This is a genomic window from Bartonella vaga, from assembly GCF_037070895.1.
GTDB lineage: Bacteria > Pseudomonadota > Alphaproteobacteria > Rhizobiales > Rhizobiaceae > Bartonella.
The window spans coordinates 1-57671 of sequence record NZ_JAYMZK010000001.1; the positions used below are offsets into that span (position 1 = coordinate 1).

39 protein-coding genes, 3 tRNA genes and 4 pseudogenes (1 of these 46 running past the window's edge) are annotated in these 57671 nt (G+C 37.6%); 22 read left to right on the plus strand and 24 right to left on the minus strand.

What is annotated here, in order from left to right:
- Together WCP76_RS00005 and WCP76_RS00010 are read right to left on the minus strand one after the other, a co-directional pair.
- Positions 1 to 2548 (minus strand): annotated as a pseudogene (locus WCP76_RS00005) (hypothetical protein); the annotation flags it as partial.
- Between the two features lie 1317 nt (positions 2549 to 3865).
- Positions 3866 to 6997 (minus strand): Vomp family autotransporter, encoded by a 3132-nt coding sequence (locus WCP76_RS00010; protein WP_336293645.1) that lies wholly within the window; start codon positions 6995 to 6997, stop codon positions 3866 to 3868.
- Between the two features lie 3810 nt (positions 6998 to 10807).
- Between WCP76_RS00010 and WCP76_RS00015 the strand changes: the two genes are divergently transcribed.
- The 6 genes from WCP76_RS00015 to WCP76_RS00040 all read left to right on the plus strand — a co-directional run bounded on the left by WCP76_RS00015 (position 10808) and on the right by WCP76_RS00040 (position 14957).
- Positions 10808 to 11197: a hypothetical protein gene (locus WCP76_RS00015; RefSeq protein ID WP_336293646.1), complete on the plus strand. Its 390-nt coding sequence runs from the start codon at positions 10808 to 10810 to the stop codon at positions 11195 to 11197.
- 605 nt (positions 11198 to 11802) lie between these two features.
- Complete coding sequence (locus tag WCP76_RS06505; protein ID WP_442894699.1) at positions 11803 to 12054, plus strand: DNA methyltransferase; 252 nt, start codon at positions 11803 to 11805, stop codon at positions 12052 to 12054.
- Between the two features lie 8 nt (positions 12055 to 12062).
- Positions 12063 to 12404: a hypothetical protein gene (locus tag WCP76_RS00025; RefSeq protein WP_336293647.1), complete on the plus strand. Its 342-nt coding sequence runs from the start codon at positions 12063 to 12065 to the stop codon at positions 12402 to 12404.
- Positions 12405 to 12442: 38 nt separating this feature from the next.
- A complete protein-coding gene (locus WCP76_RS00030; protein ID WP_336294000.1) occupies positions 12443 to 13180 on the plus strand; it encodes a DNA methyltransferase in 738 nt (245 codons plus the stop codon).
- 589 nt (positions 13181 to 13769) lie between these two features.
- A complete protein-coding gene (locus tag WCP76_RS00035) occupies positions 13770 to 14147 on the plus strand; it encodes a DEAD/DEAH box helicase family protein (protein ID WP_336293648.1) in 378 nt (125 codons plus the stop codon).
- A 558-nt stretch (positions 14148 to 14705) separates the two neighbouring features.
- Positions 14706 to 14957 carry a hypothetical protein gene (locus WCP76_RS00040; protein WP_336293649.1) on the plus strand — a complete coding sequence of 84 codons (252 nt, stop codon included), beginning with the start codon at positions 14706 to 14708 and terminating at the stop codon, positions 14955 to 14957.
- A 221-nt stretch (positions 14958 to 15178) separates the two neighbouring features.
- Here the strand turns inward: WCP76_RS00040 and WCP76_RS00045 are convergent.
- From WCP76_RS00045 to rplU, 4 genes and pseudogenes are all read right to left on the minus strand, one after another.
- Positions 15179 to 15268 (minus strand) — tRNA-Ser (locus WCP76_RS00045).
- Between the two features lie 468 nt (positions 15269 to 15736).
- A pseudogene (ptsP, locus tag WCP76_RS00050) lies at positions 15737 to 18237 on the minus strand (phosphoenolpyruvate--protein phosphotransferase).
- Between the two features lie 987 nt (positions 18238 to 19224).
- Positions 19225 to 19494, minus strand: coding sequence for a 50S ribosomal protein L27 (gene rpmA, locus WCP76_RS00055; protein WP_336293650.1), 270 nt, complete (start codon positions 19492 to 19494; stop codon positions 19225 to 19227).
- Positions 19495 to 19506: 12 nt separating this feature from the next.
- On the minus strand, positions 19507 to 19995 hold the full coding sequence (gene rplU, locus WCP76_RS00060; protein ID WP_336293651.1) for a 50S ribosomal protein L21: 489 nt from the start codon (positions 19993 to 19995) through the stop codon (positions 19507 to 19509).
- Between the two features lie 290 nt (positions 19996 to 20285).
- Here rplU and WCP76_RS00065 point away from each other — a divergent pair.
- A tRNA-Ser gene (locus WCP76_RS00065) sits at positions 20286 to 20375 on the plus strand.
- A 283-nt stretch (positions 20376 to 20658) separates the two neighbouring features.
- On the opposite strand, the gene pgi is transcribed toward WCP76_RS00065, so the two are convergent.
- The 3 genes and pseudogenes from pgi to WCP76_RS00080 all read right to left on the minus strand — a co-directional run bounded on the left by pgi (position 20659) and on the right by WCP76_RS00080 (position 26768).
- A complete protein-coding gene (gene pgi / locus WCP76_RS00070) occupies positions 20659 to 22323 on the minus strand; it encodes a glucose-6-phosphate isomerase (protein WP_336293652.1) in 1665 nt (554 codons plus the stop codon).
- A 191-nt stretch (positions 22324 to 22514) separates the two neighbouring features.
- A pseudogene (locus WCP76_RS00075) lies at positions 22515 to 25650 on the minus strand (efflux RND transporter permease subunit).
- An 8-nt stretch (positions 25651 to 25658) separates the two neighbouring features.
- On the minus strand, positions 25659 to 26768 hold the full coding sequence (locus tag WCP76_RS00080) for an efflux RND transporter periplasmic adaptor subunit (protein WP_336293653.1): 1110 nt from the start codon (positions 26766 to 26768) through the stop codon (positions 25659 to 25661).
- 357 nt (positions 26769 to 27125) lie between these two features.
- Here WCP76_RS00080 and WCP76_RS00085 point away from each other — a divergent pair.
- From WCP76_RS00085 to WCP76_RS00095, 4 genes and pseudogenes are all read left to right on the plus strand, one after another.
- Positions 27126 to 27202 (plus strand) — tRNA-Arg (locus WCP76_RS00085).
- 612 nt (positions 27203 to 27814) lie between these two features.
- A pseudogene (locus WCP76_RS06510) lies at positions 27815 to 27991 on the plus strand (formate--tetrahydrofolate ligase); the annotation flags it as partial.
- Positions 27992 to 28123: 132 nt separating this feature from the next.
- Positions 28124 to 28357: a 30S ribosomal protein S21 gene (gene rpsU, locus WCP76_RS00090; RefSeq protein ID WP_336293654.1), complete on the plus strand. Its 234-nt coding sequence runs from the start codon at positions 28124 to 28126 to the stop codon at positions 28355 to 28357.
- Positions 28358 to 29546: 1189 nt separating this feature from the next.
- Positions 29547 to 30107 (plus strand): SH3 domain-containing protein, encoded by a 561-nt coding sequence (locus WCP76_RS00095; protein WP_336293655.1) that lies wholly within the window; start codon positions 29547 to 29549, stop codon positions 30105 to 30107.
- 55 nt (positions 30108 to 30162) lie between these two features.
- Here the strand turns inward: WCP76_RS00095 and irrA are convergent, their stop codons facing one another.
- Positions 30163 to 30657 (minus strand): iron response transcriptional regulator IrrA, encoded by a 495-nt coding sequence (gene irrA, locus WCP76_RS00100; RefSeq protein WP_336293656.1) that lies wholly within the window; start codon positions 30655 to 30657, stop codon positions 30163 to 30165.
- 228 nt (positions 30658 to 30885) lie between these two features.
- Here irrA and fabA point away from each other — a divergent pair, with 228 nt between their 5' ends.
- From fabA to fabI, 3 genes are all read left to right on the plus strand, one after another.
- Entirely contained in the window at positions 30886 to 31389 is a 504-nt protein-coding gene (gene fabA, locus WCP76_RS00105; protein WP_336293657.1) for a 3-hydroxyacyl-[acyl-carrier-protein] dehydratase FabA, read from the plus strand.
- Positions 31390 to 31451: 62 nt separating this feature from the next.
- A complete protein-coding gene (gene fabB, locus WCP76_RS00110) occupies positions 31452 to 32672 on the plus strand; it encodes a beta-ketoacyl-ACP synthase I (protein ID WP_336293658.1) in 1221 nt (406 codons plus the stop codon).
- Positions 32673 to 32720: 48 nt separating this feature from the next.
- On the plus strand, positions 32721 to 33575 hold the full coding sequence (gene fabI / locus WCP76_RS00115) for an enoyl-ACP reductase FabI (RefSeq protein WP_336293659.1): 855 nt from the start codon (positions 32721 to 32723) through the stop codon (positions 33573 to 33575).
- Between the two features lie 167 nt (positions 33576 to 33742).
- Here fabI and gpsA read toward each other — a convergent pair whose 3' ends face one another.
- The 11 genes from gpsA to acnA form a co-directional block, all read right to left on the minus strand.
- A complete protein-coding gene (gene gpsA / locus WCP76_RS00120) occupies positions 33743 to 34765 on the minus strand; it encodes an NAD(P)H-dependent glycerol-3-phosphate dehydrogenase (RefSeq protein ID WP_336293660.1) in 1023 nt (340 codons plus the stop codon).
- Positions 34766 to 35325: 560 nt separating this feature from the next.
- Complete coding sequence (gene cyoD, locus WCP76_RS00125; RefSeq protein WP_336293661.1) at positions 35326 to 35745, minus strand: cytochrome o ubiquinol oxidase subunit IV; 420 nt, start codon at positions 35743 to 35745, stop codon at positions 35326 to 35328.
- Positions 35745 to 36410 carry a cytochrome (ubi)quinol oxidase subunit III gene (locus WCP76_RS00130; RefSeq protein WP_336293662.1) on the minus strand — a complete coding sequence of 222 codons (666 nt, stop codon included), beginning with the start codon at positions 36408 to 36410 and terminating at the stop codon, positions 35745 to 35747. Before WCP76_RS00130 ends, cyoD begins: the two co-directional genes overlap by 1 nt.
- The gene (cyoB, locus tag WCP76_RS00135) at positions 36407 to 38425 is read right to left on the minus strand and encodes a cytochrome o ubiquinol oxidase subunit I (RefSeq protein WP_336293663.1); all 2019 of its coding nucleotides are present in this window, start codon (positions 38423 to 38425) and stop codon (positions 36407 to 36409) included. The genes WCP76_RS00130 and cyoB overlap by 4 nt, the downstream gene beginning before the upstream one ends.
- Before the next feature lie 76 nt (positions 38426 to 38501).
- Entirely contained in the window at positions 38502 to 39473 is a 972-nt protein-coding gene (gene cyoA, locus WCP76_RS00140) for a ubiquinol oxidase subunit II (protein WP_336293664.1), read from the minus strand.
- Positions 39474 to 39587: 114 nt separating this feature from the next.
- A complete protein-coding gene (gene aroQ, locus WCP76_RS00145) occupies positions 39588 to 40052 on the minus strand; it encodes a type II 3-dehydroquinate dehydratase (protein ID WP_336293665.1) in 465 nt (154 codons plus the stop codon).
- A 56-nt stretch (positions 40053 to 40108) separates the two neighbouring features.
- The gene (gene recF / locus WCP76_RS00150) at positions 40109 to 41239 is read right to left on the minus strand and encodes a DNA replication/repair protein RecF (protein ID WP_336293666.1); all 1131 of its coding nucleotides are present in this window, start codon (positions 41237 to 41239) and stop codon (positions 40109 to 40111) included.
- 20 nt (positions 41240 to 41259) lie between these two features.
- Entirely contained in the window at positions 41260 to 42381 is a 1122-nt protein-coding gene (gene dnaN / locus WCP76_RS00155) for a DNA polymerase III subunit beta (RefSeq protein WP_336293667.1), read from the minus strand.
- Between the two features lie 190 nt (positions 42382 to 42571).
- Positions 42572 to 44143 (minus strand): chromosomal replication initiator protein DnaA, encoded by a 1572-nt coding sequence (gene dnaA / locus WCP76_RS00160; protein WP_336293668.1) that lies wholly within the window; start codon positions 44141 to 44143, stop codon positions 42572 to 42574.
- Positions 44144 to 44859: 716 nt separating this feature from the next.
- Positions 44860 to 45126 (minus strand): 30S ribosomal protein S20, encoded by a 267-nt coding sequence (rpsT, locus tag WCP76_RS00165; protein WP_336293669.1) that lies wholly within the window; start codon positions 45124 to 45126, stop codon positions 44860 to 44862.
- 231 nt (positions 45127 to 45357) lie between these two features.
- Entirely contained in the window at positions 45358 to 48045 is a 2688-nt protein-coding gene (acnA, locus tag WCP76_RS00170; protein WP_336293670.1) for an aconitate hydratase AcnA, read from the minus strand.
- A gap of 294 nt (positions 48046 to 48339) precedes the next feature.
- Between acnA and ccmA the strand changes: the two genes are divergently transcribed.
- The 4 genes from ccmA (at position 48340) to WCP76_RS00190 (ending at position 51317) form a co-directional block, all read left to right on the plus strand.
- Positions 48340 to 48966 (plus strand): heme ABC exporter ATP-binding protein CcmA, encoded by a 627-nt coding sequence (gene ccmA / locus WCP76_RS00175; protein ID WP_336293671.1) that lies wholly within the window; start codon positions 48340 to 48342, stop codon positions 48964 to 48966.
- Positions 48963 to 49631: a heme exporter protein CcmB gene (gene ccmB / locus WCP76_RS00180; protein WP_336293672.1), complete on the plus strand. Its 669-nt coding sequence runs from the start codon at positions 48963 to 48965 to the stop codon at positions 49629 to 49631. The genes ccmA and ccmB overlap by 4 nt, the downstream gene beginning before the upstream one ends.
- A gap of 43 nt (positions 49632 to 49674) precedes the next feature.
- Positions 49675 to 50454: a heme ABC transporter permease gene (locus WCP76_RS00185; RefSeq protein ID WP_336293673.1), complete on the plus strand. Its 780-nt coding sequence runs from the start codon at positions 49675 to 49677 to the stop codon at positions 50452 to 50454.
- Positions 50455 to 50666: 212 nt separating this feature from the next.
- Positions 50667 to 51317 carry a DsbE family thiol:disulfide interchange protein gene (locus tag WCP76_RS00190; RefSeq protein ID WP_336293674.1) on the plus strand — a complete coding sequence of 217 codons (651 nt, stop codon included), beginning with the start codon at positions 50667 to 50669 and terminating at the stop codon, positions 51315 to 51317.
- Between the two features lie 544 nt (positions 51318 to 51861).
- On the opposite strand, the gene WCP76_RS00195 is transcribed toward WCP76_RS00190, so the two are convergent.
- Complete coding sequence (locus tag WCP76_RS00195; RefSeq protein ID WP_336293675.1) at positions 51862 to 52386, minus strand: GcrA family cell cycle regulator; 525 nt, start codon at positions 52384 to 52386, stop codon at positions 51862 to 51864.
- A gap of 479 nt (positions 52387 to 52865) precedes the next feature.
- On the opposite strand from WCP76_RS00195, the gene WCP76_RS00200 reads away from it, so the two are divergent.
- From WCP76_RS00200 to WCP76_RS00210, 3 genes are all read left to right on the plus strand, one after another.
- Positions 52866 to 54074 carry an aspartate aminotransferase family protein gene (locus WCP76_RS00200; protein WP_336294001.1) on the plus strand — a complete coding sequence of 403 codons (1209 nt, stop codon included), beginning with the start codon at positions 52866 to 52868 and terminating at the stop codon, positions 54072 to 54074.
- A 2-nt stretch (positions 54075 to 54076) separates the two neighbouring features.
- Positions 54077 to 54265: a hypothetical protein gene (locus tag WCP76_RS00205; protein ID WP_336293676.1), complete on the plus strand. Its 189-nt coding sequence runs from the start codon at positions 54077 to 54079 to the stop codon at positions 54263 to 54265.
- A 307-nt stretch (positions 54266 to 54572) separates the two neighbouring features.
- Positions 54573 to 55562: an Hsp33 family molecular chaperone gene (locus tag WCP76_RS00210; protein WP_336293677.1), complete on the plus strand. Its 990-nt coding sequence runs from the start codon at positions 54573 to 54575 to the stop codon at positions 55560 to 55562.
- Between the two features lie 407 nt (positions 55563 to 55969).
- On the opposite strand, the gene WCP76_RS00215 is transcribed toward WCP76_RS00210, so the two are convergent.
- Together WCP76_RS00215 and WCP76_RS00220 are read right to left on the minus strand one after the other, a co-directional pair.
- On the minus strand, positions 55970 to 56548 hold the full coding sequence (locus WCP76_RS00215) for a Smr/MutS family protein (RefSeq protein ID WP_336293678.1): 579 nt from the start codon (positions 56546 to 56548) through the stop codon (positions 55970 to 55972).
- A 57-nt stretch (positions 56549 to 56605) separates the two neighbouring features.
- Positions 56606 to 57298: a Tim44/TimA family putative adaptor protein gene (locus tag WCP76_RS00220; protein WP_336293679.1), complete on the minus strand. Its 693-nt coding sequence runs from the start codon at positions 57296 to 57298 to the stop codon at positions 56606 to 56608.
- Between the two features lie 184 nt (positions 57299 to 57482).
- On the opposite strand from WCP76_RS00220, the gene WCP76_RS00225 reads away from it, so the two are divergent.
- Positions 57483 to 57671 carry the beginning of an FxsA family protein gene (locus WCP76_RS00225; protein ID WP_336293680.1) on the plus strand. The gene runs 321 nt beyond the window's last position, so only the first 189 of its 510 coding nucleotides appear in the window; it begins with the start codon at positions 57483 to 57485; its stop codon lies beyond the right edge, outside the window.

Below are 57671 nucleotides of genomic sequence, written 5' to 3' on the forward strand. Positions count from 1 at the left end.
CAATCTCATCACTAATCTGCTTGGAAACCTCCTTAGTAATGCTTTCCTGCATATTCGTGAAAGAACTACCAACTCCCGTTAAAGCAGCTGCAACATTAGCATAGCTCTGTTCCTCAGTGCTACCATCTTCTTTAATGGTATTAACTGTTAAACTAGGAGCTTTCCAGATCCCATTCTCAGATGTACCACCCAAATAGGTTACAAGTTGATCATTCAATGAATAGAGCTGCCCACCTGTAACAGCATCAGAAGAACCAGAAGCAATTTCTCCATCCAAAAGATGTGTCAGCTTGCTCTTACTCTTGGAACCACTCACTCCATGATCAGCAACAAACGCATTATCAGTTGTGCTCCAAAATAAGCTATCACCTTGAACTGTTTTAGTAATGCTTTCTACGCTCTCACTAAGCTTATCGGATTCTTTCTTTAAATCATTTTGTACAGTCTCGATACTCGCATCAAGCTGACCTTTATTAACAGCATCATTCTCTGAAGTACCTGCCTGCAAACCGGAAAGGATGCGTAGCTCCTTTTTACTATTCGCAATATTAATGGTATTGCCTTCTACTTCTTTACCAATATTGATAACATGCGTTCCAGCATCTTGCTTAACAAGACGACCATTGCTTATGTTGTCAAACTCATCCTTAATCTTTTGATTAACCGTGCTGGAAATGCTTTCCTGCATATTCGTGAAAGAACTACCAACTCCCGTTAAAGCAGCTGCAACATTGTCATAGCTCTGTTCCTCAGTGCTACCATCTTCTTTAACCGCTTTAAGCGTAAATGTTGGAACAGTCCATGTGCCATCTTCATATGTAGCACCACCTCCAAAGAACTTTAATATATTCGCAGCTGTTGTTTCTACGCCACCGGATACAGTTCCTAAATCCTGTTTTAAAGAGAAAAGCTGCGAGCCAGTTACCGCTTCACTTGAATTTACAGAAACTACACCATCCTTTAGTCCAGAAAGGGTACGCTTATTTTTATCCTTATTGAGGATATTAATTTCATCGCCATCTGTTTGTGCACCAATCGTGAGATGTTTGCTCACAATATCTTGCTCAATGAAGCTAGGCCTCATGGACAATTGTTGCGTTACTTCCTTTAGCTGTGCAAAATTCACTGCATCAGTATCTTGCGTACCCCTTTCAACATTCGTAATCTGTTTATTTCCAGCATTAATACCAGCGGCTGTTATTTGGGGACCATCAGCAATTACCAGACCTGTCGAATCTATAGAAACAATTCCTCTTACATCCATATGATCTAGCGTAATGCTCTTCGCTAAATCAAATGCAATTCCGCTGCCATCTGCAGCTTTTTCAACTTTTAAATTTTCACTCCCAGACGAAAAATCTACTGTAGCAGATAATGGAACTGTCGTAACATTCTCTTTGTTAGTAGAAAACTTCCACCCTTGCATTACAAATTCTCTCATAGATTTTAACTGTGCAACATTTACTGCATCAGTATCTCGAGTACCAGCAGCCACTCCCGCAATTTGTCGTGTTACCCCAGCTGAATCACCAACAGAAAAGACCCCTGTAGTACTTTTCCATGTTACAGTAGCATCTTTTGACGCAGCATCCTCTTTAGGATCATAACCAGAAATACCACCTGCTGTCTGGGATACAGATCCAGAACCTACAGCAGCACCCCCTTCGACAAACGCTTTCGCACCTACACCTAAAGCAACTGAAAAATCTCCTGAACTAGAGGACTTATAACCGATTGCAACTGATCTTAACCCTGCAGCTGCTGTTATCTCGGTATCCACACCACTACCACCTATCGCAATAGAGTTCTGCCCTTGAGCCATAGCACGTGTGCCCAAAGCTACACTATGACCACCCCTTGCAACCGTAAGCCCACCAAAAGCGAGCCCAGATTCTCCCGAAGCCTCCGCCCCCACACCCACAGCAATGGACACCCTCCCACTTGCAAGCGAAGCGACACCAAAAGCTTGAGAGCCCCCAGTAAGTGCAGTTGCATTTGCACCAAATGCTGTTGAATAGTTCCCGGATGCATAAGACCCACAGCCCGTAGCAAAAGAATAAATACCATAAGCCTCAGGCAAAACATTTGTACGACCACCTGTCTTAAGCCCCATATAACCAGTGCCTTTTCCTCCAGGCTTAGTCGGCACTGTGTGCCCATTCCCAGACCAACGTTGTTGTACAGTGCTCTGACTATAAGGAGAATGTGCACCAAACTCTGGCTGTTCAAAAAACCTCCTATATTCTTCTTGTGCACCTATCGTACTCTTAGAAGGAGCGGTAATACCCCCACGACCAAAAACTTCATCCGCACCACAGAAATTATCATCACCAGAAAGAACAACACTGCCATGACTGGCCCTAGAATAGCGCACTTGTGGGGTATTTGAGCTCATAACAGTAGCCGCTGTTATTGCAAGATTTGAAGCGGAAGTAGGCGAAACACTTGATAACAACACAACCATTTCGGTCAACAAAAATACATTAACAAAAGAAGAACAAGAAGACCTCAAATCACTGACTATTCGTGTGTTGTACAACTTTTTCATAATAAATTCTCCAATAAAAAAACTTTAAAACGTATTCAAAAAACACAAAAAAAACACATTTCAGTGCTAGTCAGTGGCTCGTAAGCTCTGAGGTGGTGGCAGTTAGTGACGTTGTTTGGTTTTTTGTATATGTTTTGTGTGTACCTTCTGTAATGAAACTTAAATATGCAATAGAACCTAAATGAGAAATTCAAATATATGAATAAACGCAAAAAGGAGGTGGATTTAAATTTTAACGAAAACTGCGTGTGTGGTTGTTGTTATGCAAATTTAAAAAGTAGGGTTTATGTATTTCGAAAGTTAAAAATATTTTACGTGACATAGTTTGGTTTACTTTATGATTTTGGTTACCTAGCGAAGATTGTGTTGTATGTGAGAATGGAATTCTTCTTGACGAGAGTTTTTATTAATAAAATAAGCAAAAGCCGTAGCACTTTAAGAAACATCTAAGTTTCCTGGGAGGTGTTTTTTGCCTAATGTACTCTTTTAGCAAGTGTAGTGTAGTAATTTGGAAATTGTTCTGTAGTATTTTCTTTATTTATACACATCACTTCTTTCCCTTCTAAAACTTTTTCCTGCGATTAAAATGGACTCCTCTAGCATTTTTATACCTCTATAGTCTATTAAATGAAATATCAAGACCAAAATAAAAATTTTTTTAGTGATTTAATAAAAGGAGATCATTTTTAGTTCTAGTGTGCCTATTTTAACAAAATAAGCCAAGCTATTCCTATAGAACATTAAGCATTATAGTGTAGGATTCATGGCTGTTCTAATACCTAATTGAATCTTGTCTGCATTTAAAAAGTATTCACAGTCCCTAAAAAATAGGATCAACATAATTTCTTATGAAAAATTAATTGCCTGCACCAAGTAGCTACTCAAATAAAACTTAAAAATCTAAGTATATTAATGCAAGGTATCTACATTATTTCTCTTTGAGATTATTAAATTAATTTTTTTATAATAAGCTTCCAATTGATGATATAAAAAAGATGTATTTAACGCAGAAGGTGACTAGGTTTTAATCAGTAGAATTAAATAATGTATTTGTTTCACGTTATTTAAGCTGTTGTTTAGTAAAAGGAGAAACAGACGGGTATGTGGTAATTCTACCCTGTTAAAAATTGAAATAGGATAGCAGAATTTTTTATGAAGCGTATATTTTATTATTTGCCTATTTTATATTGTTTTTAAATTAATCTTTTATTAGCTAATAGGTTTGTTTTATTTATTTTTGCCGAAATAAATTCTCGCTCTTATCTTAATTTAAGATAAGAGCAAGAAAGTTTTTTTGCTAATATATTATGTTTATTATCAATTCAACGTCATACTAAATCCTGCACCCACACCCCAATGGCCACCAGAATTGGTGATAGATACATTGGACCGAATAGCTCCGTTCTCAGATGTATAACCAGTACCAAAGGCAAATGCAGACTGACTACGCCACAAGCCGCTGCCAAATGCAACGCTCAATTTTCCAGGGATATCATTGTAGCGTAAGTTAGATACCGCTAAACCAATAGCTGCTGCTTGTCTTGCTTCTTTTTGTGCATTCTGAATACCATAATTTAAAGCTTTAAACTTTATATTTGTGTAATTGTTAGCGCGCTCAACAGCATCATCGATTGCATCAACAACGATATTGTTTACCCGTTGATCTGTGTAGTGCTTTGCATCATCGAGAATAATTTTCATCTGTTCTTGGGTGTAGTCATGAAGCTGTCCACCATTTACAGCCTCTTTTGAACCCTTCTGAACAGCACCATCTGCAACATTATCAATCATAACAGGCTCACTGGCATCGCTACCTTGCAAAACAACTTTATTGGTTTTTTTGCCATATTCATCCCGTTCATAGTGAACAACATTTTCAGAAATGTCATTAACCGTATCACCAATATCACCAATCGTGTTCATAATATTGTCAACTCTATTATCTATATGACCAACTTGCTTTTCGAGATCCGTAACACGCTCATTGGTTTTCCAAAGCTGTCCCCCGTTAATCGCATCTTTCGAATCTTTTGAAATTTTACCATCAGCTACATTGATAATCTTACTCGGCTGATCATCTCGACCAGCATCATACGCTTTTTTTACTTCATTCCACTTTAAAGTGTCTGAATCTGCCTTTTTAATGACATCATTAAGACGGTTATTAATATTTGACATGCCGTTATTAATACCGCTTAAGGCATCAGCAACATTATTATAGTTCTTCTCAACAGCTGTGCCATCAACATTGAATTGAGCGATCTTGAAATTAGGAGCTGTCCATTTGCCATTATCATATCCCGCACCACCGCCAAAATAAGCAGCAACCTTGCTCCCCATAGAATAAAGTTGGGAACCATTTATTGCATCAGTTGAGTCTTCCGTAATATTACCAGCCTTGACATTCAAAAGAGCAACCGGATTAACACTATTGTTATCACCAAAGGTCACATGACTATAATCAATAGAGCCATCTTCATTTTTATCGTAGAGAACTGCAGAAGCATTTGCTTCTTTAATATCTTGAGAAATCTTCTCTATACTTTCATCAAGTTGGTCTTTATTAATGGCTTCATCACCTTTTTCCGCTGCCTTTACGCCAGAAATAGTACGGCCTACATTGGCATATCCTGCAACACTAATAGTACTTCCAGCTGTATTTTTACCGATAGTGATAACAGCTGAGTTACCTCCTTCTTGTTGTACAAGGTTATGTTGTTTTATTTCAACAATTCTATCATCAAGATCTTTAATAGAAATGTTTACACCAGTAAAAGCAGAAGCAACATCATTATATTTCTGATTTTTAATAACAAAAGATGGCTCTATACCTGCAAGAATATCCGCACCGCCACCCAAATATTTCGATGTATTGTCAGAAATTTTCGACAGATCATTGGCAACAGTTGTAATATACTCGTTAGTGGTAAAGAGCTGTGAACCATTTACAGCTTCGGTTGATACATTAGAGAGCATTCCATTTTTCACACCAGAAATAACTCGCTCTCCGTTTTTACTGTTTGCAATATTGATTTCAGTACCATCTTTTTCAGCACCAATTTTGATAACCTCCTCACCCCCATACCATTTAACAAGGCTACTATCTGATACGTCATTAATTGTACGATAAATATCGCCAATAGAAGAGTTAATACTATTAAATGCATCAGAAACACTAGAATATGGCTTTAAAACAACAGTATCATTATCCAGATTGTGCTCGGCAATCTTAAAAGTAGGAGCTTTCCACTCTCCACGCTCATAGCGAGCATCACCGCCAAAATAACTAGCAATCTCAATGCCCATACCATAAAGCTGCGAACCATTTACAGCAGCATTGGAGTTTTGCGCAATATCACCAGCAGCAACATTCAAGAGATCAACTGGTCCAACATGTGAACTTTTACCCAAAGTAACCTTGCTATAGTCAACATTCCCACCATTCTTTTGATCGTAGAAAACCGCAAAACTTTGCACATTGCTAAGACTTTCAGTAATATCTGCAATCTCACCATCAAGCTGCGCTTTATTAACAGCTTCATTACTCTGTGTCGCTTCCTTCACACCCATGATCGGTCGATCCCCATCAATGCCTGAAACATCGATTTTTTCAGCATTTATTTTAGCACCAATTGTAATAAACTTCCTGCCCGTATCTAGATTAATTGTACGATAAATATCGCTAATAGAATTATCAACACCCTTAAAAGCATCCAAAACGGTATTATATTTTTTAGTTTGAATAACATAATCTGGTTTAATACCATGATATAGATCTGTATCTGAACCACCAAAATAATCTGCTACAATTCCCATCATACTTAAAAGCTGGGCACCGTTTATTGCTTCGGTTGAAGTGTGACTGATTTCTCCGTTAAAAACACCAGAAATAACTCGCTCTCTGTTTGCATTGTTTTTAATATTGATTTCAAGACCTTCTTTTTCAGCACCAATTTTGATAACCTCCTCATCCCCATCCCATTCAATAAGAGTATTATCTTCCATCTGATCTTTTATTTTCTGCAACTGCGCAAAATTCACAGCTTCATTATCTGAAGTTCCTTCGGCTACTCCTCTAATTTTTTTATTCCCAGCATCAATACCGGTCACAGTTATTTTTGGTCCCTCGCCATCATCAAATCCAAAGCCTGCATCATTCATAAAGGTTCTGGATGCAGTGATCACCTTCCCTATAAAATTATCAACCAAATCAAAATTTACGATTTTATCACCCTCTTTGCTAATGTTGAGATTCTTACTTTTTCCGTTATTTTGTTGTGTGTTCTCAACAGCTGCAAACTTTACTTTACTGCCTGCATTAAAAATATCCGCACCATAGAAACTATCATCACCAGCAAAAACAGGTGAAACACCTGATAAAAATGCGCTCATTGCAGTTCCCAAAGAAACCGCTTTAACCAAATTTGATGTTGAATATAATTTTTTCATAAGAACCTCCTCCAACGTGATTCAATATCATCACAAGATGCAAAAACTCCCAGAACAAACTCCTTAGTTTGCGCACTCAAAAAACGAACAAATAAAGATAAAACTTATCCCTCTCTAACGCCGGTACTCATTACGGCGTTATTCCAAAATCTCCGCGACAACATAGATGCTAAAAAAGTTCCCACTCTTTTTAGCTAAAGGGATTCAAGCTAAAAAATAAAGTTTTGAGAATATTACATAATCTCCATTCAAAAATACCACAGCTTATTTCTTAACAAAAAAGCTTTGTTAAAGAGCAATTCCAACTTTCAAATAAAGCGCATACTCAGAATGGCAAGAGTATGAAAATAATTTTTCCGTAATACTTTATAATAAGGATAAAAAGAGATGCTTTATATTCGCTGTTTTTATAAGCATACTTTTATGAATTTTTTATAATTAGAGCACTAATGTAATAAAATAATTATCAGCAGGATAGCTTCATTATTGACGATTAGATAACCCATCTATCAGATAATATATATATCTTTAAAAAAGATACACCTTCATACAATTAGGCACTTTCTATAATAAAGTTCTGCTGTTTAAATGCTACAGTCTTCATGGAAAATATAAAAGCTCTATAAATTTTCTTTCGTTCTGCTCTGTCTTTATGTAGAACGACTCTTATTTTTTATCTACGTAAATTAAATTGCTGAAATAATTATAATTTTTTACTATTTTATAGAGTGTTGCTAAAAGGAAGTGATTTATCTTTTTATCTCTTAAGCCTATTATAACCAGTTATATTTTCGATTCCATAAGTATTATTTTCTTCAACCTAAGGGTGTTTTAGGAGAGGTGACTTTATTAAGTATAACCTTCCTTGCAAAAAATTATAAAAATACTAAAATGTGAAATTATTCGTACGTTGAATCTCTACTATAACTTTCTTTTTCTTAATAACTGCTACATAAGCAATATACTATTTGAGTTCGTATGTTTGTTATGCGATTTCTTTTCCGTGTCATCCAAATATAATAAAGCTAGGGAATAAACTGAGTGAATTAAAGGATGTCATTTGACATGAAATCTTTTATTAAGTGGGATTAGATAAGAATATGTGATAATTATATTGGCTGTTATAAATTTATTACCATTCAATGTATTATTCCTAAACTTTAACTTTTACAGAAGGAATTTAAAAAATATTACTACTTTCTTTTTGTTTTAGATGGCTGCTAGTTATGTTTTATGTTGTTTTTAAATGGACTCTTTCAATTTTGATATTATGCAGCTGTTTTTAATATTTGGGACAAGCTCTTGTAACTTTTCATAGAATTCTGCCACAGATTTTTCTACATTCTAAAGGGAAAATTTTATTCTTGCATAACGATAGGTTGTATAAGCTACATGCCTAAGCTTTTTTATAAATCCAAAATAATGTTGGAATCCTAAAACCTGCTACTTTTGTTACGTCAAAAAGTATTTCATCATGGTTGACTACAAGCAAGCCTTAATAAAACACTAAAAATTTCCTTGTATTTTGAAAAAAGAAAGACAACAGCCCTACTTATACCAATTTCATAATTCCGATAAAGGCAGCAGTTATACCACGATGTTTCGCAAATTTCTTATGTTCTGCAAAATCAAATATACTCAGCACTTCACAAAAACTTTTTCCAGCTTAGTTTTTGATTCTACTTCCGTAACGTGCCCAAAAATCATTCCAAAAGCAATATAACTATTTAATAAGTAAACAGTAATATTGCACATAAAATCAAAAAAAAACGGATGTTGTAACATCCATTTAAGTAAGAGCAAAATTATGTCAGTAATACACCAATAGGATTTTCAAAGTATTTTGTCAAATTACATTATCATAAACCGACCTTGGAAAAACGTGCGAAGACTAAATGCTTTATTACATACTCTATTAGAATTAACCTGTCGAGCAAATTTGTGTCAATTTCTATCTTTAAAGTCGCAGTTACACTTTCAAAGCAGAAAAAAACTGCATAAACCTCGTTGTCAGAATGCGCAGATTAAACGTATTTCCCACAATTTTAAAATTTATAACATATAAGATTAATCAATATCTAAAATCAATGCAAAAAAATGAAATCCATTAAGTAATTAACCAATTACGCTATTTTATTGATATCAATAGTACAGTTTTAATTTAGTTACTAATGATGAAATCTTATAGCTTGTGATTCAAAATAATGATCCCTCTTATATGCAAATTAAAAGCTGTTTGGAGATATATCTGAAATGCTATGAGCCTTATATATAGTTATATAACGAAGACATTGCAGCACACATTCATGATTGGGGAATTGAAGATACTAGAGCCATAAATTCTAATAGACATTGATTTTAAAGCTGGTGCTTTACACAAAATTGACAAAACTATATTGCTTGATATGTGTCAACTATTGGTGCTGACAATGGGGTGACGCTTGGATATCTAAAAATTACATAGAAAACCACAATTTAATCTAAATCATAGAGTTCAATGATTTTTTCTATACAAACTGGATAACACAAGCAATCTAGCTGCATAAATGTGCAATAGGTTTAAAAGATATTCAATATCCTATAGAGTTTACTGATGCATATTGGTTAAGCGAAAGTCTTGCAGGTCATTCAATAGTTCTGATCTGAATAGACACATAGCTGCATGATATGCTTTGGCTCAGAAAAAATCTGATCATTACTGTATTTCTGGAATTAATAATCTGCTTTTGTATTATAAGAATTAAATTTTTTGAAAACTACTCAAATTTCTAACATTTCCAATAATAATTCATAATTTGGAGTCTGATTGACGTAAGTAACGATGAAATTTTAACCGTCAAAGAGCTGGTATACTACCTGAAAATAGCTGAAAAAACAGCTTATCACTTTGCACCTGAAGGGAAATTAGCCGGATTCAAAGTCGGAGGAACATAGCAATTCCGCAAGAGTGAAATCGATCAATGAACAAAAGAGCAAAGTAGAACTAAAAAAATGAGTCAGGCGCAAAAGCAGAATAACGCAAAAACAGAAAGCTACACCAAGCATCAAGCAGCCTATTTGGCGCATGCCTTAACAATTGACAGCTCAGCAGAAGATAACCTTTCAAATTAGCTTGCCTCATCAAAGGTGGATATTAATCTTCACCAAATTGAGACTGCCTTGTTTGCTTTAAGGTCCCCTCTATCACCAGGCATTTTATTAGCTAATGAAGTGGAACTTGCTAAGACCACCGAGGCAAGTTTGATTATTGCCCCAAAATAAGCCGATCGTAACCGTAAAACCATTTTGATTTTTCCTGCGATGCTTAGTAATCAGTAGTCTCAGGAGTTATTAGAAAAGTTTAATATTCCATCATATATCTTGGATATCTTCGTCTTAAAACGTGGACAAAACAGCAGACATTCTTAATCCTTTTGCTCTAAAAGAGGATCGAGTGCTCATTTTCTCTTATGTGTTTGCATCGCGTAAAAACATAGGTCTAAAGAGTGTTAACTGGAATCTTGTGGTTTTTAAAGAATCTCACAAACTTCGTAATATGTGGCAAAAAGCAGCGCAAAGATAGTAAAACTGCTGCAAGAAACTTTAGAAGGTCGCAAAAATTATGCTTTCCGCAATACCATTACAAAACTCGCTGCTTGAGCTGGATGGTTTGATGTTTATCATTGGCTCACACCTCTTTGGAAGCGTTGAAACATTCAAAACCAATATGTTGGAGCCAAAATCACTGCCAATAATCTGAATATTTTGTGTCATCGTCTTTCGAAGGTTTGCACCAAAACACTGAGACGAGAAGTCCAATAAAAAGGCGATATGAACTTTACACGCCGTCACTCAATGGCTGAAGACTTCCAATCCTCTATCGAGGAGACGGAGCTTTACAACCAGATCTCATCGTACCTACGGCGTGATGACATTGCTTCCACAAAGCCCGGAGCAAAGCACCTTGTAAACCTTGTAGTACACAAAATTCTAGCCTCATCTTCTTTTGCGGTTAGTGGTAAGTTGGACAAGATGATTAAACCTCTTGAAGAGAATGCTACTGAACTTGAAAGCCTTAAAGACTATGAAACATCTGATGAAGTCGCCGAAGAAATGAACTTAGAGGACGATGAAGTAGCCATCAACAAAACTAAACTGCGTGAAAAAACAGAAGAACTTAAATCTTACAAGGCGATAGCCAAAAAAATTCAGAAAAATTAACAATTTGCCATAACCCTGCACCTTGAAAAGGTGCAACGCCTAAACGAAGAATATTTTAATGAAAAGCAGGAAAAATTGGATCGTTTGTCCGAAAATTCCAAAGAAGCGATTTATCAGAAATTGAGGCGCCTTGAAAAGAAAATTAAGGGCGCAAAAAGGCTCTCCTTACCCTGAAGGCTCTGAAAAAAAACGACTTCCAGGCAGCAAGTCAAAAAACTCGAAAAAGAGCGTAATAAGAAAATGATGGAGTTTTTTGAAACGTGTAAAATAGTGGATAAAAAATCGGATGAATTGCTTGAAAAGATCGAAACCAAGCTTAAACTATCACACACAACTGATGAAGTTTTTACCATTCGCTGACTATTAAATTTTAGGACGATTACATGAACCGTAATAAACAAAAACTAGAACTAACATGGATCGGAAAATACAAGCGTCCGCGGCTTGAGGCGCGCATCCTGCTGTAAAATCCTGAAAAGTCTTATCACGCCAAAGAGCGTGTAACCGAAAACGATATCTTTGATAACAAACTAATTTTTGGTGACAACCTTCTAGCACTAAAGGCATTGGAAGCAGAATATGCTGGACAGGTTAAATGAATTTATATTAATCATCCATATAATACAGGTAATGCATTTGAGCATTATGATGATGATTTAGAACATTCTATTTGGCTTTCTCTAATGCGCGAGAGACTGAATATTTTACGCAACCCTTTCTCAAAAAATGGTTTTTTCTGCTGTCACATAGATGATTCAGAGGGACACTATCTGAAAGTTCTTTTAGATGAAATCTTTGGGAGGAATAATTACCTCATAACAATATACGTACAGGTGCGCTATGCTTCAAAACCTTGAAGCAAAACATGGATTTTCACAAACAGGTTGAAATGATTCATGTATACCGAAAGGAATACGGTGCAAAACCTTACCTTAATTCAAAAAGCTCTTCGTTTGATAAGTTTATGTATTACATCCGAGAAAAAGGCAAAGGATTAAAAATAATATGGGCTTCTGGGAACATCCTTGATGGGAATTCGTCAGGAAGATTTTTCCGTGATTACTTAGAAGGACACCATGAAGAAGACGGCCTTGATGTTTTGTACAAGGTTGAAGGTATAGGCGATGACAAATTCCCGTATCGCTACTTTACTAGTCCCCAAAGAGCCAATGCGACACAAGGAAAGTATTATCAGGGGGTCCTTTAGCCCAATTAGAGGACTCTTCCAAGCTCACATATACTCCAATCGAAAATTTTTATGATCTCGCTGGAAGCTTTGGAAACTGTCGTAGCGAAGGAAGTGTAGACTTCCGAAGCAGTAAAAAACCTGAAGCACTGATGCATATTATCTTGAAGCATTTCAGTCGCCCCGGTGACCTAGCATTAGATTCTTTCGCTGGATCTGGATCGACAGCATCTTCTGCACATAAAATGGGCAGAAGATGGATTTCTATAGAGCTGGGAGAACAATGTCATACCTACATTATCCCAAGAATGCAGAGAGTTATTGATGGTGAAGATCACACTGGTATTTCAAAAGATGTGAATTGGAAAGGCGGTGGTGGATTCCGCTACTATCGACTGGTTCCATCCATGCTAGAAAAAAATAAATGGGGTAATTGGGTTATCAGTGAGGATTATAATGCCGGAATGCTAACCGAAACCACGTGCAAGCATATGGATTTTATCTACGCACCTAATGAAAACCATTACTGGATGCATGGATACTCTGCTGAAACTGACTTAATCTATGTCACGACAAATGCACTTACACATGAACAACTTCGAACAATCAGCGAAGAGGTTGGCCCTAATCGTACACTTTTAATCTACTGTAAAGCATTTAACGCCAATGCAGAAGATTTTGATAATTTAACCCTGAAAAAGATACCGCAAGCGATCTTGACAAAATGTGAATGGGGTAAGGATGATTACAGCCTTAACGTCACTCAGCTGCAGTCAGCAGAAAGTAAGGAAGAATAATCATGAATCGTACTATAAGAAATATATCTGCTCGCCTCTCACTGCACTGACTACACAATTAATCTCTTGACTATTCTGGCTCCTGTTCTTGAAAGCATGGAGCTTTCAAAAGACCCCGATCTTGAGCGCGATAAAGCATGTATCCATCCGTTCAGGACTTTGAGTGTGATTTTACTTCTATCTGTTTTGCGCTGGTAACACGAAGCGAAAAGACCCGTATAATAGGAGCAAGCACATTTATCAGCTACTTGTATTTGACAAGCTACAGCCGTCATCTCTTTGTTCTAGCATCACTCTTGACAATCTATGAAAAGCTGAAGGAAGATTTTAGCTCGCAAAGCTCTAAATACGTTTTTCGGGATATTCAGGAGTTTTTAGCAAACCCACCGGTTATTATTACTGGCAAGGATTGTGATAGAGGTAATGTGCACGTTTTGATATTAATAACTTCTGTAATTAGGGACACTTGTTAGAGGATAGTAATACGTCATTTATCAATATCTTTAACATCTCCAAAATTAGTGCAAATGAGAACAAAAAAGCTGCTGCCAAATAAAGTACACCACGCATCAAGCGCTTGCAGAAAACAATGGGTGAAAGCTATTTGGGGTATCTTTCCAAGTTTCCTGACTTAGCCATACTGATGGATGAAGTGCACCGTTACTGCGCAACTGCAAATGCAAAAGCGATTAATGAACTTAAACCTGTATTAAGGATGGAGCTGACTGCTACGCCAAAAACAACGGAATCAATCCCTGTTGATTTTAAGAATACCATTTACGCGTATTCACTATCCAAGGCCATGGAAGATGGTATCCATCACCATGAGCATGTGAAAGTTGAGCTGAATGTCTATACTTGTCAATACGACCAGAAAATCGTTAAACCGTTTATGTTAGTAGTAGCAAAGGATACTGAGCACGCAAGCCAGTTACGTGAATTGCTGGAATCACAAGCATTCTTTTAAAGGCGTTACAAAGGCGAGGTTGCTGAAATTCACTCTAAGCAATCCGGTGCGGAAGAAAATGAAAATATCCAGCGCCTTATTTTAGTTGAAGACCCTAACAAGCTAACTGAAATCGTCATCCACGTTAATAAACTGAAAGAAGGCTGGGGTGTAACAAACCTTTACATAATTGTTCCTCTGCATGCTTCTGCATCCGAAATTCTCACGAAACAGACTATAGGTCCTTGTTTACGCTTTCCATATGGTCGCAGAACAGGTGTCAAAGCTTTTGATCGCCTGACCATCATTGCTCATAACAAGTTCCAAGATATAGTGAATCGTGCCAATAAATCCAAGCTGATTGGAATAGATGATGTGCTACCCATTAATGCCACAAGCAAAATCAGCCAAGCCTAGCTCAAAATATCGCTGTCCCGCATATGCAAGAGCAACATAGGAGCGGTTTTTATTCAAATTTACCGCAATATAGATGTTGTCAGTCACATGTGAGCAGATTCAAGAACGGCTGGAGCCAATACACTTCAAGATAAAATATCAAAGAGCTGGGAAAAAACGAACTTGTGGACACTTTTATTGGTGCTGGCAAAAACCGGGGAAGTTCTCTCACGGCAGGATAGCGATGCAAACGATAAGTTCAAAAAGCAGAAGCAATCTTTGATGAAAAAATTGCAGGAAACATTTCAGTTATCTGATAATCCGATTCTCTGCCCTGAAAAGAAAATTGCTATAAAGTCCGCTTTGACATTCGCGCAGATTATAATGTTTTGTGTCAGCTCGCTAGTTGACAATGACAGCCATAGACTGGTGTAAACTGGTCAATTGCGAAACCTTTGATTTCCCATGACTAAAAGCTCCGTACTTCGTTTTCAAAGCACAGTATTTTTCAGGAAAGGAGCATATATAGGAAAAAAATTAGAGAAAAACAGAGTGTTTTTATAGAGAGGAAGTCAATTGAAAACATCAAAAAAAACGCAAATCTGGGCTTTTTAAGCTATGCTATTTTGAGAATAGACAAGTTCGTTTGTATTCAATGGCGGAGAGAGAGGGATTCGAACCCTCGATATGGTTTCCCATATACACGCGTTCCAGGCGTGCGCCTTAAACCACTCGGCCACCTCTCCAGAGCTTCGCACTATACCCAGAAAGAAATAACGTGCAAGTCTAAATTATATACTCAAAACTCAAAAATAACTTCATTTATCAGAATAAACTTTATACTTTCTAGATAACAAGCACATCCTCTTTTTTTAGAAACAACTTTTTTCGTGGATAGATACCCAAAATACAATCACTGTATCATCATAAATCAGAAATCTTTGTGTCTATTTACACAGCTTCCTATTTATGAAAATTGACATATTCTCAGATTTTTTAAAAGTCGAATGATTAAATAGCACTATCAACCTATTACTATTAATACATTCCAGTAAATATAAGTGACTGCATTAATCTATTGGTCGTTAATATTAAAACCTGTTATCATAGGGATGATAAACTTTATCACAACAAAAGTGATTCACGTTTATAATGTGATCACTGTACTAAATTATGGGATTGACGAACTCTCCTCTTTTTAAAGCTCTTACATATCACCCTATCTCACTGCTAAGGGTACGTACATCTTGCGCAGTTTCACACTGTAATGCTTTCCTTGCTAAAATTTTCATATCTTCAAAACTATGCGCCTGCAAACACGCTTTTACTGAAGCAATATCACAAGATATCATAGAAAGTTCATTAATTCCCAACCCAGTCAAAATCATAGCTGCAAAAGGATCTCCAGCCATACCACCACACACACTAACCCAACGTTTATGTTTTGCTGCACCCTGAATAGTCTGGTGAATCATGCGCAAAACCGCTGGATCAAGACTATCAGCTTCAGACACGAGATAAGGATTTTGTCGATCAATAGCCATTGTATATTGCGTTAAATCATTTGTTCCAATTGAAACAAAATCAACATGGATACTCAGAACATCTGCCATAATGGCCGCCGCTGGAACTTCAATCATAATACCAAGCTTTAATTTTGGAGCACCAACATCAATACGAATTTCTTCTGCAATCTTTTTTATAGCAAAAATTTCTGAAACAGACATGACCATTGGAAATAAAATCCATAAATCACCTCCCTCTTTTGCAGCTCGATATAGAGCACGCAACTGGGGAACCAAAAGATCACGCCGACGTAACAAAAGCCGCGTTCCTCGAACACCTAAAAAGGGATTGTTTTCTTTAGGTAAATGTAAATGTGTAACTTGTTTATCCCCACCAATATCAAGTGCACGAATAATTAATGGCTTATCTCCTACAGCTGCAATCATTGCTCGGTACACATCAAATTGTGCCTCTTCATCCGGAAGATGTGGACTATCCAAAAACAAAAATTCTGTCCGCATGAGTCCAACACCTTCAGCCCCCAAATCAAACGCAACAGGAACCTGATTTGCGTAGTTGACATTAGCCATGATACGAATCCTCTGACCATCTATCGTTTTTACTGGCAATTTCCACACACACATTTCACTGTCACGCTTTTGTGCGAAAACATTCATCTGTTTCTGAACATCAAAAACGTCTTCAGGAATCGGATCAAGGTAAATGAATCCTCTATCGCCATCAATGATGGCCTGAACATCACACTCAACGGTTAAAACATCAGCACCTATAGCAACGACCATTGGAATACCAAGAGTGCGCGCCAAAATAGCTGTATGAGACAGTGGGCCTCCCCATGCCGTTGCTAATCCCTGCACTTTTGTAGAATCGAGCTGAGCTGCATCAGAGGGAGATAAATCGTCTGTAACTAGAATGACACCATGTGGAATATCATTTAAAAAAAATGATCTATACGATGGATTAATCTCACCTAGAACACGACGACCGATATCAACTAAGTTAACGGCACGCGCTGCTAACAGAGGATTATCTGCTTTAAAAAACATATTTACAAACTGTCGAACTGCTCTATCCCAAGACCAAGCTACACCATGACCTTCTGCCATAAAACGACAAGCTTGAGCTATCAAATTTTCATCTTCAAGTAAAACCATTTGCGCAGAAAAAATCGCAGCAGCATCTCCCCCCATACGCGCTGTAATATCTGCAATAACTGACGCCATTTTATGTTTTGTTTTTATAAGAGCATTTTCAAGACACGCAGAACCAGTTGCAAAATCAATTGGCTGGTCCGTTATGAAAATATCATTCTGTCTTAAAACAAAAATTTTGCCAAAAGCTAATCCTGAACTTGCCCCAACACCAGAAATGCCTTTTTTTCCAGAACGTGGATACCAACCATGAGAAGCCTTCGTCTGAGCTTCTATTTCTTTCATAACACATTTTTCACTGATACTCACTTGCTTCACAACAGAAATTGCATCCTTAAGAAGCTTCACACCTTCTGCCGCATCTGTCGAAAAAATCAGGACATCACCGTTTTTTGCTCCTAATTGCAATAAACCAACCAAATTTTTCATTTCAACGGCATGCTGACCATGACGAACTCTAATAGAGCCTTGAACTTTTTTTGCAAAGTCAACCCAAATAGAAGCTGGTCGTGCATGAAGACCACTTGGATAATCTAAAGTCCATTCCTGACACACTGAAAGATCACCAATAAAAGTCTTCCCCATCTTAATGTCCTGACCAAAAAGAGTTGTAAAAATTTGTTGTTTGTCGGTAGTTGTTAAAAGTGTTTAAATCCATTCCTTATTAAATAAAATACGTATCAATTTTTTGCAAATTTCTCTATAGAGATCTGGACAAGAAACAATAACAATAACCAAATGTACTTATTTCCATCTTGCCATTCAACTCCAGCAGGAATTTATATAACAGCAACAGCATCCCTGATAATCAAATAATGTTTTTAACAATTCTATAGGGAATTACTATACCATTTCCAAGTTAATATTTATTACTGCTTCACTTTGGAGCATACTTTCAAGATAACATTTACCAACTGTGCCAACTTACACAAGCAATTCAGCACCAACATGAATCGCATAATTTTTATGATCAAAAACAGCCGTAAATTGTACAGAGCTACAAATAAGATCTCTATCTCTTTACAACCTGTATCCATTACTTCTACTTTCTTACACCTCGTGATGAACTTAAACCGCGTTACGTTTGAACATGCATATTGTTGATAACTTCATTTCAAAACTCCATGCTCAAAAACATAAAATGAAATAATACCGTGATTTTCCTTTGTTGTACGAAATATAACTATAATAAAGCGTTTAACTACTCCAATATAACCTATCGAATGATCAGATATCACTTACACGCCGGGTTGCTTAAAGTAATCAGAGAGAAATCTAACTCTATTTCCCACTCCACAAAGACAAATAAGATAAATAAAGCTATAAAAGAAAAATGTTTTTAACTTAAATCAATCACTACTTTTATACAGATAGCGTTTATTCTCACGGTGCTTAATAATCAAGTAGATCAAAAATACCTTCGTTGTAACTGATTGCATAGCTATTATTCTAATTGTTTTAAACTAAGTTTTCTTAAACATAACCTTACTTTAATTTACTAAAAATCTCTCAGCGCTCATTAATTTAAAAAACAATCTTTATAAGAGCCCTTATAAATCCCTTTTTTCCTAAACAAACAGCCTAACTAATACACATAATCATCTAAAATATTAATGAACACATCATGAGGCTTACAAACTAGCTCATTTTTACCAAAATGATCATGCAAATATTCCTATCAAATTTCCATAAAATTCTTTGAAAATAAATTAGCAGACACTTTTTCGCTCATAAAAAGATAGCAAACTTTCCGCATAATTCTTCATTATACACTAATTATTGGAACGACCCACCACTTAACATTAATGTATCTAATGCAAAAAAACATAATACCAATCTTTTAATTATTTCAGAAAAAGATCTTCCAAGATTCTATCTTTCAATTTTCTGCACACCTCTTCCATTTTGTATTGTATCATAGAGAAAAAAAAAGAAAGATAGCGCCCTACCCTTCTTTTCCAAGACTCATAATCTCACAACAAAAATTTAATGAAATTCCGGCATTTCTAACATAATGCGAAAGATTATGTTGCTGCTCCTACCGTAGGAATGACCGAAACGTATGAACGATTCCCCGCTTTTCTTTGAAAAGAAACCATTCCATTTGATAGAGCAAAAAGGGTATGGTCTTTTCCAATACCAACATTTTCACCAGGATGCCAGCGCGTACCACGCTGACGAACAATAATATTTCCAGCGATAACAGCTTCACCACCAAATTTTTTAACACCAAGACGTTTCGATTCTGAATCACGACCATTACGCGAGGAACCACCAGCTTTTTTATGTGCCATGGATGTTCTCCTTTAATTTTCTTTACTATTTGATTCTGCAGCTATTTTCTTCTGCGATGTAGCTTTTTTTTCGGAAGTTTTATTTACTATTTTCTGAACAGAAGTGGAAGTTTTTCCTTCCTTTGTTGCCTCTAATATAGTTGCTTTTTCTTTAATTGATTTTACATTTGCTTTTTTAGGCTTTGAACCACCCGTTAAAATTTCTAAAATACGAAGCATTGTCAGTTCCTGACGATGACCGCGCGTGCGTTTTGAATTTTGACGACGGCGCTTCTTAAATGAAATAACCTTACGCCCGCGCACCTGCTCTATAATCTCTGCCGTAACTAAAGCATCAGCAACAAAAGGAGCACCAATAACTGCATTACCCTCTTGCCCAACCATCAATACATCATTGAGCTCGATAATATCACCGGCATTGCCAAGAATTTTTTCAACCTTCACTACTTGGCTAGCAACAACACGATATTGCTTACCTCCAGTTTTAATGACTGCGAACATTTTTTATCCTTTCGTTCATTCCAGCTCTTATTTGACTCTTACCTTAATCAATAAGAGAAAATAGGCTGCTTTTTATCAGTCGTAATAAATTTTAAAGAAGAATAAAAAATCCTTCTAAACACAAACACACGCAAATTCCTCTACGTTTGTACTACGTCATATATGGCGGAATTTCTATTCTCTGTCAATAAAGACACATAAAAAGCAAAAAAAGGTTGTACTAAAAGCAATTGAAGGTTATCTAGCGCCAATATACTTAAAAAGTACAAAACCTTATTCCACTTTCATGTGGAGAGATGGCTGAGTGGTTGAAAGCACCGCACTCGAAATGCGGCATAGAGGCAACTCTATCGGGGGTTCAAATCCCTCTCTCTCCGCCAAACTATCTGCTAAAGTAACCTCATTAACATATCTTTTAATTACAGCTTCCTTCCCATATACACTTTGCACCGATTTATTTTTCCAAAAAATTTTTAGCTAACTTTGAAAGATCTTATAAAATCTTTTCTTGTTTTACTATTAAATTTTGATCTTCATAGTTTTTCCTTTTTGTTAGATTTTCTTTTATCAAAATCCACTTTAGAAAAGTACGCAACTAAAAATAATAAATTATTATATTTTCCCTAATTATACCTTTCCTCACTACCTACTGTTAAATTATATTTATCCCGCACGTCTCGCCTGAATATGTGCCAACAATCCTACTGTTGAACTATCACGGTTATCAGCTTTTTTTTCTCCACGAAGTGTTGCTAATAATTCATTTGCTAATTCTTTACCAAGCTCAACGCCCCATTGATCAAATGAGTTAATATTCATCAAAATACCCTCAACAAAAACACGATGCTCGTAAAGTGCAATGAGACGCCCCAGTGCAAAAGGTGTTAGTAAATCCTGAATTAGCATAATACTGGGACGATTTCCCGCAAAACTTCTATGAAGTGCTAAACTATCCGCTTCACACTCACCAATTCCATTATTTACAAGGATACGCCTAGCGTCTTCAATACTACACCCCTTCATCAAGGCCTTTGATTGTGCTAAACAATTTGCTATCAGTATGTCATACATAGAATGTAAATTTCGCTCATGCCCTTTTATGAATAAAATGAACTCTACAGGAATAACGTCTGTTCCTTGATGCAAAAGTTGAAAAAAAGCATGTTGACTGTTTGTTCCTAAATCACCCCAAACAACCGGACCACTTGAAAAAGTTAACGGCTTACCATCCAAAGAAACCTGCTTACCATTTGACTCCATATCAAGTTGTTGCAAATAAGCAGGCAAATGCGCTAAACGCTGTGCATACGGAATAGTAGCACGTGATGAATAACCACAAATAACACGATGCCAAAACCCTAAAAGCGAAAATCGAATAGGAATATTTTTATGCAAAGGCATCGTTTTAAAATGTTGATCCATCTGCTGGGCACCATTGAGAAACTGACGAAAATTGCGACCACCTATTGCCAACATAACAACAAGACCAATGGCTGACCAAATCGAATAACGTCCTCCAACCCAATCCCAAAATCCAAAAACTTTTGAAGAATCTATGCCAAATTCTGCTACCTTATCAAGCGCACTCGAAACAGCAACAAAATGCATACAAACAGCCTTTTCTCCTAAATGTGAACTAATCCACTGACGTGCAACTTGAGCATTTGCCATTGTTTCAGCCGTTGTAAAAGTTTTAGAAGCAATAACAAACAATGTTGTTGCTGGATTCAAAACAGAGAGAGTATCAAAAATATGTGCACTGTCAGCATTAGAAACAAAATGACAATACGGGCCATCATGATAAGGTTTTAAAGCATTCGTAACCATTGCAGGTCCAAGATCAGAGCCACCAATACCAATGTTTACAATGTCGTTTATTCGTTCTCCGCTTCCTCCAGTATAACTGCCATCACGAATCATTTCAGAAAATTTTTCCATATGAATAAGAACATCTTGAATATCCCGAACAAGATCATTCCCATCCAACATGAAAACTTCGTCAGCAGGCAAACGTAATGCAATATGAAGGACTGAACGCTTTTCAGTTGTATTAATAGCCTTACCGGAGAACATTGCCTTGCTCCGACCTAACACATCCGCAGCAACAGCCAAATTATCTAAGAGTTGTAACGTCTTATATGTTACACCACATTTAGAAAAGTCGAAAAGGAGATCATCAAGCCTTAAAGAAAAATTAGAAAAACGCTGTTTATCTTCTAGAAAGTGCCGACGAATATCATAGACTCCATCCTTCGCAGCATGCCTCCTTAAAGCTTTTAAAGTTTCCTCAAAAGCTTTTTCATTGCGAAGCGAAAAGCCATCTCCCACGGACTTATCCCGCACGGTTATTGAAAATGTGATCTACGCACAAACAATAACAAAACAGAAACTGCCTCCTTTATTACAACCAACCCTTACTGCTTACATAAAAAATGAAGCAGTAGATAAGGTTGCGGAGGATAAAACCGAAAAACGGCATTTTTAAAACGACAGTAAAAAAATCTTCCCGACTAAATATATCATTCAATCTGACTGAGTTCTCTTGTTAAGTCTATAGCTTCTTCTGCTTTTGGTTTCACAAAACGTCCAAGAAAGAGATAAATAACCGGTGTGAGATAAAGCGTAAAAATAGTTGCTAAACCTAAACCACCAACGATAACCCAACCTAAAGCTATACGCGCTTCTGCTCCAGCACCTTTTGCTAAAACCAAAGGAATACCTCCTAAAATAGCACAAATCATCGTCATACAAACTGGACGAAGACGAATATTTGCTGCTTCTTCTACAGCTTGACGTACACTTTTGCCTTGATCACGTAACTGATCTGCAAATTCAACAATGAGGATACCATTTTTGGCCATAATCCCAACTAACAAAATTAAACCAATTTGACTATAAACATTAAGACTAACTCCACTTAAAAGCATAGCAACTATAGCACAACCAATCCCTAATGGTACAGTAGCCATAATAATAAATCCTGAAACAAAACTTTCAAACTGCGCAGCCAAAACTAATAAAATAATCAAAAAGGCAATTCCAAAAATAATTACAAAATTGGAAAATGTTTCATTAAGTGTTGCCGCTTCCCCCAAAGGAACCAGATAATTTCCTTCCGATAACAAAGGAGCAGCAATTTTTTGTACAGTGTTATAAGCACTCCCTAAAGCGACACCTGGAGCAAGATTTGCACTTAAAATAACAGCACTCATGCGTTCTTCTCGCTTTAATTGGGGCGCAATAGCTTTTTCCTGTAAATTCGCAATAACTGACAAAGGAACATATTGATTTTCTTTTGTTTTTAAAAAAATATTTTCCAAATCACTAGGACTCTTCATAGGATTCTTCCGCGATGTCAATTTAACATCATAAGAGTGATCATCCACGTAAACAGAACCGATCTTTTTACCATCCAACATCGCTTGTAATGTATTACCCAAATTGGTGATATCAATCCCTAAATCGGAAGCTTTTTCTCTATTAATTTCAATAAAAAACTGTGGTTGCGTTGGATCAACAGTAAGACGTGGACGAACAAAATGCGGATCAGCTCGTAAAGCCTTAACCAATTTATCAGCAATGGGTTGTAATTTTGCATAATCATTTCCAAGAATTGCAAATTGTAACCCTTGACCAGTTCCTTTCACACCTAAAGAATTGCCCTGTGCAGCAAATACAAAGACTGCAGGAAATTTTCTAACCGTTGCGTTAACATCTGCTAAGATTTGTTGCTGACTGCGTAAACGCTTATCCCAAGATGAAAGCAACAAAACTAAAAAACCAGTATTAGACGAACCGCCAAAACCTGCAATAGAATAAGTATTAGCAATTTCTCCAGAAGCTCGTAACGGTTGCAAACTTGCTTCAATTTGCTCTATCTGTTCATTCAGATATTCCGTTGAAATCCCCTGTGGTCCATTAATAACCAAAAAGATAAGAGCCCTATCTTCCGTTGGCGTCAATTCCTTTTGCAACTTCATATAGCTTCCAACACAAAGACCCGCAAAAATCAATGAAGCGAATACAACAGTCCAAGGTTTTTCTAAACATTTATGCAAACTATAAGCATATCCCTTAGAAAAAAAAAGAACCACATTTATACAAAAAAGTAAAATAACGAGATTCTTGCTCATTAGCTTCAACATGTCTCCTGAGAAAGCGTGAAGCCAACATAGGACAAAGAGTTAAAGCAACAATCGCAGAAAGTAGAATAGAAACTGCCAACACAAAACCAAATTCTCTAAAAAGCCCTCCAATTTGTCCAGGAAGAAAAGAAATAGGCACAAAAACAGCTACCAAAGTCAATGTTGTTGCTAAAACAGCAAAAAATACTTCACGTGTTCCTAACACCGCTGCAGCCTTAGGACCTAAACCCATATTGCGCCACCGAACAATATTCTCAAGAACAACAATGGCATCATCCACCACAAGCCCTGTTGCTAAAACAAGTCCTAAGAATGTAAGAATATTCAGCGAAAACCCAACCAGATAAATAGCTGCAATTGTACCAATCAAAGCGACAGGAAGAGATAAAGTAGGAATAAGCGTTACGCGAATATCCCTTAGAAAAAGGAAAATAACCAAAACAACACTAAGGATAGCAATGATCAGTGCAACCTCAACCTCATGAAGTGCACTTTTAATAAAAAGTGCATCATCATTAACAACGCTTATATGCACAGAAGAAGGAATAATACTTTTGAGATTATTGAGAACCGCTCTAACACCTTTGGAAATATTAAGAGCATTAGATTGCGCTTTCCGCACAATACCCAATCCAATCCCTGTCTTTCCATTGATACGAAGAATCACCGTTTCTAGATCAGGCGATAAAGTAATATTTGCAACATCACCAAGATGCACATGAGGCTTTAAAATAACTTGTTCGAAAGCTTCTGGTGTTGTTAAACGTGCAGTAGCACGTACAATTAAAGTTTGCTTAGAGTTACGTAATGACCCAACTGGCACATCTGCTGTCATATCAGCAAGAACACGTGAAATATCCGCTACGGTTAAGCCATAACTAGCAAGTTTTGCTTGATCTACATCAATCTGAAAAATTTTCATACGAGCACTATCGAGCTGTACATCGCCAACACCATCAACAGCAGAAAGTGCATCAACAATTTGATCATTTACAACCGTTGTTAAATCATCAATACTCATTGTTGGTGAAGTCACAACCAAATACATCATAGCAGAAGCATTTGAATCTGCCTTAATGATAAGAGGTGCATCCGCATCTTTTGGTAAAGAATGATCAACACGAGAAAGAGCATCACGAATATCTGATGCCGCAACATTCAAATCAACACCAACATTAAAACTAACCTGCACACGAGAACGTCCAAAAGAAGAGGTAGAAGAAATCGTCTTTACACCTGAAACTCGAGAAACAGCATCTTCTATGATTCTTGTAATTTCACGATCAATTGTTTCTGCCGATGCTCCAGAAAAGGTTGTCACAATCGTCGTCACTGGAGTATCAACATCTGGTAATTCGCGGACATCAACATTTAACCATGCAGCAAATCCCGCAATCATAATCATGGCATTCAAAACAAAGGTAAAAACCGGTCTACGAATAAATAGGGCAATTATACCGCCTTGCTCCGCCTGTACCATAGGCTGTTTTGCACTAAATTCTTTGCTCATTGCATACCCTACCCATTAACTAATGATAATTGCTGTTGATGAGCTTCTGGATCGTCAAAAGTAACCCTACTTCCTGGGTGGAGCAGCTGTACTCCCTGTATAACAACTTGATCACCATCTTCTAGGGGAGCATCCACAAATACCTTATCTGCCTTATGCTTAATAATTGATACTGGAATAGGTTCTACCTTCCCCTCTCTTACACGCCAAACAAAGGATCCAAGGCTGTTCCATTGAACCGCAAGAGGATTTACAACAGGGAAAGAACCACCACGGAATTGAAACGCAACAGAAAAAGACATACCAGACAAGAGCGTATCTTTTTCATTGTTAATTTCAACTTGAACGTGAAGCGTACGGCTTTTCGAATCAACAACATTATCAATCGCATAAATATGACCAATCAAAACTTTACCTGGCTGTGCCGTCAATGTCGCGGTCACTTCATCTCCTTTATGTATTTGCGATACATATCGTTCAGGAACCCAGATATCAACTAAAATACGCTCTCTATTCTCAATATGGCCTATCACAGTATTAAGAGTCACAGCATTGCCCTCATCAATGGGTAAAATGCCAATAACTCCACTCATTGGTGCACGAATTGTGCGCCGATCAAGCGCCAAATCAGCATCACGCAAAGCCAAATTTGCATTATCAAGCTCTAAGCGTGCAGTAACTTCCTGAACCTCTGTTGCTGTATTAGTGGAACGTAATTTAAGAACACGTGAAAGCGTTAATGCACTATTATCACGTTGTATTTTTGCTTTTGCAGCTGTTATCTCTTCCTTTTTAGAATCAAGCTTTGCAATCGCATCACCCTCTTGTACTTTGGTACCAGATGACACAAAAAGCTTATCAACAATACCTGATGACCAAGGAGTTAACTTCACCGCAGCGAATGCTCGTCCACTACCAAGTGCATTCAACTGCTCATAAAAATCTTGAACCTTAACAAGATCAACAACAACACTTGTCGGTGGCCTTCCCGCCAACGTATTTGATGTTTTATTCGTTACAGAAACAAATCGTCCTGAACTCTGTTTCCCCTCTAAGTAAGCAACCATCACAACGACAACGAAAAACACCGGTGGAAAGATCTTTTTTAACAACCCCATAACATCTATCCTTGCTTTTAACATGCAAATCTGTTCGAAATACTCTTCAACAGTAGCATCCGAATTTCAAACAAAAACCGAATTGTAGGCGGTGTATTCTGCTCCTCACTGCAAAAATACCTCACTTATATCTGATTATCCTGCATAGCTTAAATCGTCAAGTTAACTATCGTTCATAATAATAAAACGCCATGAAAAAACCCAACTAAAACCAGGAATATACTTCAATTTTTACTATAAAGTGTAGAACAGACAAAATGATAAAATTTCTATTTTTACTAAGTTTCACTTGCAATTTTTAAATGAAACGATTAGGAAACCTTTGTTCTTACATGATGTAAAAATTGAGAAATGTACGCACCCGTAGCTCAGCTGGATAGAGCACCAGACTACGAATCTGGGGGTCAGGAGTTCGAATCTCTTCGGGTGCGCCACACTCCTCCCTTAAGCTCAAATATCTCTCGTGAATACAATTCTTCAGAAAGTGAGACATATTCTATAGCACTTTGAACAGGCCTTATATTTCCTTATGCTTTAGAAAATAGCTTTGCACTTCTCAACCATCACCCCTCCGCTTTCTCAATAAAGGAACAACTGCAACGAATTTTGGTTATTCTATTTTAAATTTTCCCTTTAAGTAAAACATGAAAAAGAAGGCGAAAAAATTCTCGATATCTTTGATAATTTAGTTACATCGCAATGAGAAACTATCACTTCTCATCAAATAAAAAAGTCTACTTTAGTTGAGAAGCCAATTTTATGATATATCATAAGCTCTAAAATCTTCAGGTATTCATTGTATTTTTGCTATCAACTATTTTGCAATTGGTACCGATGCTGAAATAAATACCCATTTTAAAATTCTGTATCAGGATAACCTTCCACTTGTTGAGAAAATTAATTCTATCACAATGGACGTAATATGATGCACGGGGAGCCATCATTCCAGATCCTCTTCTTCTCAAACAGTTTGAACTACTGGGGAAAAAGGGATTTTATCACGTACCCCATGTAAATGAACAGCCCTCCCCCCTTATCCATTTTCTTCTGATTCTAATCAACATGGTGCCCCTATTGATTTTGAAACTTCTGTACGAGAAGTTTACCTCTTACTTGCTGCAAGCTTTATTTTCATCATTTGCGTAGATGTTATAACTATGCCTAACTTACCGCATGACCCTATCGCTGAAAAATGCCTTATAGTAAAAAGAATAGAATTTTAAAAAGCGATATAGACAAATACCTTCTTTCTATGATATGCCTTTTAAAAGTATATATCCTTTTAGATATCTCTATTTAAAAGGAAGTGGGTTTTTTCTCATTATTTATGACAGTTAAACAAAGCAGGATAGGTCGTGCAAGTACTCGTTCGTGATAATAATATTGATCAGGCGCTACGCGCACTGAAAAAGAAAATGCAGCGTGAAGGCATTTTTCGTGAAATGAAAATGCGTGGTTATTATGAGAAGCCATCGGAAAAGCGTGCTCGTGAAAAGGCTGAGGCTGTTCGCCGTACACGTAAGCTTGCTCGTAAGCGCGCACAAAGAGAGGGTCTTATTAGCAACGCTCGGGTTTCTGCACTAAAATAGTGTACTTTTTATCAATGGACTATAGAGTTATATTGGTAAGTACACGAGCATTAATGGTATGTATTTAGTGTTTGTATTGTGATATGAGTGTGGTGCTTTTTCACTTTATTTTGGCTTGCTATACTTCTTTATAAACGTAGTGGTTTATTTTTTCTTATAGCACTGTTACAGTTTTTGCTTCAATATTGGATATTTTAAGTAATGTGAACAGCAAGCGTTTGTTTGCAAAGTATTGGAATCTCTGCTGTTATGTAGTATACACAGTGCGAGCAGAGTGTTTTTTGCTGTTTCTGCAATATAATTTTTTCTTATGCAAAAATCCTGTTATGATTTTATCTCATGGTATTAAATATTCACTACCTTTCAACTCGCCTTGATAAGATCAGACAATGAGATATAAATTACTATCACAATATGCAACTGGATATGCAGAGGATATAATAATAATTCAGACATGCAATTCCCTCTTAACTTATTAAACGAAGCAATAAAATTCTGAAACTTTTAGTGTTACATAACAATCCAGAATTAAGGCATGTTTATATAATCCACCTGACCATTTACATACTACAGCATTATTGCTTAATCAAACTGAACTATCTTACAACCAAACCGCACAATCTGTAAGATTCGTTGCCACTGAGAATCAACCTCTTTGTGTTTACAAAGTCAAAATCAACCCGTAAATCTTGAACTCCTCTCAGTGCCGCCTGTACTCTTGCAATTTAAATAATTCATTAATCGTATGCTCAATCCTATTCTAAAGCTTCTTTTCAACTTACATGATCATTTGATGAATCTATTATTGAATAATTTCCTGAGCTCAGAATGTACGGATAACTATATGCCCATTTCAGAAATAAACTGCACAAATAGATGCAATATTCTAATCCTATCTGTCATACAAAAGCTGATCCAAATTACAAGATACTTAACCGTCCCAATACTCCACATAAATCTCAAACACACGACTGTTTAAGATCTGGAAGCTTATTTTAAAATACACAATGATACACAAAGCGACATTGAGAGGTTCAAGTTTCTTTTTACTTATTCCATTATCTTTGTAACAATTTTCTTATTATTTAGATCTCTTTAACTAACCCCATGTTATAGCTTTCAGCTCCCAGTCCTGTCTTCAAGATCTTAATTGCTAATCTATAGAAACGAAGAGATAAAAGGTTTAACTGTGCAACATTCCGGTTGGTTTCGATTCTCAATGCTTGCATTATGTATACTAATGCTAGGAATCGTTGTGTTCAGTTCACCGCGTTTTTTGTACGCACAAACACTTAATCAAAATTTAGGACCAAGTGGTTTGCCTCTTCCTCGATTTGCTTCGATTAAACCCACCCGTGTCAATGTGCGTGTTGGACCAGGGAGCAATTATTCTATCGTCTTTACTTACAAAAAACAGGGTTTGCCTATTGAAATCATCCAAGAATATGATCAATGGCGCAAAATTCGTGACGCTGAAGGCGATGAGGGATGGATATATCAATCGCTTTTATCTGGAAAACGAACCGCTATAACTATTCCATGGCAAAAAGATAAAACAAAAAGGCTAATGCTACGCAAAAAACCCGAAGATACTGCAGAACTTGTGGCAGAAATAGAGCCTAATGTTATTGGTAATATTCGTCAATGCGATGGGCACTGGTGCGAATTAAATATTAATAATATCCGAGGATGGCTTCAACAACCTCAATTATGGGGAATCTATCCTGATGAAAAAATAAAAAGTTGGTGAAGCTTCAAACCAATTAAGACTAATTTTGATTCCTTATTTTATACCCTATATCAGATTAGCTTTTTGGTTTTAACCGAACTATTAAATCAACATGCGAAATTTCCATACCTTCTGGTGGTTTAGGTAAATTCCCAATAATCGGAGCTTCTTCCAAATTACAAGGAATATCAAGAATACGATTTTCGCCTTCTATATAAAAGTGATAATGATCAGACGTATCGGTATCAAACCAAGTTTTCGAACCTTCTACGGCAATAATCCGTAGCAACCCCGCTTCTGTAAATTGGTGAAGCGTATTATAAACAGTAGCTAAAGATACAGGCACACCTAACCTAATTGCCTCTTCATATAGCTCTTCAGCAGCAATATGATGATTACCTTTAGAAAAAATCATATTAGCAAGTTCTAATCGCTGGCGAGTCGGTCGCAAACCATTTTGACGTAAATGTTCTTCTAATTTAGAAATGGAGTAACAACCCGCAACCTCCTTAGAATTCTTTATAGCCTTTTGCTTTTCATTCAACTCTAAATTGTCTACGCTCAACGACATATCAAAAACCATAACATGTTATTTTCAAATAAGGTAAAATACAAAAAATAAAAACAAGATGATATAATTTTTCATCCCATTTAAATAACTTACCACGAAGAATACATAAAAAAGAGCTTTTGTCATTAAAAATGATATAAAATCATTTCCCTCTCCTTAAAATTTGCTCTAAAAGTATGTTTAGGAAAAGCGCAGAAGTAAAAGTATAAGCAAATAAATGGAGTAAAAATGGCCGAACAAAAGTCTCGCTACACTTATGAGGAGCTTCTAAGCTGCGCTCGCAGCGAAATGTTTGGTAAAGGTAATGCACAATTGCCTGCACCACCAATGTTGATGATTCATCGAATCACCCAAATTAGTAAAACTGGTGGTGAATACAACAAAGGAATGCTCCGTGCTGAATTTGATATTACTCCTAATCTTTGGTTCTTTGACTGCCACTTTATAGGTGATCCGGTTATGCCAGGGTGTCTCGGTTTAGATGCTATGTGGCAATTAACAGGTTTTTTTCTCGGTTGGTTAGGTGAACCAGGAAAAGGGAGAGCTATATCAACAGGTGAACTAAAATTATCAGGTATGGTAACTCCAAAAACCAAACTTCTTGAATATGGAATAGACTTTAAACGTATCCGACGTGGAAATTTGGTCTTGGGAATAGCCGATGGGTGGGTAAAAGCAGATGGAGAAGCCATCTATAAAGCTAGTGATTTACGTGTCGCTTTATTTAAATAAGATTAAAATTATTTCCATTACAAAAGACATTTTGTTATTCTGTACGAAACAAGGAGGTATGAATGCGTCGAGTTGTTGTAACTGGAATGGGAATTATCTCCGCGATTGGAAATAATACTCAAGCTGTTTTAAACAGTTTATATGAAACAAAATCCGGAATTTCTTATGCACCCCAGTATACAGAATTAGGCTTTCGTAGCAGAGTTCATGGCAAACCTGATATCAATGTAGAAGATTTTGTTGACCGACGTGCTTTGCGCTTTCATGGACGCGGAACTGCCTGGAATCATATTGCTATGGATCAAGCAGTTGCTGATGCAAGCTTAGAAATGCATGAAGTATCAAATGAACGTACAGGCATCATTATGGGCTCTGGAGGTGCTTCAACTCGATCAATTGTTGAAGCTGCTGACGTTACACGCCAAAAAGGTCCAAAACGCGTTGGTCCTTTTGTCGTACCTAAGGCTATGAGTTCTACAGCATCTGCAACGCTTGCAACTTTTTTTAAAATTAAAGGAGTGAACTATTCAATCTCCTCAGCCTGTGCCACCTCTAATCATTGTATTGGCAATGCTTATGAGTTGATAAAATATGGCAAGCAGGATCGTGTCTTTGCCGGTGGTTGTGAAGATCTGGACTGGACATTATCTGTTTTATTTGACGCTATGGGCGCTATGTCCAGCAAATATAATGACGTTCCAGAAAAAGCTTCGCGTGCCTATGATATCAATCGTGATGGGTTTGTGATTGCTGGTGGAGCTGGCGTTTTAGTTCTTGAAGAGCTAGAACTTGCTAAAGCACGTGGTGCAAAAATCTACGGAGAAATTGTTGGATATGGCGCTACATCCGACGGGCATGATATGGTTGCTCCATCTGGAAAGGGAGCAGAACGATGTATGCGCATGGCACTGGAAACGGTAAATAATAAAATTGATTATATCAACCCTCATGCAACAGCAACTCCTGTTGGAGATCCCCCTGAAATAGAAGCGATCCGCCGTATTTTTGGATCAGGTGATCAATGCCCACCAATTTCTGCTACAAAATCTCTTACTGGTCATTCCTTGGGAGCAGCAGGCGTTCAAGAAGCAATCTACGCACTGTTAATGATGAATCATAATTTTATTTGTGAGAGTGCTCATATTGAAGAACTTGATCCGGCTTTTGCCGACATGCCAATCGTTCGTGAACGTCGTGATAATCAACAACTTAATACTGTATTATCAAATACGTTTGGTTTTGGCGGTACAAATGCAACACTCGTTTTTCAACGCTATGCATAAATAGAAATGCTTGGCTAATTGAAGAAGCAAGGTCTTACGGAGAATAATATGAAAAGTTTGATGGAGGGCAAACGTGGCCTTATTATGGGAATTGCAAATGACCATTCGATTGCGTGGGGTATTGCGTGCCAACTAGCAAAAGCAGGAGCTGAATTAGCATTTACCTATCAAGGAAGTGCTTTTGGAAAGCGGGTTCAACCATTAGCCGAAAAGCTTGGTTGTAAGTTGTTGTTCGAATGTGACGTTGAAAAAATTGAAAATGTCGATCACGTCTTTGAATGTCTTGAAAAAGAATGGAAAACAATTGATTTCATTGTTCACGCCATTGGCTTTTCAGATAAGACCCAGCTAAAAGGGCGTTACGTCGATGTTACAACACGCGAAAATTTTAAGCGTACAATGGTTATTTCTGTTTATTCCTTTACTGAAATTGCCCAACGTGCCGGTAAGCTTATGCCTAATGGAGGTACACTTTTAACACTTACTTATGGAGCTTCACAGCAAGTTGTACCCAACTACAATATCATGGGTATAGCTAAAGCTGCTTTAGAAGCTATGGTACGCTATTTAGCAGCAGATTTTGGCCCCCAAAATATCCGAGTTAATGCAATTTCAGCGGGTCCTATTAGAACTTTAGCAGGTAATGGTATTGCAGCTGCACGTGCAATTTTTTCGTATCAACGCCGTAATGCACCATTGCGTCGTACCGTGGATATCAATGAAATAGGAAAGTCTGCTCTTTACTTACTTTCTGATTTATCATCCGGCGTTACTGGTGAAATTCATTACGTTGACTCAGGTTATAACATTATGTCTATGCCAACGCTTGAAGAATTAAAACAAAGCGAAGAAACTCGGGAGGATAGGACAAACAACCATAATACTTTAAAAAACGACAGCTAAGCAATGAACTAGTTTTTTATGTTTAAGTTATATTACATAAAAAGCCTCATTTAGCTTTACAGTTCAAGTTCTCTAAAGTCTTATTGCTTTGTTTAACGGTTAGTGTAACTTATTTCGAAATTTCTATTATGTGGTATATAATAGGATCCCTGATGTATTTAAATAATTTAAAAATATACAGTATCATACGCTTCATCTTTGAGTTTTCGACTCAGTAATGTATTGGCTGCTTCAATGGGGCTTTTACCACAAAATAAGATTTGATAAATTTGCTCCGTAATCGGCATTTCCACCCCCATACGTTGTGCTAATGTACGCACTTCTTTTGTATTTAAGTAGCCTTCAACAACTTGGCCAATTTGTTTTTTCGCTTCTTCTGGATCCATCCCTCGGCCAAGAAGCATCCCAAAACGACGATTGCGAGACTGATTATCAGTACATGTCAAGACCAAATCACCTAAACCTGTCATACCCATAAATGTGGCAAGCTCAGCGCCCATGGCAATGCCTAAACGACTAATTTCAGCTAATCCTCGTGTAATGAGAGCTATTCTAGCATTTGCGCCAAATCCCATACCGTCTGATATTCCTGCGCCAATAGCAATGACATTTTTGACTGCTCCACCTAATTGAACACCGACCATATCTGGATTACTATAAACTCTAAAATTTTTGCTAGAATGAAAAAGCTTCTGTAGTTCTTCAATAAATTCAGCCTTAGAAGCTGCTACTGTAATAGCAGTGGGCAAACCTGTAGCAAGCTCTTTAGCAAAAGTTGGTCCAGAAAAAACAGCCAAAGGAATTTTATCTCCTAAAATCTCGCGGGCAACTTCTTGTAAGAGGCGTCCTGTACCATGTTCTAGACCTTTCGTTGCCCAAATAACACGCGAATTTTGATCCAAATAAGGCTGGATATTGTGCAATACCTGATGAAATACACAGCTTGGAACAGCAATTAATATGTCACGACTTGCCGTTATCGCAGTCTCAAGCGAAACTTCAAGCGATAGATTTTCAGGAAATTTAATATCGGGTAAAAACCTCTGATTACAACGGTATTTCTGTAATTTTCTGATATGTTGAGGATCCCGCCCCCAAAGTAAAATGCGATGCCCTTTCCGGGCAAGAGCCACGGCTAATGCAGTGCCAAAAGAACCAGCACCAATAACTGTCATCAAAACGGGTTTCATTAAGTTTTCCGATTATTTTTCAAGTTTTTGGTTTTAACTGCACGTTATCTTTACAAATACCTTCAAGTGAGACATCTTTATATAAACTCTCTAAATTCAACAACACTACTTGCTAGAGACTCCGTTTAACACAATATAAAACTTTTTAAAGATCCTTATATTTTACGGAGTAAATTGTATAAATACCATTTTTCATATATTTTATAAATAGCTGCTTCCTTCAAACTAAAATGAAGGTTTTACTAAACTATCAATGGATTTCCTCACTTTTAAAACAAAAGCACATTCAAAATCGTTATGCTCCCTAAATATTTACTCAATTGATACCCTGTGCTTAGCATTCACTTATTCACCTTATATCCCACAAATATTTTTACAATTAATGTCTACAAAAAAGCCAATGCACTTGGCACTGGCTCCATAGATATTTTTATTCTTCATAACTCTCTGCCGGAGCTTGCATATCTAACGCTTGCGCTACTGGCATTTCTACGCCCACTTTTCTACTCTACAGGAACTTTTACACTTTGAAAATGCGAAGGCGCACTTATATCTGATAACTACTCTACAGGCTTTTGTGTACCTAACGATTGCCCCGACAGCGACATAGAACTACCATCTTCTGATATTTCCGTCTCAATAACACGTCCAGAACCACCCATCATATTATAATTCAAATGTGAAATAGCCCACCAAGTGCCCCCAATAATAATAAAAACGCACATAGCAGTAAACCATAAAGCAGCCAAATTCCATTTGGCATCTGGACCAGAATTTAAGTGCAAAAAGAAAACAATTTGCACTATAATCTGGATAATGCCCATTCCAATAAGATACACAACCTTTGTGCTAATTGCCCAACTCTCCATAATCCCATACATCACAGGAATAAAAGAACCCAAAGTGAAAAATACAGCCAAAATAAAACCAATTAAATAGGGAATAGCACTAGGGCCATGTGCTTCGTTATGCACGCTCATTACAATGCTCCTAATAAATAAACCATGGTGAAAACACAAACCCATACAATATCAAGCAAATGCCAGAAAATTGAAAGGCAGGATAAACGTGTCTTATTATCCTGATCCAAGCCACCACGACGAAGATGAAAAAACATCACGATCATCCAGAAAAGACCGACACTGACATGAAGACCATGGGTACCAACCAAAGCAAAAAATGCTGACCAATAGGCGGATAAAACCTCTCTTCCAAAAAGCTGTAAACCTGTTGCAGGATCAATACCTGCATAAGCACCAGGATCGTAATAGAACACTTCATTCAAAAGTTCATGAAATTCATAAACTTCCATCCCAATAAAGCAACATCCAAGTATAAAAGTAATGAACATCCATAAACGCACACCACCAAGATAACCTTTATGCGCTTGTACCATTGCAAACCCATAAGTGATTGATGATAACAATAAAATAGCAGTTTCAACTAAAACAAACGTTAAATTAATAAACTCATTCCCAGCTTTTCCACCACCATAAGAAGCAGAAAAAACAGCAAAGCTTGAAAAAAGCGTTGAGAATAGTATCAAGTCCGACAGAATATAGATCCAAAAACCAAATGTCATTATTGAACTACTGTCGTGATGATGCTCATCAATGTGAGTATTATTCATTGTAGTCGCACTCATATTGTCGCTCCTCGTTCTTTAAGAACAGCTGTAAAATCATCCTCTATTTTTTGTACCTCTTCGGCTGAGATATAATAACCATGGTGATCACCTGTTAACGAATGCCCTACAATCGTTGCAACAAAACCAATCAATCCAATCGCAACAAGCCACCAAATATGCCAAACAAGCGCAAAACCCACGACTAAAGAGAAGAATCCTGCAATAATTCCAGCTGATGTATTTGACGGCATATGAATTTTTGTAAATCCACCTGTTGGACGCTGATAACCATTCTTCTTCATATTCCAATAAGCATCATCAGACTGCACCTCTGGAAGTATTGCAAAATTGTAAGAAGGAGGCGGTGAAGAGGCCAACCACTCAAGTGTCCGTGCATCACCCCAAGAATCATTTAATGTTACCGGTAAGCATCCCTTATGCTTTATACCGTACCAAATCGCTAAAAGCACTTGCAGCACAAAACAAAGGATACCAAGCAAAATAATAAATGCACCCAGCGCAGCAATTATAAACATTGGCTGCCAACTAGGCTCCATATAATGTTGAAGACGACGCGTTGCACCCATTAAACCAAGTGCATAAACCGGGAAAAAAGCAAGGTAAAAACCAACAAACCAACACCAGAAAGATGCAATACCCAATGCCCGATTCGGCTTATAACCAAAAGCTTTTGGAAACCAAAAAGCAATCCCAGCTAAATAAGCAAAAACGACACCTCCAATAATTGTATGATGGAAATGAGCTACCAAAAATAACGAATTATGAAATTGCCAATCAGCAGGTACAATAGACAGCAAAACACCTGTAAGCCCACCTCCAACAAATGTAAAGATCATCCCTATGCACCAAAGCATTGGAGGTTCAAAACGAATCCTACCTTTATACATTGTCAGTAGCCAATTAAAGACTTTTACACCTGTTGGAATCGCGATAATCATTGTCGCAATACCAAAGAAGGTATTCACAGCTTCTCCCCCACCCATTGTAAAGAAATGATGCCCCCAAACAAGAAGAGACAGAACCAAAATAACCAATATTGCCCATACCATCGAGGTATAACCAAAAAGGCGTTTTGAAGAAAAAGTGGACACAACTTCAGAAACAATTCCAAAAGCAGGAACGACTAAAACATAAACTTCAGGATGGCCAAAAATCCAAACATAGTTAATCCATACCATTGGATTTCCACCAGCAACGTTGGTAAAGAAATTCATATGTAAATAACGATCACACGCTAATAGTGCAAAAGCTACAGCCAAGACAGGATAAATAACTAAAATAAGAATGTTGCTGACAAACGCGCTCCAACAAAAGACTGGCATTTTCATCATTGTCATTCCAGGAGCACGCATTTTAATGATGGTCGCAACGAAATTAATTGCTCCCATTGTTGTTGCGATACCAGAAAGCTGAAGCGACCATAAATAATAATCTACTCCCGTATCTGGACTACTTTGTAACTCAGAAAAAGGTGGATACATCAACCATCCCCCTCGGCCAAAGTTACCAACACCTAGTGAGATGTTAATCAGTATTGCCCCTGCAGCTGTAATCCAGAATCCCAGATTATTTGCAAACGGAAAGGCAACATCACGAGCACCAATTTGAAGCGGTATAAGATAATTGAAAAGACCAAATAAAATCGGCGTAGCCATGAAAAAAATCATAATAGTACCATGGGCCGAAAAAATCTGATCAAAATGCTCAGGAGGCAAATATCCTGCCGTTTCACTCCCAAGCGCCAAGGCCTGGTGTGAACGCATCATAATTGCATCAGCAAAACCACGAACAAGCATGATAATACCAAGAATAATGTACATAATGCCGATGCGCTTATGATCAACTGTTGTAATCCAATTTCGCCACAAAATCCCCCACCATCCAAGGACAGTTAAGGCAATAACAGCAATTAAGCCACCCGCAACAATCGCAATACATGTATACAAAACGATTGGTTCATGTGCAAGTGCATGAAAAGCACCAGCCGTAGGATCTGTAAGTCTTCCAAACATTTCTTAGCCCATATAAAATGAATTTCAGTTTAAAAGAAGCCTCATATTTAAAAAGGATTCTCTCTCGATTGATATCCTAAATAACATCAGGATCAAAAACAGAACAAAGCGCTCCCCACAGCGTCTGAGCTGCAGCACGCTTCATTAAATCTTCATTACATACCGTATTTTCATCGACACACCTATTAACAATCCTGTAATAAAGCCGCTTCTCAACAGGCGCAAAATAACGTACTTCAGCATCCTTTTCTTTCGCAGCAACATCACTCATACGGGGCGCAACGGAAAGCTGACGATAAGACACACGATCCAACACTTGACCTTTTGCTCGAGCTGTATCAATCCAATTTTCAAAATCCTGCAAAGTTACAGAATGCCACCGAAACCGCATACCTGAAAAACCATCTCCACTGTAATTTGCAGAAGCGCCTTTAAATACTCCTTGCTCATCGGCTATTAAATGTAATTTAGAATTCATCTGCGGCATAGCATAAAGAACAGTGCCTAACTTCGGTACCCAAAATGCATTAACAGAGTTCTCTGACGTCAACTGCAAAAAAACCTGACGACCTTTAGGCGCATAAATTTCATTGATCGATGCGACATTATACTCAGGATAAATAAATAGCCACTTCCAATCAAGAGCGACAACATCTACTTGCAACGGCTTTCCTTCACCAACAACATCTACTGGAAGCGCTTTCTCCGGCTCAAGCTTATAAGTATAATAAGCTGTTAACGACCCCAAAACCATTATTATAACAATTGGAATGCCCCACATAAATGCTTCAATTTTATTGGAATGTCCCCACTCAGGTAAATACTCTGCTCCTGTATTCGAAGCACGATATTTGATAGCTAAAAATACCACGCTAATCATTACTGGAATTACAACGCACAACATAACGAGAGCACAAACAATAATCAAAATGAATTGTTGACGCGCAACATACCCACTTGGCTGAAGAACATCAATTTTACAACCTGATAAAAATAATAATACTCCTAAAATAACAAGCACTTTCACCAGCTTAACAAAGTTTTTCATTTCACCTGCCCCATCATGATCAGAAGTCATTATAAAATAACAGATAACTCCTCTTAAATATGCTTACTTATTTTAAAAAGAATTATCAAGAAAATTCAAATATCAGCATCCACATTATACAATGCCACACTCCTTCCTACCAGACTTAATCTGCCCAGCAAGATATTCAAGTGCAAACCTATACCCCTCACTGCCACACCCCACAATAACCGCATCAACACCTGCAGAAACGTAAGATTTATGACGAAAATCTTCACGCTGATAAATATTGGATAAATGAACCTCTACGACAGGGCCTGTAAACATTTTTAATGCATCAAGGATTGCAATAGATGTGTGGGTATAAGCAGCTGGATTAATAATCAACCCGGAACTTACTCCTATCGCTTCCTGTATCCACTCTACCAACTGCCCCTCACAGTTGCTTTGGTGAAAATTCAATGTCATCCCAAACTTTATTGCGAACTCCGTGCAAAATTGTTTAATATCTTCCAGAGTCTCAGTCCCATAAATTTCTGGCTCACGTCTACCAAGAAAATTTAAATTAGGCCCATTTAAAACCGTTATAATTATAGACATAGTACGTCTCTTCTTCTTGACCATAACCTTATAAAAAAATTTTTAGCATGTTTTTACTACAATAAAGCTCCATCCTTAATTTCAAAAAACTCCGCCCGTCCTTTTAAGGCATCAAATAAGATACGATCTGTTCCTGTCATAAATGTTTGCCCACCTAAATCATCAAGAATATCAAATAAAGCAGCACGCCGATAAGAATCAAGATGAGCAGCCATTTCATCAAGAAGAAGAATGGGGGCTCTATCTGACATCAAGCCCGTTAAACGCGCATGACATAAAACCAAACCCATTAACAAAGCCTTTTGTTCACCTGTTGAACAAGATGCTGCAACCATATTTTTATCAGCATAAAAAACCTGTAAATCTGTGCGATGCGGTCCTTCCAATGTCCGCCCAGCAGCACGATCTATTGCTCGGTTACGCTGCAATCGATCACAAAATTTTTCTTCAACCTCAATCGCTGATATCTTACTAAGGGCCGTTTCTAAAAAACCACTAATTTGCAAAAAAGCCCGTGGAAAAGGTATCTGAGATGGCATTTGTGCAAACATATCATTTAAAAGCCGAACAACATCAATACGTGCGGCAGCAATAGCTGCCGCCAGTTCAGCCATTTGCTTTTCTAAAGCATCAAACCAAGCACAATCTTCATTTCCATCCAAAAATAAACGATTACGCGCACGCATAACCCTCTCATAATCGGCTATGCGGCGACTATGCAAAGGATCAATAGCTAAAACTAGACGATCCAAAAAACGACGACGCTCAAGTGCAGAACCCGTAAAGAGTCCGTCCATAGAAGGAGTCAAGATACTTATATAACAGTAATCTGTTAGACAATCACTTGTTTCATTCACACCATTAATATGTATTTTCCGACTCTTATCACAAGTTTCTAAAGCTGTACCTATATTCACTTCACCATAAAGAGCACATTGAAGACGCGCAAATACAACAAATCCTTCACCTCCACCATCTGCGAAACTAATATCAGAATAGGTCGCACGCCGTAAACCACGCCCCGGAGAAAGAAAAGATAATGCCTCTAAAAGGTTTGTTTTACCAGCACCATTGTGACCAGTAAAAACCACATGCTGACCTGAAAAATGAATATTAAAAGAAGAGTAATTGCGATAACGTACAAGCTTTAGCTGTCTCACTGCCACTTTGTGCACACGACCAGCCACGCATTGCAAAATACTCGCCCCTAAACACGAATGGGCATCAGCACATAAAGCGCATCAGCATCACCATTTTCACGAATCAAAGCTGGAGCTCCAGCTTCAGACAGCATAAAAACCATCTCATCGCTCGAAAGTTGCCCAGCGATATCTAAAAGATAACGTGAATTAAACCCTATCTCAAGTGGATCAGATGTATAACTTGCTGTTAATTGATCTTCCGCACTACCAGAATCAGGATTGTGAACAACAAGCCTCAATTGCTCACGCTTAATCTCTAACTTCACCGCACGCCCACGATTACTCAAAATTGTTGAAACACGATCGACAGCAGCAGAAAAATCCTGCCTGTTGACAACCAGTTTTTTATCATTTCCAGTAGGGATAACACGTTGATAGTCTGGAAATGTTCCATCAATTAACTTTGATGTAAAAACAACTGAACCCACCGAAAAACGAATCTTTGTTTCTGAAATCTCTACACATACATTACTATCATTTTCTTCCGAAAGCAGCTTTTGTAATTCCCCCACGGCCTTACGAGGAATAATGACACCTGGCATACCATCAACATCTGAAGGAGCTTCCATATCAACTTGTGCCAAACGGTGACCATCAGTAGAAACTAAACGTAACTTAAGAACATTATCATTAATAATATGAAAATAAATACCATTAAGATAATAACGAGTTTCTTCAGTTGAAATAGCAAATTGCGTACAATCAAGCAAACATTTCAATTTCGATGCCGAGAGAAAAAAACGATAATCAAATTGACCTGGAAACGACTCTGGAAAATCTGTTGTAGGAAGGCACTGAAGTTGAAAGTTAGCACAACCAGAAAAAACAGACATTTCACTTGGTTGTTTCATGTCAACTGATAATACAATTTCACTGCCATCAGGAAGTTTTCGAACTATATCATACAGCAAATGTGCCGGAACAGTTATTGCTCCTGCTTGTTCAACATTGACTACACAAACTTCTGAAATCTCTAAATCAAGATCTGTAGCCTTTAATCGCACACTGTCATTATCTGCTTCAATCAATACATTCGATAAAATAGGTACAGTATTACGACGCTCTACCACACGGTGAACACGGCCAAGAGATTTGAGAAATTGACTGCGATCAACTACAACACGCATAAAATCTCCGTTACAACTTCCAAAAACAATACTAGCTCTCCAAATTAAAAAAACTATCTCTTTAAAGAATCAGCTCCTGAATTCTATTCAACCTTTCTTAAAATGGCAAGTGACTACTGCGGAGACAAAAACGCCCCCCTCATTCATCTCTCTAGCAATACCCCTCAGAAAAGACAAAAGACTGTAGACACTATGCTGCCTGCTCTCCAATCAACCGCTTAAGCAATTCAAGCTCTTTGGCCAATGTCTGATCTCCACAAACCAAATCTTCAATTTTACGTACAGCGTGTAAAACTGTCGTATGATCACGTCCACCAAAACGACGTCCAATTTCTGGCAATGAACGAGGCGTCAGCATTTTTGCTAAATACATCGCAACCTGTCTCGGCTTCACAACCGTACGTGTCCGACGATTAGACAACAAATCTTGTTTGGAAACATTATAATGGCGCGCAACCGTACGCTGAATTTCTTCAATCCGAATACGCTTAGGTTCACCAGAACGTATCAAATGACCTAACAACTCATCAACCCGTTCTAAGGACAAATCTGATTCAAAAGACTGGCGGAACAGTAATTGATTAAACGCTCCTTCAATATCACGTCCTGATCCTAAAACCGTTCTAGCAATATATTCTAGAATATCATCAGAAATTGAAATCATGCTGTCATCTTGTTGCGCCACCTTCAACCGCTGGCGTAACATTTTCAAACGCATATCGCAATCTGGGGCTTCAATTTCAAGAGCTACCCCTCCCTGAAGACGAGAACGAACCCGAAGATCAAGTGATTCTAATTCTGCTGGTGGACGATCTGCAGCCACAACAACTTGCTTTGCACTATCAAGCAACATATTAAGCAAGTGACAAAACTCGTGCTGTATCGACTTTCCTTGCAAAAACTGCATATCATCGATAATGAGAAGATCAATATCACGAAGCTGCTCTTTAAAAGAAAGAGCATCATTATCACGAATAGCTGTTGCAAAACGCCACATGAAATACTCAGCGGTTAAATAAATAACACGTGCAGATGTTAAACGCTTCAGCGCAGCAGCTGCAATAGCTTGAAGCAAATGTGTTTTTCCTAATCCAACAGACGCATGAATAAAAAGAGGATTAAATCTTAAAGCACTCTTATGCCCTTCTGCAATTGAACGCGCCGCAGCTAAAGCAACACGATTAGAAGCTCCCTCCACAAAACTTTCAAAAGTATAACGAGAATCAAGCGGTGAACCAAAAACACCTGTTTGAACACTCTTTACTGAATGTTCTGTATAATTCTCAATAAAAGATGGTGTTGTCTGCTCTTCCAGAACAACAGGAGCAGCACTTGTTTTACAAACTACGCCGCCCGAAACACGCTTCATACCACGAACGATAACTTCAACGCGAAGAATCGCTGAATTCTCTTGTTTCCACAAATTTGTCAAAAGAGAACCATAGTGGTTATTAATCCAAGAACGCAAAAATGCCGTAGGAACAGAAAGCCTTACAAGATTACGGCTATATTCAGTAAGCTTCACACGGCCAAACCAACTCGTATAAGCCTCAATACCAACCTGTGCCTTCAATTGCGCCATGACACGGGCAAAAGCCGCCACACCTTCCTCCTCTGAAATGATAGGATGCTCTACAGAAGCATTTCTACCAACTGATACATCTATATCTGTCACCTTACTATTTATTATTTTCTCTGCCGACAGGATATTCACCGAAACCCTTTTAAAGGAATTAGCTTTAGAGTTCAATTTATCCACCATCTTTCATCCTGATAAAAATAAAATTTTTCTTGCCAAACAGCTAAAAACCAACTTAGCAAAGGCAAAAAGCCCACCCCAAATAAGATTACTCATCCTCCCCTAGGATAGTCTTCACCACACCCCCGCCAACAAAGATGACCAATAAAATTTACTTGCACTCATGCATATGATCTACTCTTCTAAAATGGCAAACATACCAACTAAAAACTAAAAAACGCGTCAGAATACATATCCAATATAAAAGCTCATCACAGCCTAAACCACACTACCCTATACCCACATACAACATAGGATAATTAACTAATGTGAACCCTGTATATTTTTAGTTTCCACTAGAACCATACAGAACAGCAGAGGGGAAATGCAAGAGGTCAAAATAAAATCAAAAGCCCCTAAAAAACCGCTATAAGTCTGCTCATATAAAGGAGGGATGAGAAAAATAATTGATTCAATTCATTTTTTTTCCTCTAAGTTTACCAATAATTAAAGAATCTCATCAGACTAAAAAAAAAAATAAAAATGCTTGACAAAAAAGACTCTACAAGAATCCACAAAGCTTGTGGATAACCATACAGACTCTAAAAATTTTTTCTAATTTTTTATGGAAAGAATCGCTGTGTAGCTTTTTCCTTAAAAGAGATAAGGTTGCTAAAATAAATAAAAAAACCAGCATCTGCCACAGATGCTGGACTCATTTTCAATGAAATAAAAAAAAGCTAATTGCCAAGAGCCTTCAAGCGCTTTGCTAAACGCGATACTTTTCGTGCAGCAGCATTTTTATGAAAAACCCCTTTGGAAACTGCACGCATAATCTCCGGTTCAAAATTCTTAAACGCTATTTCTGCAGATGCTTTATCACCACCGGCAAAAGCATCATCAAACTTACGCATAAAGGTACGAACACGTGAACGGCGGGCCCTATTAACCTGCGTGCGCACCGCAACCTTACGCACCGCTTTTTGAGCAGAAGATGTATTCGCCATAACTCTCTCTCTCTCTAATGCATCAGATAGAACAAGTCTAAACGACACTTCTATCAACACAAAAAACTAACCCACACAAAACTATAAATCTGTTTCTAACTGTGCAATTTATAACGCAACCTTAAAGCCAACGTCAATCAAATTTTCATAGATGGATATAAAAAAGTAAACTCAACATCTTGACATCCACCCTAATAGTTTCAAAAACACCCCTAAGTGAGCACCTGCGACTCAAACTGCCAAATTACGCAAAACATATTGCAAAATTCCACCATGATGCAAGTAATCCAACTCATCTTCAGTATCAACACGACACAATAATGGAACAGTTTTTATAGTTCCATCAGAAAAAGTGATTGTAGCTACAGTTTTCTGGCGGGGCTTTAAGTTATGGATCCCTTCAATTGTTACCTTTTCATCACCCTTTAAACCACATGATCTCCAGCTTGCACCCTCTTCAAACACAAAGGGAACGATTCCCATACCAACAAGATTAGAGCGATGGATCCGCTCAAAAGACTGTGCAATTACTGCCTTTACACCAAGAAGATTAGTGCCCTTAGCCGCCCAATCACGAGATGACCCATTGCCGTATTCAATACCAGCAAAAACAACAAGCGGAATCCCTTCCCGTTTATACGCCATTGCTGCATCATAAATTGTCTGCTCTTCTTTTGAAGGATAATGAATTGTATAGCCTCCTTCACGACCATTTTCTCCGAGCATGAAGTTACGAATGCGAATATTAGCAAAGGTTCCACGCATCATCACTTCATGATTCCCACGGCGAGTTCCATACTGGTTAAAATCAGCGACGTTAATCCCATGATCTGTCAAATACCTTCCAGCAGGAGAATCGACCTTAATGGAACCGGCAGGAGAAATATGATCTGTCGTAATTTTATCACCAAACAAACCTAAAATCCGAGCATCTTTAATATCTGATAAGACATCAGGAATCTTTCGCATATCATCAAAATACGGCGGATTACGTACATATGTTGATTCCTCATCCCAGGAATAAGTAGCTCCTGTCGGAACCTGAACTTTTTGCCAATTTTCGTCTCCCTTAAACACATCTGCGTATTTTTCGGTAAAAATCTTACGCGTAATATTTTTTTCAATAAATTCCTGTATCTCTTTAGAAGTTGGCCAAATATCTCTTAAATAAACTGACTGACCATCTGAACCTTCTGCAAGAGGCTCCTTAGTTAAATCTTTACGCACCGTTCCTGCTAAAGCATGCGCTACAACTAATGGAGGTGAAGCTAAATAATTGGCCTGCACATCAGGCGATACACGCCCTTCAAAATTACGATTTCCTGAAAGAACTGCAGCTGCAATTAAACCATTGTCATTAATCGCTTTGGAAATAGCTGGTAACAAAGGACCAGAGTTCCCAATACACGTAGTGCATCCAAATCCTACTAAGTTAAATCCTAGTGCATCTAAATCTTTTTGCAAACCTGAATTGTGCAGGTAAGCTTCAACAACCTGCGAACCAGGTGCAAGAGAAGTCTTAACCCATGGCTTACTCTTGAGACCTTTCGCCACAGCATTACGAGCCAAAAGACCTGCAGCAATAAGAACGCTCGGATTTGATGTATTTGTGCAGGAGGTAATTGCAGCAATCACTACATCGCCGTGACCTAGCATATATTCCTCGCCCTCAACCTGATAACGATCACCTTGCACAGCAATCTTTTTATAATCCTCGATCACCACCTTCTCAAACCCTTGTCCAACACTTTCCAATGCAATACGCCCTTCAGGTCGTTTAGGTCCAGCCATAGAAGGCACGACGTCTTCCATATCTAATTCAATTGTATCACTAAAAATGGGATCAACTACTGCTTCATCATGCCACATCCCTTGTGCTTTGGAATAAGCTTCCACTAAAGCAATCCGATTTTCATCACGCCCTGTCATATTAAGATAACGCACCGTTTCCTTGTCAATAGGGAAAAAGCCACACGTTGCCCCATATTCAGGCGCCATATTCGCAATTGTTGCCCGATCAGCAAGCGTCATGTGTTCCAGACCAGGACCAAAAAATTCAACAAATTTACCAACAACACCTTTTTTACGCAAAATTTGCGTCACCATCAATACCAAGTCGGTAGACGTAACACCTTCTTTAAGTTTACCCGTTAAACGAAAACCAATTACTTCAGGCAACAACATAGAAACGGGCTGGCCTAACATTGCTGCCTCGGCTTCAATACCACCGACACCCCAACCTAAAACACCTAAACCATTCACCATAGTTGTATGCGAATCGGTCCCTACACAAGTATCAGGATAAACTATCTGAAGCCCATCCTCATCCTTCATCCACACACATTGCGCTAAATATTCTAGGTTAACCTGATGACAAATTCCTGTTCCTGGAGGAACAACACGAAAATTTTGAAACGCTTGCTGCCCCCATTTAAGGAAACGATAGCGCTCACTATTACGTTCATATTCACGCTCGACATTTTCCTTAAAAGCCAAAGAGTTGCCAAAATTATCAACAATAATCGAATGATCAATGATGAGATCAACGGGAATCAGAGGATTGATTTTCTCAGCATCTCCTCCAAATCTAACCATAGCATCGCGCATTGCAGCAAGGTCAACAACTGCGGGAACACCAGTAAAGTCTTGCATAAGAACACGTGCGGGGCGGTAGGTGATTTCTGCACCAGAACGGCCTTTGTTATTTAACCACCTAGCAACGTTTAAGATATCTTCTTTCTTAACTGTGCGCCCATCCTCAAACCGTAATAAATTTTCAAGAATCACTTTCATCGAAAACGGCAAACGAGAAACACCCTCAAGTTCATTCTTCTCCGCTTCAATCAAATTATAATAAGTATATTTCTTGCCACCAACATCTAAAGTTCTGCGACAATTAAAGCTATCGACTTGAGTCATACCTGCCCACCCTCATACTACAAACTACCTAATCTCCCGGAAGGAACAACACAAACCACGAGTCAAGGTCGTAGCTTGAGTGCAGACGCAATTACCTCCGCATCCATTTCCCCCTCCACCTTTTATTAGCAAATTCAGAAATCGGCGCAAAAATATATTCTACACCAGATGTTGATGTAACGGGTAACTTATAAAACTATTTCTAGAACTATTCTAGGTGTAATTGTATAAAAAACGTATTTTTTATCCTATCATGCAATAAAGATTACAGAAAAAAACAAAACAGGTAAGCACATGATATTATCGGGTAAAGCTTTAGCAGCTTACAGAAACGAAGAAATTCTGTTCCAAGATCTTTCTTTTTGTTTATTCCCACAGCAACTTATGACAATTACAGGCTCAAATGGAATCGGAAAATCCACATTACTCCGAATCATTATCGGTCTGCTTGAAGCTGCCAAAGGTGATGTAATACTTAAAGACCATGAACAAACATATCCGGTAGCAACTGCATGTCATTATCTTGGCCCTCAAAACGCTATGAAACCTCTTTTATCCGTCATCGATAATCTAAAATTTTGGTCAGCATTTTATGGACAACATCTACTCTATCCGCATGAAGCTCTTGCTGACATCGGTCTTTCTGAGCTTGAAAAATTACCCTTCCATGTTTTATCAACCGGACAAAAAAGGCGTGTAGCTATTGCTCGTCTTTTGCTCTCATATCGTCCTATTTGGATTTTAGATGAACCAATGTTGGGGCTTGATAAAAATGCTCAAATCCTCCTTACTAATATTTTTCAGCGCCATCTAAACCAAGGCGGCATGATTATCGCTGCAACCCATAATCCCCTCGGTATTCCAGAAAACCACAAAATCGCTTTAGAAAATTTTTTACCTCCCAAGGAGAAAAGAAAATGAAAGCACTGTTCTGGCGTGATCTTAAATTAAGCTTAGCACCACAAGTCTCTTCATTAACAGGACTTTTATTTTTCATCGCTGTTATTATGATAACTCCTTTCGCTATCGGGCCAAATCCTAAAATTCTTGCACAAATAGGCCCAGGCATATTATGGTTTGGAGCCCTTCTTGCAGGGATCCTAAATCTGAATAAACTTTTTCAAACTGATCGTGATGATGGAAGTCTTGATCAATTCATCCTTTCTGAATACAGTCATAGTTTCACATTAATTGTATTTACCAAATGTCTTGCCCATTGGGTGGGAACTATGTTGCCCCTCATCTGTGCTACTCCTATTTTAGCATTCATGCTCCATTTAGATATCACAATAACTTTTACAACAGTGCTGACCCTCTTATGCGGAACACCTGCCATTATTTTTATTGGCGCTATAGGAGCAGCCCTTGCAGCATCATTATTGCACAGCACTCTTCTAACCTTTATCATTATTTTGCCATGGATCATTCCAATCATAATTTTCGGTGTTTCGGCTGCTACAGCTCCAACAAACCCAAATGTTTCTTTTCTCACATCCTTAGCTCTTCTTATTGCTTTTTCACTTCTTTTGAGTCTTTTTAGCTCTTTTGTTGCAGCTATAACGCTCAAGTTTTTATCAGAACAGTAAAAGATGGTTGCCGCACCGCAAAACTCTGCCTATTATAAATTTCATGAATAAAGCATCTCACGCAGATAAAATGAAATCACTCCCAACACATTTAACTAATTTCATGAAAATAAGCAGTGTTATTTTACCTTGGCTAACCAGTATAACATTGTGTCTTTTGATCTTAGGACTTACTCTAATTGTGCATTCTCCTAATGACTATCAGCAAGGCATCACCGTTAAGATTATGTATATCCATGTACCATTCGCATGGCTATCTACATTTTGTTATATGATAATAAGTGCAGCTGCTTTAGGAAGTCTGATTTGGAAGCATTGTCTTGCTGATGTAGCACTCAAATGTGGTGCGCCCATTGGAGCAATTTTTACTGCTTTGGCTTTAATAACAGGCGCACTTTGGGGACGCCCTACATGGGGAACATGGTGGGTATGGGATGCACGATTAACATCTGTTTTCATCCTATTCTTTATCTACCTTGCAATTATCATGCTTGCCTACTCTTTTGATAACCAAGCAAAAGCTGCACGTGCTACAGCAATACTTACACTCGTTGGCTTTATAAATATTCCCATTATCAAATTTTCCGTTAATTGGTGGAATACACTCCATCAATCAGCATCGCTTTTACGTCCAGGAGGCCCAACAATTGACCGTGCTATGTTATGCCCCCTCATAACAATGATATTTTGTTTCAGTCTTATGTTTATTTCGCTCTATCTGATGGCTATGCGCAACGAAATCAATAGCTATCACATCAAAATACTTCAGATCAGAAAAGCCCGTCATGCACAATACCAGGAATCTTCATCATGCTCGACCTAAATGGCATTCACATTAGATTTTTAGGAAATTTATCTCAGCAAATTGATTTTTTTCTTGGTACCCTCCATCACGATAAAATTGTTGTTTTAAGCTACATGCTTTCCGCAATATTTCTTCTATGTTTTATTGGGTACCTTCTTTGTAAAGCTATATACCAAAAAAAGATTCTACAACAACTGAATAAAAAAGAACTGTTTCAGGAAAAAAATATAGTGAAAACTATCCCTCGAAACCCGAAAAAAAACGTATCTTTATCCACCTTGTTTATTCTTTTTGGACCATTTTTGTTTTTTTTTCTGCTTATGATACTTTTCTTCTACCTTATGGATAACAGACACCTCAATGATATTTCTTTTCCCCAAAATACGTTAACTGAACAACCCGCCCCTAAAATCAGTCTTCCTATCCTTGGTAATGAAAACCATCTTCTTGACTCAGAACAATTTAAAGGACGTATAACATTGGTCAATTTTTGGGGATCTTGGTGCTTATTCTGCCGTGAAGAGCATCCACTTCTTATGAAAATTGCACAAGATCAACGTTTTGATCTTGTTGGCATTAACTATAAGGACAGCAAAGAGAATGCTCAGCGTTTTCTGAGCAGTTTTGGTAATCCTTTTAAATTTATTGGCTTTGATATTTCAGGGCATACAGCCATTAATTGGGGAGTATACGGAGCACCAGAAACCTTTCTTTTAAATAAAGATGGTATCATCATTGCTAAACATGTTGGCCCTTTAACATGGCAAGTTTATAAAGACAAGATTCTGCCAAAAATCAAACAAGCTCTCACGACAGAAGAAACATCAAACAGCAAGGTATTGATTCATAAAAACACTCCATCGTTTTCCAATATTGAATGAGAGTGCAATAGGATTTTCTTATTTCAAACTCTCTTGTGAGAAATCAATCAAAAATGCTTATTTATATGCCACAATACAGAGTAATGAATGAATAGAAATTATTTTAGAAAAAACTCAATGTATCTCTATGAACTATTTTACCGTAAAAGCCTGATAACACAACGATAGCACTGGTTTTGTACCTTCATAAACGTAAAAACACCAGCCTTTCACAGTTCTTGCATTACATCATGTTCACAAGCAATAAAAGCAAGAGAAAATATACAAAATAAAAATCCGAAGCTCTACACAATCTCCATTATTAAAAAATATAACTATAGATATTTTGGAGAACCTTAAAGTAAATTAAAACAGTAAAAATAGATAATAAGCCGTACCTTTACTACATATAATCATGCAATAATATAAAAATACAACACTTGAGTGAGCTCTTCCATGAAAAAATTCTACATTCATTAAAAGCTCCACCATCTCAAATTTCTTTTTTATACCAGATTATATTTAGTAACGGTCTAAAAGACAATATGAAATTACACAGCGCATGTTATACTCTTATCCGTCGCCGTTCAGATATTGGCTGAAATGCTATTTTAGCGTGAAAAGTACAATAAGGGCTATTTTCGACAGAATCGGCACCACAGAAATGAAAGTCTGATGATAAAGGATCTCCAACTGGCCACCTACACGTATTTTCACTTAATTGCAAAAGATTAAGCTGACGCGATATAGGCACAACTACATTTGATTTCGTGGACACATCAGTTTCTGTCACACCTTCCACAAACTCCATATTTAAATCTGTTACTCCTGCACTACAAGACGCAGCATTTGTTGGCGATATTGTCGATGTGGTACGACGCATACGGGGAGATGATGGGCTAGTAGGTATCTTTTGTGCACGCGACACCCCCTGTGCTGCCTTACCACGTCCCGGTAACTTTAATCGATGCACTTTACCGATTACTGCATTCCTGCTGACCCCACCTAACCGAGCTGCAATCTGACTTGCACTTAACCCCTCACTCCAAAACTTCTTAAGAAGTTCAACGCGTTCACATGTCCAACTCATATCAGCACTCCATTCTGATCACCTCATTGAGAGGCTCCCCTTGCCCCTTCAAATGTTTAAATAATACTTCCAATGGCCAAATGAAAAAACTTTATACTCTATCCAGGACAAAAAATTCACTTAACCTACGGAACTTACAAATCGAAACGCAACCTTGCTAACTGATTTAAACTACAATATGCACTAACTCTATGACAAGAGTCTTTCCTTCTTGAAGAGTTTATTTAGAATGTTTTCCCCAACTTGCGAATCAAGTATAGGCTAGCCTACCGTATTTGCTTAAGATTTTTTCTAAAAACCGTTTCTTTGCAAGGATCTTTATGGACTTTCTACCAATTAACGCAATGATCTATTATGCAGATTTAGCTATTATCGTAATGAAACGCTAATTACGCTGTACCTAAAGATACAAGCTTACTCCATTTGCAGCACTGTTTTGTTTATTGTATGACAGAGGTTAAAGTACAGAGGAATTAATGATGGGTGCTACCACTATACAGCCGCTTTACGAATGTTTTTCTCGCCGTAATTTACGTTTCAAACAAGGCAATGGTGTGTGGCTTATCTCTGATAAAGATGAACATTACCTTGATTTTACATCTGGCATCGCTGTCAACGCACTGGGGTATGCACATCCAAAGTTAGTTGATACTCTTAAAAGACAAGCTGAAAAACTTTGGCATATTTCCAACCTTTTTCAATCACCTGAACAGGAAACTCTTGCAGCGCGGCTTTGTGCAAACAGCTTTGCTGATAAAGTTTTTTTCTGCAATTCTGGTGCTGAAGCACTTGAATGCGCATTCAAAACCGCTCGTCACTATCATTATGCATCTGGGCACCCAACACGCATTGAAATCATTACTTTAGAGGGTGCATTTCATGGGCGTACACTTGCAACGCTTGCGGCTACAGGACAAGAAAAATATCTCGAGGGCTTTGGACCTAAAACTGATGGATTTATTCAAATTCCTTTTTGCGATAAAATCGCTTTGTGTAACGCTATTAATAAAAATACCGCAGCCGTTCTTATTGAACCTATTCAGGGAGAAGGAGGAGTACGAACGGTACCTACTGAATATTTAAGATTTTTGCGCAAAATGTGTGATGATAATAATCTGTTGTTAATTTTGGATGAAGTTCAAACGGGTGTTGGACGAACAGGAAAGCTTTTTGCTTATGAATGGAGTGGCATCGTGCCTGATATTCTTACCCTCGCAAAAGGGCTGGGTGGTGGATTTCCGTTAGGAGCGTGTATTGCAACGAATAAGGCTGCAAAAAGTATGACACCAGGAACTCATGGCTCAACCTTTGGAGGAAATCTTCTTGGCATGGCTGTAGGCAACAGTGTTCTTGATGTCATATTAAAACCAGGCTTTCTCCACCATGTTCAGCACATGGGGAATAAGCTAAAAAGTGGACTTTCGAGCCTTCCCAATATTTATCCTGATATTATCTGCGCAATTCGGGGGGTTGGTCTTATGGTAGGAATTCAGTGTGTCATTCCTTCAAATGTTATCGTCAATGCCTTGGAAAAAGAATATGTTTTAAGTGTTAGTGCCAATAACAATGTAGTGCGCTTATTACCTCCCCTTATCATAACAGAAGAAGAAATAGATGAAAGCGTACATCGCATTAAAAAAGCAATCGCTTCTCTTGCGCAAACAAACAAAAAAAGGCAAATATCATAAACATGACAAATGCTCTTCGCCATTTTACCGACTTATCTGTTTTAACCCCACTAATAAAATACGCTGTTATAAATTGTACAAAACTCCTTAAAGTAGCTTTCAAAGAAGAAAAAAAGTCAAAATTTTCTGTTGGCAAAATACTAGCTGTAATTTTCAAAAAAATTGCTAAAGATTCTGACTCTATATTATGATTGGCAGTTTTCATGGAACAAAAATTTCGTGCTCGCAGTCATCATATTTTTTATCCTTATAAAATCAATGAAACTTTAATAGAATTAGCCAAGCCTAGTGCTCTTTTCATGCATTTTTTCCCACTCATCACAGTGAAGAAGTTACCTATATTGTGATAGATGGATCACATTCTGTTATTTTTGATAAAACTAAAAACTATTTCAATGCTTAAAAAGAAAGGCTTTCTTGGTATTTAAAAGATGCTTTTTTCTCTCTAACAATAGGCCTAAACAGCATACCAAAACAAATCGTATAAAAGGCAAAGATATGAACAAACAAACCACATCTGATACATCTCTCAACAATATCTTCTGGAGTAAAGATGATACTGTTATCCCCTTTCAAGTTGAGGAGCTTGACATCCGGGGACGTGCTGTACAACTTGGTGAAAGTTTAAATTCTATTCTCACAAGGCATCAATATCCTGAACCAGTTTCTTACCTTTTGGCAGAAGCATTAGTTTTGACTGTTCTTCTTGGAACCTCTCTGAAACTTAAAGGAAAATTTATTTTACAAACCCATTCCAATGGACCAGTAAATATGTTGGTATGCGATTTCTCCCCCCCTTCCAGTCTACGCGGTTATGCCCGTTTTGATGAAGAGCAGTTAAAACAAGCAATAGCCAATGATCAAATATCTTCAAAAACACTTCTGGGAAAAGGCACTTTAGCCTTCACCATCCACCAAGACCCCCAGATGCAACCCTATCAGGGAATTGTTGCATTAGATGGATCAAATTTACAAGAAGCTTCTCATCTCTATTTTGATAAATCAGAACAAATACCCACTGATATCCGTTTGGCAGTCGCCATATTTTTTAACCGAGACAAACAAGGAAAACAACAGAAAAGCTGGCGAGCAGGAGGTATTTTGACCCAACTATTGCCCAAAGCATCATCTCATCACAAAATATATGAACCCGATCAAAAACTAGAAGAAGCTAAAACCTATGCACAACTCAAAGAAAAATGGCAAGAAGCTCAAGCACTAACAGCAAGCATTGAAAGTACAGAATTGACAGATCCCCAAGTCGGCAGTAAACGGCTATTATTTCGCCTTTTTCATGAACGAGGTGTCAAAGTTTTTAATCCCTTTTCTCTTGTAGATCAATGTTCCTGTTCGCGCGAAAAAATTAAAGAAATACTGGAAAGCTTTCCCATTGATGAACGTAAAAAAATGATTAAAAACAACTATATTTCAGCTACATGTGAATTTTGTTCAACAACTTATCGTTTTAAGTTGCAAGAGTTTTTTTGAAAATAAAATGTAACAAATATTCCTCAAAAAAGAATGTAGATCGCAGCTAAAGTCGCTTTGATGCCCAAAATTACCAAGTGAAACTTAGCGACAGTTAGCATAAACTTTTAAAACATTTTGTGTATCTTCTTCCCACAGGTGTCAGCGCTTTTATTGCCTGTACAATCATATGCCTATCCTACCAGCACTCACTTCGTATTATTGATAAAAACAGCTTACACCTTTAGAGTACGATTTTTTCTTTCTCAAAAAATTTCTCTTGCACTTTTAATGTTTTAAAATTTATGCATTTACATGGAAAATTTCTTACTTTCACACTTATTTTAAGTGAGTACAGCATATACGAAAATACCCTATTTAATGAAGCCAAATTAAATCTAAAAAAACTCCCAAATATCATATCAATCTTACGAGACAAAACGACGCAACCGAACATAAAGTGCACCATCACCCCCATGATGACGAGCGGCACATTCAAATTCGTGAACATAATACCGAAAAGCTGGTGTTGACAACCAATGAGGAACAAATTGATATAGAACACCATGACTCCCACGTAATCTTCCTGTTCCTGTAATTACAAGCACATAGCGCAATCCCCTTTGCAGAGATGACTGCAGGAAATTTTTTAATAAAAAATAAGCCTCTTCCTGCGCACAACCATGAAGATCTATACGAGCTTCAATCGGATAAAGGCCTTTAGCAATTTTACGGTATGTAACATGATCTAAGAGACGAACTTTTTGCGTTTGTGCAACTATCTTCTTTTCCCTTTTTCTCCCCATTTCTCTTTTCTGGTTTCCCTGAAGCAATGGGAGAGATTGTGTGATACGTTGTTTTTTATCTCCGATATTTATAACTTCTTGTGGAATAGAATGAGGAAACTTATTATGAAGCGGTACTGTAGTACGACAAACTTTCTCCCATAAAAGGCGATCTTGTGCGACTAATGAATCCCCTTTCTTTTCCCTTTCATCTATAGCCATTTTAATTTTGAATCTCTAATAAATCTCATTCCTACAATTTTACGGATAAAACATGCATCAATTTTCATCTTCTGTCGCAAAAAGCCTCCAATTTGGATCCGGGGATAAGCTATTGCGAACGAAAGTCCATACATCTCTAATTTCTACAATTGCATCAGGATCACCGTCGATACGTTCTTCTTGCTCATTGTAGGTCACAGAAATCATTTCACTGACAATTCGCACAGTCACGAACTCTTCTTTTTCTTGCATTTCTGCTGCTACAAATTCAATCTTATTAATTCCAACAAAAGTAAATTGAACTCTTTCATTGTTTTTTTCGCGTTGCTCAATGGCTGCACAAAAACTTTCAAAAACATCTTGAGATAACAATCTCTTGAGTTGTTCACGATCACCTTTTGCAAAAGCTGTTACAATCATTTCATAAGCAATTTGCACACCTTTTATAAAAAATTGAGGAGAAAAATAAGGATCGCTCTTACGAAGTGCCCGCAAACCTTCATTTAAAGCGCTTCCTTGTGGTGCAATTGCATCAATTTCACTAAAGTCACCTTTTTGAGAGTGAGCTTGATAAGGGAACGAAATAATATTGTCAGCCGTTTCTGTCTCACTTTGTTTTTTAGAACAACCTGAATAAGGATCAAAGGGAGGCTTTTCAAAACCAATCCGTTTTCCTAATACATTACGGAGTTGTACAAAAACGATAACCATAATAACGAGAGCTATGACAAGTACAATGTCAAATTCCATGGGTGCTATCAATCTCCAAACTTAAGATAATCTTATGATAAATATTGCAGTCAATATCATTTATCAATAAACATGTAAAATAGGGAATCCACCCTAAAAATATTTTTTATAACCTATAAGCTTAACTTGAAAGAGATAACCCTTACTAATTTTCTTCCTCAAACCTTGAAAAGGAAATATTCATGTGATCAAGCTTTATCCAATAAATCCCCATTTTTTTATCATTGCTGTCCTTTGCACCCTTTTGATTGAAATCTCTTGTTTTATCTTTGTTGGAAGAGAAATTGGAATTTTGGCAACTTTGAGTTTAGTCATTCTAACAACAATGGCTGGAAGCATTTTATTGCGAATTCAAGGTGTTAGCCTTTTTAAA

What these genes read in the sequence shown, in the direction of transcription:
- WCP76_RS00200 (WP_336294001.1), top strand. Translation starts at nt 52,866, where the DNA reads ATGGGTGCTACCACTATACAGCCGCTTTACGAATGTTTTTCTCGCCGT.
- WCP76_RS00205 (WP_336293676.1), top strand. Translation starts at nt 54,077, where the DNA reads ATGACAAATGCTCTTCGCCATTTTACCGACTTATCTGTTTTAACCCCA.
- fabA (WP_336293657.1), top strand. Translation starts at nt 30,886, where the DNA reads ATGGCCGAACAAAAGTCTCGCTACACTTATGAGGAGCTTCTAAGCTGC.
- WCP76_RS00015 (WP_336293646.1), top strand. Translation starts at nt 10,808, where the DNA reads ATGAACTTTACACGCCGTCACTCAATGGCTGAAGACTTCCAATCCTCT.
- WCP76_RS00215 (WP_336293678.1), bottom strand. Translation starts at nt 56,548, where the DNA reads ATGGCTATAGATGAAAGGGAAAAGAAAGGGGATTCATTAGTCGCACAA.
- WCP76_RS00010 (WP_336293645.1), bottom strand. Translation starts at nt 6,997, where the DNA reads ATGAAAAAATTATATTCAACATCAAATTTGGTTAAAGCGGTTTCTTTG.
- WCP76_RS00220 (WP_336293679.1), bottom strand. Translation starts at nt 57,298, where the DNA reads ATGGAATTTGACATTGTACTTGTCATAGCTCTCGTTATTATGGTTATC.
- aroQ (WP_336293665.1), bottom strand. Translation starts at nt 40,052, where the DNA reads ATGTCTATAATTATAACGGTTTTAAATGGGCCTAATTTAAATTTTCTT.
- WCP76_RS00080 (WP_336293653.1), bottom strand. Translation starts at nt 26,768, where the DNA reads ATGGGGTTGTTAAAAAAGATCTTTCCACCGGTGTTTTTCGTTGTCGTT.
- cyoB (WP_336293663.1), bottom strand. Translation starts at nt 38,425, where the DNA reads ATGTTTGGAAGACTTACAGATCCTACGGCTGGTGCTTTTCATGCACTT.
- rpmA (WP_336293650.1), bottom strand. Translation starts at nt 19,494, where the DNA reads ATGGCACATAAAAAAGCTGGTGGTTCCTCGCGTAATGGTCGTGATTCA.
- WCP76_RS00195 (WP_336293675.1), bottom strand. Translation starts at nt 52,386, where the DNA reads ATGAGTTGGACATGTGAACGCGTTGAACTTCTTAAGAAGTTTTGGAGT.
- irrA (WP_336293656.1), bottom strand. Translation starts at nt 30,657, where the DNA reads ATGTCGTTGAGCGTAGACAATTTAGAGTTGAATGAAAAGCAAAAGGCT.
- WCP76_RS00185 (WP_336293673.1), top strand. Translation starts at nt 49,675, where the DNA reads ATGAATAAAGCATCTCACGCAGATAAAATGAAATCACTCCCAACACAT.
- cyoD (WP_336293661.1), bottom strand. Translation starts at nt 35,745, where the DNA reads ATGAGCGTGCATAACGAAGCACATGGCCCTAGTGCTATTCCCTATTTA.
- acnA (WP_336293670.1), bottom strand. Translation starts at nt 48,045, where the DNA reads ATGACTCAAGTCGATAGCTTTAATTGTCGCAGAACTTTAGATGTTGGT.
- ccmB (WP_336293672.1), top strand. Translation starts at nt 48,963, where the DNA reads ATGAAAGCACTGTTCTGGCGTGATCTTAAATTAAGCTTAGCACCACAA.
- dnaA (WP_336293668.1), bottom strand. Translation starts at nt 44,143, where the DNA reads ATGGTGGATAAATTGAACTCTAAAGCTAATTCCTTTAAAAGGGTTTCG.
- fabB (WP_336293658.1), top strand. Translation starts at nt 31,452, where the DNA reads ATGCGTCGAGTTGTTGTAACTGGAATGGGAATTATCTCCGCGATTGGA.
- WCP76_RS00210 (WP_336293677.1), top strand. Translation starts at nt 54,573, where the DNA reads ATGAACAAACAAACCACATCTGATACATCTCTCAACAATATCTTCTGG.
- WCP76_RS00035 (WP_336293648.1), top strand. Translation starts at nt 13,770, where the DNA reads ATGGGTGAAAGCTATTTGGGGTATCTTTCCAAGTTTCCTGACTTAGCC.
- WCP76_RS00025 (WP_336293647.1), top strand. Translation starts at nt 12,063, where the DNA reads ATGGATTTTCACAAACAGGTTGAAATGATTCATGTATACCGAAAGGAA.
- dnaN (WP_336293667.1), bottom strand. Translation starts at nt 42,381, where the DNA reads ATGCGTGTTGTAGTTGATCGCAGTCAATTTCTCAAATCTCTTGGCCGT.
- rpsT (WP_336293669.1), bottom strand. Translation starts at nt 45,126, where the DNA reads ATGGCGAATACATCTTCTGCTCAAAAAGCGGTGCGTAAGGTTGCGGTG.
- fabI (WP_336293659.1), top strand. Translation starts at nt 32,721, where the DNA reads ATGAAAAGTTTGATGGAGGGCAAACGTGGCCTTATTATGGGAATTGCA.
- WCP76_RS00130 (WP_336293662.1), bottom strand. Translation starts at nt 36,410, where the DNA reads ATGAGTGCGACTACAATGAATAATACTCACATTGATGAGCATCATCAC.
- ccmA (WP_336293671.1), top strand. Translation starts at nt 48,340, where the DNA reads ATGATATTATCGGGTAAAGCTTTAGCAGCTTACAGAAACGAAGAAATT.
- gpsA (WP_336293660.1), bottom strand. Translation starts at nt 34,765, where the DNA reads ATGAAACCCGTTTTGATGACAGTTATTGGTGCTGGTTCTTTTGGCACT.
- cyoA (WP_336293664.1), bottom strand. Translation starts at nt 39,473, where the DNA reads ATGAAAAACTTTGTTAAGCTGGTGAAAGTGCTTGTTATTTTAGGAGTA.
- rplU (WP_336293651.1), bottom strand. Translation starts at nt 19,995, where the DNA reads ATGTTCGCAGTCATTAAAACTGGAGGTAAGCAATATCGTGTTGTTGCT.